The 57,671-nt window shown below is 59.3% G+C and carries 36 protein-coding genes and 8 pseudogenes (1 of these 44 running past the window's edge); 33 read left to right on the top strand and 11 right to left on the bottom strand.

The features are described 5' to 3' along the window. The 24 genes and pseudogenes from QZ964_RS06195 to QZ964_RS06080 form a co-directional block, all read left to right on the top strand. A protein-coding gene (locus tag QZ964_RS06195) for a DUF4113 domain-containing protein (protein ID WP_367119232.1) crosses the window boundary here: on the top strand, positions 1 to 890 show its 3' portion. The gene continues 352 nt to the left of window position 1, outside the view; 890 of the gene's 1,242 nt are visible here — the last part of the coding sequence; its start codon lies beyond the left edge, outside the window; the stop codon is at positions 888 to 890. 275 nt (positions 891 to 1,165) lie between these two features. Then, entirely contained in the window at positions 1,166 to 3,862 is a 2,697-nt protein-coding gene (locus QZ964_RS06190) for a PD-(D/E)XK nuclease family protein (protein WP_292529975.1), read from the top strand. Then, positions 3,862 to 7,317, top strand: a complete 3,456-nt coding sequence (locus QZ964_RS06185) for an exodeoxyribonuclease V subunit beta (RefSeq protein ID WP_292529973.1) — start codon at positions 3,862 to 3,864, stop codon at positions 7,315 to 7,317. Before QZ964_RS06190 ends, QZ964_RS06185 begins: the two co-directional genes overlap by 1 nt. Before the next feature lie 255 nt (positions 7,318 to 7,572). Continuing rightward, on the top strand, positions 7,573 to 7,842 hold the full coding sequence (locus tag QZ964_RS06180) for a DUF2312 domain-containing protein (protein WP_292529971.1): 270 nt from the start codon (positions 7,573 to 7,575) through the stop codon (positions 7,840 to 7,842). Positions 7,843 to 8,158: 316 nt separating this feature from the next. Next, complete coding sequence (locus QZ964_RS06175; protein ID WP_292529969.1) at positions 8,159 to 8,539, top strand: hypothetical protein; 381 nt, start codon at positions 8,159 to 8,161, stop codon at positions 8,537 to 8,539. A gap of 239 nt (positions 8,540 to 8,778) precedes the next feature. After that, on the top strand, positions 8,779 to 9,165 hold the full coding sequence (locus QZ964_RS06170) for a hypothetical protein (RefSeq protein ID WP_292529967.1): 387 nt from the start codon (positions 8,779 to 8,781) through the stop codon (positions 9,163 to 9,165). 83 nt (positions 9,166 to 9,248) lie between these two features. Beyond that, positions 9,249 to 9,488 (top strand): annotated as a pseudogene (locus QZ964_RS06165) (ISKra4 family transposase); the annotation flags it as partial. A 244-nt stretch (positions 9,489 to 9,732) separates the two neighbouring features. Continuing rightward, entirely contained in the window at positions 9,733 to 11,802 is a 2,070-nt protein-coding gene (locus QZ964_RS06160) for an ATP-dependent helicase (protein WP_292529965.1), read from the top strand. After that, a complete protein-coding gene (locus QZ964_RS06155; RefSeq protein WP_292529963.1) occupies positions 11,768 to 12,547 on the top strand; it encodes an SOS response-associated peptidase in 780 nt (259 codons plus the stop codon). Before QZ964_RS06160 ends, QZ964_RS06155 begins: the two co-directional genes overlap by 35 nt. Before the next feature lie 33 nt (positions 12,548 to 12,580). Next, a pseudogene (locus QZ964_RS06150) lies at positions 12,581 to 12,926 on the top strand (DNA polymerase IV); the annotation flags it as partial. 240 nt (positions 12,927 to 13,166) lie between these two features. Beyond that, a complete protein-coding gene (locus QZ964_RS06145) occupies positions 13,167 to 13,436 on the top strand; it encodes an NnrU family protein (RefSeq protein WP_292529960.1) in 270 nt (89 codons plus the stop codon). Between the two features lie 799 nt (positions 13,437 to 14,235). Then, positions 14,236 to 16,455, top strand: coding sequence for a helix-turn-helix domain-containing protein (locus tag QZ964_RS06140; protein ID WP_292529958.1), 2,220 nt, complete (start codon positions 14,236 to 14,238; stop codon positions 16,453 to 16,455). After that, positions 16,452 to 18,803, top strand: coding sequence for a class I SAM-dependent DNA methyltransferase (locus QZ964_RS06135; RefSeq protein ID WP_292529955.1), 2,352 nt, complete (start codon positions 16,452 to 16,454; stop codon positions 18,801 to 18,803). Before QZ964_RS06140 ends, QZ964_RS06135 begins: the two co-directional genes overlap by 4 nt. Further along, a complete protein-coding gene (locus QZ964_RS06130; protein ID WP_292529953.1) occupies positions 18,800 to 20,128 on the top strand; it encodes a restriction endonuclease subunit S in 1,329 nt (442 codons plus the stop codon). The genes QZ964_RS06135 and QZ964_RS06130 overlap by 4 nt, the downstream gene beginning before the upstream one ends. Continuing rightward, positions 20,112 to 23,132, top strand: coding sequence for a type I restriction endonuclease subunit R (locus QZ964_RS06125; RefSeq protein ID WP_292529951.1), 3,021 nt, complete (start codon positions 20,112 to 20,114; stop codon positions 23,130 to 23,132). The genes QZ964_RS06130 and QZ964_RS06125 overlap by 17 nt, the downstream gene beginning before the upstream one ends. Then, positions 23,066 to 24,142: an AIPR family protein gene (locus QZ964_RS06120; RefSeq protein ID WP_292529949.1), complete on the top strand. Its 1,077-nt coding sequence runs from the start codon at positions 23,066 to 23,068 to the stop codon at positions 24,140 to 24,142. Before QZ964_RS06125 ends, QZ964_RS06120 begins: the two co-directional genes overlap by 67 nt. A gap of 333 nt (positions 24,143 to 24,475) precedes the next feature. After that, positions 24,476 to 24,847, top strand: coding sequence for a transposase (locus QZ964_RS06115; protein ID WP_292530158.1), 372 nt, complete (start codon positions 24,476 to 24,478; stop codon positions 24,845 to 24,847). Then, positions 24,844 to 25,191, top strand: a complete 348-nt coding sequence (gene tnpB / locus QZ964_RS06110; RefSeq protein WP_292529947.1) for an IS66 family insertion sequence element accessory protein TnpB — start codon at positions 24,844 to 24,846, stop codon at positions 25,189 to 25,191. The genes QZ964_RS06115 and tnpB overlap by 4 nt, the downstream gene beginning before the upstream one ends. Positions 25,192 to 25,275: 84 nt before the next feature. Further along, positions 25,276 to 26,067 (top strand): annotated as a pseudogene (locus QZ964_RS06105) (transposase); the annotation flags it as partial. Positions 26,068 to 26,626: 559 nt separating this feature from the next. After that, the gene (ltrA, locus tag QZ964_RS06100; RefSeq protein WP_292529945.1) at positions 26,627 to 27,880 is read left to right on the top strand and encodes a group II intron reverse transcriptase/maturase; all 1,254 of its coding nucleotides are present in this window, start codon (positions 26,627 to 26,629) and stop codon (positions 27,878 to 27,880) included. Positions 27,881 to 28,430: 550 nt separating this feature from the next. Beyond that, complete coding sequence (ltrA, locus tag QZ964_RS06095) at positions 28,431 to 29,732, top strand: group II intron reverse transcriptase/maturase (RefSeq protein WP_292529944.1); 1,302 nt, start codon at positions 28,431 to 28,433, stop codon at positions 29,730 to 29,732. Positions 29,733 to 29,912: 180 nt separating this feature from the next. Beyond that, positions 29,913 to 30,773: pseudogene (locus tag QZ964_RS06090) on the top strand (IS66 family transposase); the annotation flags it as partial. A 2-nt stretch (positions 30,774 to 30,775) separates the two neighbouring features. Beyond that, positions 30,776 to 31,009, top strand: coding sequence for a hypothetical protein (locus QZ964_RS06085; protein ID WP_292529942.1), 234 nt, complete (start codon positions 30,776 to 30,778; stop codon positions 31,007 to 31,009). Between the two features lie 339 nt (positions 31,010 to 31,348). Next, a pseudogene (locus QZ964_RS06080) lies at positions 31,349 to 31,588 on the top strand (hypothetical protein); the annotation flags it as partial. An 80-nt stretch (positions 31,589 to 31,668) separates the two neighbouring features. Here QZ964_RS06080 and QZ964_RS06075 read toward each other — a convergent pair. From QZ964_RS06075 to QZ964_RS06045, 8 genes and pseudogenes are all read right to left on the bottom strand, one after another. Then, positions 31,669 to 35,535: an AAA family ATPase gene (locus QZ964_RS06075; RefSeq protein ID WP_292529941.1), complete on the bottom strand. Its 3,867-nt coding sequence runs from the start codon at positions 35,533 to 35,535 to the stop codon at positions 31,669 to 31,671. 145 nt (positions 35,536 to 35,680) lie between these two features. Then, the gene (locus tag QZ964_RS06070) at positions 35,681 to 39,232 is read right to left on the bottom strand and encodes a YhaN family protein (RefSeq protein ID WP_292529939.1); all 3,552 of its coding nucleotides are present in this window, start codon (positions 39,230 to 39,232) and stop codon (positions 35,681 to 35,683) included. Positions 39,233 to 39,235: 3 nt separating this feature from the next. Beyond that, positions 39,236 to 40,510, bottom strand: a complete 1,275-nt coding sequence (locus QZ964_RS06065; protein WP_292529937.1) for a DNA repair exonuclease — start codon at positions 40,508 to 40,510, stop codon at positions 39,236 to 39,238. Between the two features lie 150 nt (positions 40,511 to 40,660). Then, positions 40,661 to 42,049: a hypothetical protein gene (locus QZ964_RS06060; RefSeq protein ID WP_292529934.1), complete on the bottom strand. Its 1,389-nt coding sequence runs from the start codon at positions 42,047 to 42,049 to the stop codon at positions 40,661 to 40,663. Next, entirely contained in the window at positions 42,036 to 43,202 is a 1,167-nt protein-coding gene (locus tag QZ964_RS06055) for an ATP-binding domain-containing protein (protein ID WP_292529932.1), read from the bottom strand. The genes QZ964_RS06060 and QZ964_RS06055 overlap by 14 nt, the downstream gene beginning before the upstream one ends. Positions 43,203 to 43,205: 3 nt before the next feature. Continuing rightward, positions 43,206 to 44,561: a protein kinase gene (locus tag QZ964_RS06050; protein ID WP_292529929.1), complete on the bottom strand. Its 1,356-nt coding sequence runs from the start codon at positions 44,559 to 44,561 to the stop codon at positions 43,206 to 43,208. 458 nt (positions 44,562 to 45,019) lie between these two features. Beyond that, a pseudogene (locus tag QZ964_RS21485) lies at positions 45,020 to 45,178 on the bottom strand (DUF6880 family protein); the annotation flags it as partial. Positions 45,179 to 45,314: 136 nt separating this feature from the next. Continuing rightward, a pseudogene (locus QZ964_RS06045) lies at positions 45,315 to 45,593 on the bottom strand (IS630 transposase-related protein); the annotation flags it as partial. Positions 45,594 to 47,474: 1,881 nt separating this feature from the next. Here QZ964_RS06045 and repA point away from each other — a divergent pair. The 5 genes from repA (at position 47,475) to QZ964_RS06020 (ending at position 51,794) form a co-directional block, all read left to right on the top strand. Next, positions 47,475 to 48,677 (top strand): plasmid partitioning protein RepA, encoded by a 1,203-nt coding sequence (gene repA, locus QZ964_RS06040; protein WP_292529926.1) that lies wholly within the window; start codon positions 47,475 to 47,477, stop codon positions 48,675 to 48,677. Positions 48,678 to 48,691: 14 nt separating this feature from the next. After that, positions 48,692 to 49,675 carry a plasmid partitioning protein RepB gene (gene repB / locus QZ964_RS06035; protein WP_292529924.1) on the top strand — a complete coding sequence of 328 codons (984 nt, stop codon included), beginning with the start codon at positions 48,692 to 48,694 and terminating at the stop codon, positions 49,673 to 49,675. 218 nt (positions 49,676 to 49,893) lie between these two features. Next, positions 49,894 to 51,267: a plasmid replication protein RepC gene (repC, locus tag QZ964_RS06030; protein ID WP_292529923.1), complete on the top strand. Its 1,374-nt coding sequence runs from the start codon at positions 49,894 to 49,896 to the stop codon at positions 51,265 to 51,267. 75 nt (positions 51,268 to 51,342) lie between these two features. After that, complete coding sequence (locus QZ964_RS06025) at positions 51,343 to 51,561, top strand: hypothetical protein (protein WP_154453911.1); 219 nt, start codon at positions 51,343 to 51,345, stop codon at positions 51,559 to 51,561. After that, positions 51,558 to 51,794, top strand: coding sequence for a hypothetical protein (locus QZ964_RS06020; protein ID WP_292529919.1), 237 nt, complete (start codon positions 51,558 to 51,560; stop codon positions 51,792 to 51,794). The genes QZ964_RS06025 and QZ964_RS06020 overlap by 4 nt, the downstream gene beginning before the upstream one ends. A 52-nt stretch (positions 51,795 to 51,846) precedes the next feature. Here QZ964_RS06020 and QZ964_RS06015 read toward each other — a convergent pair whose 3' ends face one another. The 3 genes from QZ964_RS06015 to QZ964_RS06005 form a co-directional block, all read right to left on the bottom strand. After that, on the bottom strand, positions 51,847 to 52,143 hold the full coding sequence (locus tag QZ964_RS06015; protein WP_154453910.1) for a helix-turn-helix domain-containing protein: 297 nt from the start codon (positions 52,141 to 52,143) through the stop codon (positions 51,847 to 51,849). Position 52,144: 1 nt separating this feature from the next. Continuing rightward, complete coding sequence (locus tag QZ964_RS06010) at positions 52,145 to 52,423, bottom strand: type II toxin-antitoxin system RelE/ParE family toxin (protein WP_154454000.1); 279 nt, start codon at positions 52,421 to 52,423, stop codon at positions 52,145 to 52,147. Positions 52,424 to 52,547: 124 nt separating this feature from the next. Beyond that, positions 52,548 to 53,636, bottom strand: a complete 1,089-nt coding sequence (locus QZ964_RS06005; protein WP_292529914.1) for a tyrosine-type recombinase/integrase — start codon at positions 53,634 to 53,636, stop codon at positions 52,548 to 52,550. Between the two features lie 539 nt (positions 53,637 to 54,175). Here QZ964_RS06005 and QZ964_RS06000 point away from each other — a divergent pair. From QZ964_RS06000 to QZ964_RS05985, 4 genes and pseudogenes are all read left to right on the top strand, one after another. Then, complete coding sequence (locus QZ964_RS06000) at positions 54,176 to 55,300, top strand: DUF1403 family protein (protein ID WP_292529912.1); 1,125 nt, start codon at positions 54,176 to 54,178, stop codon at positions 55,298 to 55,300. A gap of 16 nt (positions 55,301 to 55,316) precedes the next feature. Further along, positions 55,317 to 56,069, top strand: coding sequence for an SMC-Scp complex subunit ScpB (locus QZ964_RS05995; protein WP_292529909.1), 753 nt, complete (start codon positions 55,317 to 55,319; stop codon positions 56,067 to 56,069). Positions 56,070 to 56,109: 40 nt separating this feature from the next. Next, a pseudogene (locus QZ964_RS05990) lies at positions 56,110 to 56,499 on the top strand (transposase); the annotation flags it as partial. A 274-nt stretch (positions 56,500 to 56,773) separates the two neighbouring features. Further along, a complete protein-coding gene (locus QZ964_RS05985) occupies positions 56,774 to 57,490 on the top strand; it encodes a glutathione S-transferase (protein WP_292529906.1) in 717 nt (238 codons plus the stop codon). The last annotated feature ends 181 nt before the right edge of the window (positions 57,491 to 57,671 follow it).

The following is a 57,671-nucleotide window of genomic DNA, read 5'->3' as shown; positions in this document are numbered from 1 at the left end:
CGTGCGAATTGGACCGCAGCCAGCGCTCGCCCGAAGCCATCACGCGGCTTGCCACGCAGATCAAACAGGCGATACGCCAGCAGGTAGGGGATTGCCTCACCAGTTCCATCGGCGCTGCTAGCAATCGATTGCTCGCTAAGCTCGCTTCCGACATGCAGAAGCCGGATGGTCTAACGATCCTGGAACCGGAATCGATGCCGACGAAAATCCTGCATCTCGGCATCGGGGACATTAGCGGCGTCGGCGTCAACATGGCGCGGCGGCTTCGGGCGGCCGGTCTCGATACCGTCTGCAAACTCTGGCTGGCGGACGCCGACACTCTTCAACGCATCTGGGGCGGGGTTGTTGGGGGAAGGTTTCATGCGCTGCTTCACGGAGAGGACCTGCCCGCGCCAATCCGGCGGCGCGCTAGTTTTGGCCATCAACATGTTCTGGCCCCCGAGCAGAGGACCATCAGAGCGGCGACGCCCGTAGTGCGCGAGTTGCTGGCGCGCGCCGCCGAACGTTTGCGGCAAGAGAATTTCTACTGCCGTCGCTTGATTGCGGACATCAAATGGGCGAACGATCGCGGCCATTGGATCGACGAGCGATCCTTTCATGAGACGGACGACACGCAAACTCTCAGCCGCATCTTGATGGAGATATGGTCGCGCGTGCCGGCGCAGAAGCCTTTACGCGTCGGAGTGACGCTCGCGGGGCTTGTTCCTGCTAACAAACATCAGACCGATCTTTTCGAACGTCCAACAAATGCCGCGTTGACCGAGGCGATCGATAGGCTCAACCAGAAATTCGGGCGCGGCACGGTGGGGTTCGGCGCGACGACGTCATCGTTGCGCCGCATGACCAGCAAGATCGCGTTCCAGCGCGTTCCCGACTTGAGTGAGTTTTGATGTTCAATCTGAAGCTTCCATTGAGGAGATAACCGCCTCGATTCGGATAGAGCTTCCAATCGTCCTTAGCGTGCTTGATTTAGCGTGCTTGATGATGAGCAAGGCTTCGGATTCGAGCGCCAGCCAACGCCTCGGCTTTTTGGTTTGCTCGCCTGTCTCCACCGTCGTTGAAAATCAGCTGTTAGTTCATGAAGTCGCGACGTCGGTTCGTGGGCTTTCGGCGAACAGGCATGATACAAGAGAATTCGTTCCATCAATTCTTGGCGTCGCGAATCGTGCGCAATACAATCATCATCCATTCGCGTCTTGCCTGGCGCCGGTTCCGTGCGGATGCCGCCGTCGCGCGGCGGCATGGTCTGCAAGCGCTGCCGATCGAACTTCTCGCCGCGCGATTGGCGGGAGGCTTTCTTCAGCCGATCGATTCCGACGCGCTCAAATCTGCGATTGCCAAGGCTATTTTGGCCGATCTCGGTGAACTGAACGACATAAAATTACTACCCGGCTTCGCCCGCGCCGCCGCCGCAACGCTGAGCAAGGCTTGGTCGGCAGGCCTCGACCTCAATGAACGCTCAGCGCCTGAGGGGTCAGCCACGCGATCTCGGCTCGCCGCCATTGCACGGCTCGAGAGTGAGGCCTTGCAACATATACCCCCATCAATGCGACGTCCGGCCGATCTGGTCGCAATGGCCCTCGGCCGTCTCCATCATGCAGAAACATTGTTTGGAAAAATCTCAGTTGAAGGCCGCACCGAAATGTCACCCGTTTGGCGGCCCCTGCTCGCCGCGCTCGCCGGTGTCATGGAGGTGCGCTGGATCTCCGGGCCCCGCTACACGCCTGGTTGGCTTCGCGACCTCGGCATTCCCATCGTCGAAACGACGGCGGCGAACCCCGAAATTCTTTGCGAATCCTGCGCAAGTTCAAGGCACGAAGCGCTCGAAGCCTTACGCTGGGCGCGGTCCCTGATTGCCCGGGGAGACGTGCGTCCGGAACAGATCGCCATCGCAACGGCTTCTCCGGAAGAATGGGACGATCATTTCTTGGCGCTCAGTGAGATGAGCGGGCTCGATCTGCATTTCGTTCACGGCCGCAAGGCGTTGACAACGCCGCAGGGCCAACTCGCCGCAGCGCTTGCCGAAATTCTTCTGCGCGGGTTCAGCAAAGCCCGCATGATCCGCCTCGTCTCGCTGTTGCGCCACCAGAACCCCGCCTTCGAGGTTGTGCCCGCAAACTGGTGGCGCGCGCTGCCCAAAGACGCCCCGCTACTCGGCGTGGCGCAGTGGCGCGAAACGCTCGGCGCTCTTGCAAATGACGCGTTTCCAAAGGGTGACGCTGCGGCGGCGCTTCTCCGCGACTTGGTCGAAACGCTGGCGTTCGGCCTGAAACGAGCGCCTGAAATCGGGGAACGGCTCCTTGGTGTTCGAAGCCTCGCAATCTGGCGTAAGTCACTGACAGAGGGACCGCCAGAAGCACTAGATGTGACGCTCGCCAAGCTTCATTTGCCCGATGACGTGGAGCCGGAGGCGGCCGTTATTTGGACGCCCGCGTCGGCGCTCGCCGCCGAACCTCGCGCTTATGTGAGACTGATCGGCCTCACCTCGAGAGCCTGGCCACGTCGCCAGGCCGAAGATCCGCTATTGCCAAACCACATTATTCGTTCGGATTTGCTCGATCCACTGCCTGTGCACGAAGCTGATCGGCGCGATTTCGACACGATCCTCAAGACAACGACGCGGCAAGTCGTCTGCTCACATGCGCGACGTGACGCGCAAGGGCGGATCAACGGGCTTTCGCCGCTTTATCCGAAATCGCAGCCCCAGGTTTATCGGCAGAGAGCTCGGATACCTGAGCATGCCGCCGGCTGGTCAGACCGGCTGTTCGCGCGACCTGCCGAATTCAGCACATTGCCCGTGGCGCAATCGGCGCTGTCATGCTGGATCGACTGGCATACCGATCGCCTCACCGCTCATGACGGGTTGGTCCGTCATCGTCATCCACTGGTTGTCGCGGCGCTCAATCGCCGACAGTCGGCGACGTCGCTGACCAAATTGTTGCGTGATCCCCTTGGTTATTTATGGACCTATGGTTTCCGCTGGCAGGAGCCGCAGGAGAGCGAGGAACCACTGTTGCTCGATGCTCTCGCCTTCGGCAATCTGCTTCACATCACTCTGCAAAAGGCGGTCGATCGTCTCGAGGCGGCCCATCCGGGAGGTCTTGGCAACGCCGACGCGGGCGCCATTTCGGATGCGCTCGATGAAAGCCTCAACACAGTCGCCGTGGAATGGGAACGAAACGCGCCAGTCCCTCCCCCGGTGATTTGGCGTCGTAAACTCGAAAATGTTCGCGCCCTTGCGCTCGCCGCTCTCACCTTCCCAGAGCAGCAGTTGCCGGCGCAAAAAAGCTTTGCCGAAATTCCATTCGGCGGCGACCCTCGCGCGGAAGCGCTTGCGCCAGAACATCGCGCGCGCCTTCCCTGGGACGCCCTCAGGCCCGTTGTCATTCCGGGCACGGCTGTGGCGATCGGCGGTTCGATCGATCGTCTCGATTTGTCTGGTTCAGGCGCGAGCGCCCGCGTGACAGACTATAAGTCTGGTGCGCCGCCACGCCGAAGCAAAGAGCCCGTATTAAAGGGCGGAGCCGAGTTGCAACGGTGCCTTTACGCCTATGCTGTTCGTGCGCTCGTGGAGGGTCTCGATAAGGTAGAGGCGCGACTACTCTATCCGAAAGGCGTCGATGGCGGGCTCTATCTACTCGCCGATCCCGCCGATGCGCTCGAGCGCCTCGCCGATTTCGTGGGAGCCGCGCAGCGCCATGTCCTTGCGGGCAATCTGCTGCCCGGCGCCGGCGCTGAAGATAGTTTCAACGATCTCGCTTTCGCCCTGCCTGGGGGCGCGAAGGAGAGCTATTTCGAGATGAAACGTCCGCTGATTGCCGAACGCCTGGCGGGTCTGGCTCCATTATGGGAGCTCGAGTGATGACCAAAGCTCCCTACTCGAGCGATCTACCGGACGCGGAAGCTCGGAGACGCGCGCTGCTCGATCACAATTCGACGCTTTTGGTTGAAGCAGGGGCCGGCAGCGGCAAGACCTCGCTCATGGCCGGGCGAGTGGCGCTTCTTCTTGCCAGTGGAGCTAAGCCCCGCGAAATCGTCGCGATCACTTTCACCGAGGCCGCATCCTCGGAACTGCTCGACCGCATCGATCGCTTCGTCGGCGAGCTGGCGCTCGGTCTCATTCCCGACGAACTGCGCATCGCTTTGCCGAACGGGCTCTCGGCCGATCAGGCGAGCTCCATTGCGGCGGCGGCTGAAACCCTCGACGAAATCACTTGCACCACCATTCACGGATTTTGCCAGCAGCTCGTGAAGCCATACCCCGTCGAGGCGGGGATTGATCCCGGCGCCGCGATCATCGATCCGGGGGCCGCTGACCTCGCCTATCAAGACCTGCTTCAGGCCTGGCTCTCAGCCCGTTTCGGGCGGGATCGCGGGAGCGAAGGACTTGGGCGCATGCCGCCGCTGCCGGAATTGGGGGAAGAAGATTTCTTCGCGGAGCTTCTCCTCGACGAGCCTGACGCCGTCGTCAGATTGATCCAAGACGTCGCCGCTTTCCTGCGAACGAAGCGAACGGCCAAAGCGCCGACTGCCGAATTTGATCGAGCAGCGCTCGAGACTCTGTCACACGAAGTCGAAGCGTTCGCGAATTGGTATGATGGATGCGGGATTGTCGAACCCGTCACTAGGGATCTTATCGTCGATCTCCGCCGCCTCTGGAGTATGGTCAACGACGCCCGCGTCGGAGTCACGACCGGGCGACGCATAACCCAATTACTGCTACATGAAGCGCCGAAATGTCGACATGGCTCCGAAACACGATTTGTCGCTTGGAGAAATAAGGGCAAGTGGCAGGACGCATCGAGCGACGCCGGATTCGGCAAACCGCGCGGCAGTCAGCTGTCAGCCGATGCGCAAGCTCATTATGACCGGTGCGATCGAGCCTATCAGACCTTCGTCGCAGCAGTATGCGCCGCCGCCTTCAGTCGCTTCGTCGCCGAATTCGATGCCCTCGCCAAACTCTATGCAGATTACAAACGTCAAGCGGCGCTTCTGGATTTCGATGACCTGCTCTACCACGCCCGCGATCTGCTCGCCCATAATGAAGCGGTGCGCCATGACCTCAGCCGCCGCTATCCGAGAGTTCTGGTCGACGAGTTCCAGGACACCGATCCCCTGCAAGCGGAGATTCTCTGGCGCCTCTGCGGCGAAGGCGCCCAGGAGACGCCGTGGATCGATCGCGCCTTGCGTGCGGGTAGCCTATTTGTGGTCGGCGATCCGAAGCAAGCCATCTATCGGTTTCGAGGCGCCGACGTCGACACCTATCTCGAGGCCAAGCGCGCGCTAGTGACGCGCGATCCGGCCTTAGTCATCGAAATCACGGCGAACTTTCGATCGCTGAAGCCGATCCTGGATTTCGCGAATGATCAGTTCCGCGCGCTTCTCTCGCAAGAGCAGGGACAACCCGGCTTCACGGCGTTGCAATCGACGCGTCGACCGCAGGACGGACGCGCCGCCGTGGCGTGTTTCGAAATCGTGATCGAAGACCGACACAAGGATAGCCGCGGGAAGCTCGCTGTCGACAGCGTACGGCGAGAGGAAGCAAACATCGTCGCCGAGCTCCTCGAACGAATCATCGGCGCCTATGAGATTTGGGACAAGCGATCGAAGACGATGAGACCGTGCCGCGCTGGCGATATCGCGTTACTCGCGCCAACCGGCACAAATCTTTGGATCTATGAACGCGAGATCGAGCGGCGCGGCATTCCGATCGCCTCCCAGGCGGGGAAGAGCTTCTTCCGCCGGCAGGAGGTCCAAGAGCTGATAGCTGTCGCCCGCGCCTGCGTCGATTGGCGCGACACGCTCGGCTTAGGCGCACTTCTGCGCGGGCCGCTCGTCGGCCTCACCGAAGAAGAAATCGCGGACTCTATTATCGCCTTACCGGCAGGACCAAATGGCGCGCCGCCACAACTTCACCTTTGGACGGATCGCAGCGCTGTCAGCCATCCCGTTCTCAACCGCGCCCTCGAAGTGCTGCAAAATCTCGCTCGTCGGGCCCGCCACACCACGCCATACCAATTTATGGCCGAAGCGGTCGAAGAGCTGAATGTGCGCCCGATCCTGCGCGCCCGGTACCGCAGCGGCGCCGAACGTGCGCTCGCCAATGTCGAACTTTTCCTGGAAATGGCGCGCGCGTATGACGCACGCGGGCTCACGGCTTTCGTCGAGGCTCTCCGAGCGAGTTGGGAAGATTCGGAAAAGCAGATGGAGGGCCGCCCTGATGCAGATGCAGAAGCAGTGTCGATCATTACGATGCACTCGGCAAAAGGTCTCGAATGGCCGATCGTGATTCCAATCAATTCGCCGACCATCCTCGATGACGACATGAAATTTCTGCATCGGCGATCGGATGATACCGTGCATTTCAAGCTGTTGGGCGCGGCCGGTCCTGACTACGAGTTGGTCAAAAGCGACGAACGTGATCAACTTCGACGGGAACGCATCCGACTATGGTATGTGGCGCTCACCCGCGCTTGTGATCTCTTGTTGCTGCCCCGGCAGAGCGAACGCGCGGGCTCTGATTGGTTGAGCTTACTTGAATTGCGACTTGATGAGCTTCCAGGTTTCGATGGCGCCGCTATCTCAAGAAGTCTTCGCTCTCCAACGGAAGGGCCAGAAAACCATCAAGACGTGGCAACCTGGACTGCTGAAGCGGCGACGATCGCAACTACGCGACGGACAATCATTTGGAAAAGTCCGAGCCGTCATGAGGCGCCCGCTGAAGAGCCGTTCAGACTGCCAGTGGCGGAAGTCTATACAGACGCAACAACTTTGGAAGAATCTTTGCCAACCGATGCGGGGCCCGCTTCGCCCGCTGGGATCATCCAAGGCGGCCGGGAACGCGGGCTTGTCCTGCACAAGCTGCTCGAGGAACTACTGACGGGCCAGATAATTGAGGACCATCAGATATTGGAGGCGCGTGCGAGAACTTTGCTTGCTGAGCTCGGCGTTACTGAAGCGGATCGCCCCGAAGATGGTCCAAATGCGCTCGAACTAGCAGCGACCGCGGTGCGGGCGCTAGCGATACCGGAAATTGCAGCAATCAGAAATCGCCTACTGCCGGAGGTGACGGTCTTCTCGGCCGATATCGCCGCAGATTGCTCGACATATATTGGCGGCGTTGTCGATGCCTTGGCTCTCGACAACGATGGCGCCGTCGAGGTGGTCGTCGATTGGAAGAGTGATGTCGATCCGGGACCGGCTCAAATCGAACTCTATCGTGAACAACTCAAAGATTATCTTGCTACTACCACAGCAAAAGAGGCCTTGCTGGTGTTTGTGACGAACGGCAGGATCGAGCGAATGCATTGCGGATGAATATTTCCAAAATGATCGCCTGTCGCCGACAGCACGCAAATTAGTGAAGAGGGGTCTCGCTCGTGACCGGGTGGAAACGCTTGAATCGTCACTTTAGCAAAGCGCGGCGGCAGGCCGCGCCAAGGTCAGCCGCCGCCTGACCCAACCGCCCGTCACCAGAATTCGACGATCGCTTGGTATTTGGAGGTCTCCGGTTAATCTCTCGGTTACTTTAACAGCCTTACCGTATCTCCCTCCACATCAATGAGGGGAATTATGACAGACACGGTGGGAATCGCGGGCGATCGTATTCGCTCATTTGTCGAGCGCATCGAGCACATCGACGAAGAGATCAAAGCATTGAACGAGGGGAAGAAGGAAGTCTTACACGAGGCCAAGGGCGAAGGCTTCGATGTGAAGGTGCTGAAGGAAATCCTTCGCTTGCGTAAGCAGGACAAGGACGAGCGCGACGAACACGAGTCCCTGCTCGACCTCTATCTTAGGGCCATGGAGTCTGCGGAGACCCCCGAAGCGAAGGCCGCATAACGCGCCGTACGCAAAAAGGGAGGGCGGCGGATTCGCCCCGCCCTCCTGAATTTATTCGGAGAGCTCGCCGAGTTTGAGCGGGGCCTTTTTCGCGAACGCACGCCGGCGGCATTAGATTCCGCTTGCGCGCACGGCCGTTTCAGTGGCGCGCGACCGAAGCTAACGGAGAAGGTCACAGGCGGAGTTCGATCGAAGGTTTTACGGGATCGAGATATCGTCTGAGACGGTCGGCGCGAGGGAGTCGAACGGGAGTGGGAAAAAGTTGGGGGTCCGTCAGGTCATGTAAGCTCGAATTTTCGAGTGAGGAGGCGGGCCTGTGACGGGAATTATTGAGATGAAGATATTGGCGGAATTTGTCGGCGTGGATGGCGTTTCGGCGCGACGAGAGATTTTCCTTGTCCGGCGCAATGTGGACCAGCCTCATCTCAAAGATTTCGGCCTGACCCTGGAAGAAGGCAAAGCCATCTTGCAGCGAATGCAAGTCGAACACACGCAGTTTCAGGTCGAGCAGTGCGGCATGCGTGATCGGGAATGTGTGGGCTGCGAGCGGCTTCGCGCCATCCACGATTATCGGACACGTTCAATTCACACGCTGTATGGCGTCTGTCAGGTTCGCGCGCCTCGATTTCGATCCTGCAACTGTTCGGCGCCGCGTGATGCGGCGTCGGCAAGTCGATTGCTGGCGCTAATGGCGTGACGAACAACCCCCGAGCTGGAGCGCGTACAGGCGGAATTGGGTGCGCGGCTTTCATTCCGCGAAGCAAGCCGGGTTCTCGATCTTTTCGTGCCCGCCGCCCGCCCTCACAATCACAAAAGCGTTCAAAATCGGCTCGCACGGGTTGCAGCTCAGATCGAGACAAAAGATTTTGCGAGCCCGCATCGCATGAGCCGCTCCGAGCCGTGCCGGGATATCAGACGCGGCATTTCGAAGTTATCATGGGACGCGACGAAGCCGACGGACGCCCGCCACGCCATTTTGCAGCCGCGTCAAATATTTCGACGAGCAACGTTGATGCTGTTCGAGCTGCGTTACGCGCCCAGGGTTGGGTTCCTGGCAGAGACATCACGGTTTTCAGCGACGGCGATCCGGCGCTGAAAGGCGCCGTGATTAGCGCCGCGCGACAGCAAATCACGCATGTCCTCGACTGGTTCCACATCTCGATGCGTGTCCGTCACATCGAGCAGGCTTTCGAAGGCATCCGACAGGCGAGGCCAGAATTGAAGTCTTGGCTCCTGACATCGGCCTATTGCCATGTGCCGCGCCTTCGTCATCTCCTTTGGAGCGGCTACGTTGACGAGACCCGCGAAGCATTGGGGGGATGAGTTATTGGGTTCGCAGTGTTGTCTCCGAACATACTCGCGAGATCAATGCAAAAATGAAACGGTTTCTGTTGCTCATCGACGAGTTGGCGACATACCTCCGACTGAACGAGGCTTCCGTAATCAATTATTGTCAACGCTATTGGAAGGGCTTGCCGATCTCAAGTTCGCGAGCGGAATCCACGGTCAATGCTCTGGTCAATGCGCGCATGAACAAGCTGCAGCAGATGCGCTGGTCGCCACACGGCGCGCAGCGCGTGTTTCAAGCGAGAGCCGCTGTGATTGATGGCCGGTTGAAAGCTGGCGCGTTCAATCTCGCAGCATGACCCCCAGCTTTTTCCCGCTCCCGCAACGACGGGACGGGCGGAGGCTTTACTCATGGAACAATGGGTCTCTGGCGCTCTTCCCAACGGCTTGCGGGGGTGATACGTTCCTTATTTGTTCTTGTTGGCCCCATGAGTCAATCCGTAGCGGCCAACCGCTCTGTCGGAGCGCTACAAAGTCGATCATGGCAATGCGTCGGTCCTTGGGAAATCAGTTAAGAACAACAGCAGGATATCGGGAGATTTCATGAGCGCCGCCCATCTGGACAAATTAAATCCCGAACAGCGCAGGGCCGTGGAGCATGGCGTTGGACCTGCCGAGAACGGGATCGGCGGTCCCCTCTTGGTCATCGCTGGCGCGGGCTCAGGCAAGACCAACACGCTCGCCCATCGTGTGGCGCACCTCATCGTCAACGGCGCCGACCCCCGGCGAATTCTGCTGATGACTTTTTCCCGCCGCGCGGCGGCCGAGATGGTGCGCCGCGTCGAGCGTATCTGCGCTCAGGTGCTGGGGAGCAATGCCGACGTCATGAGCAATGCGCTCGATTGGGCAGGAACGTTTCATGGCGTCGGCGCACGGCTCTTGCGCGATTATGCGGAGCAGATCGGGCTCGATCCAGATTTTACGATTCACGACCGAGAGGATTCCGCCGATCTGATAAATCTGGTCCGCCACGAACTCGGCTTCTCGGAGATGGAAAGCCGGTTCCCGACCAAGCGCACCTGCCTTGCCATCTATTCGCGCGCCGTGAATGCAGAGATGCCGCTCGATGAGGTGCTCCGGGGATCCTATCCTTGGTGCGCCGGTTGGGAAGCACAATTGCGCGAGTTGTTCGCCGCTTACGTCGAAGCCAAGCAGGCGCAGAACGTTCTCGATTATGACGACCTGCTGCTCTATTGGGCGCAAACAGTCAGCGATCCGGTGCTCGCCGACGATATCGGCGAGCGGTTCGACCACGTTCTGGTCGACGAGTATCAGGACACGAACCGTCTCCAGTCCTCGATCTTGCTCGCATTGAAGCCGGGCGGGCGGGGCCTCACCGTCGTTGGCGACGATGCACAGTCGATCTATTCGTTTCGCGCCGCGACCGTCCGCAACATTCTCGATTTTCCAAATGCGTTCAGTCCATCTGCCGACATCATCACGCTCGACCGGAACTATCGATCGACGCAGCCGATCCTCGCGGCAGCCAATGGCGTAATCGATCTCGCCTCCGAGCGCTTCACAAAGAATCTTTGGACGGAACGCCAGTCGGCGGAGCGTCCCCAATTGGTTAACGTACGCGATGAAGCCGATCAGGCCCGCTATATCGTCGAACGCGTGTTGGAGAACCGGGAGGTTGGCGCGGACCTGAAACAGCAGGCTGTGCTTTTCCGGACCTCCCATCACAGCGGTCCGCTCGAAGTGGAGCTGACCCGCCGCAACATTCCCTTCGTCAAATTCGGCGGCCTAAAATTCCTCGACAGCGCCCATGTCAAGGACACGTTGGCGGTGCTGCGCTTTGCGCAGAACCCACGTGATCGCGTCGCAGGATTCCGCCTCATGCAGCTTCTGCCCGGTGTCGGGCCATCAGCGGCGCATCGCGTGATGGACTTGATGGCCGACCATTCTGATCCGCTCTCCGCCCTCTCCGACATTCCGGCGCCGCCGCGCTCAGGCGATGACTGGGCCGCCTTCGTCGACACGCTTCAACAGCTTCGCTCGGGCAACGCTGGCTGGCCTGCTGAGATCGAATGTGCGCGCCGCTGGTACGAACCGCACTTGGAGCTCATTCACGAAGACGCGTCCGCACGCCTGGCCGATCTTTTGCAACTCGAGCAGATCGCGGCGAGCTATCCGTCGCGCGAGCGCTTTCTCACGGAGTTGACGCTCGACCCGCCCGACGCAACGAGCGATCATGCGGGTGCGCCGCTGCTGGACGAGGATTACCTGATCCTCTCTACGATTCATTCCGCCAAAGGACAGGAATGGAAAGCGGTGTTCGTGTTGAATGTCGTCGATGGCTGCATCCCTTCCGATCTCGGCGCGGGAGCTACAGCGGAAATAGAAGAGGAGCGGCGCCTACTCTATGTCGCCATGACACGTGCAAAAGACAGTTTGCATCTCGTTGTGCCGCAGCGCTTCTTCACCCAGGGTCAGAGTGCGCAAGGCGACCGCCACGTCTATGCCTCGCGAACACGCTTCATTCCGGCTGCACTGCTGCAGTTCTTCGAATGCAGAACTTGGCCCGTCAAAGCGGCCGCGGCAGACGGAAAACGGAACGCTGGACAGGTTCGAGTCGATGTCGGCTCGCGAATGCTCGGCATGTGGCGATGAGGAGAACTGGCCTTTGTGTAACTTGTATTCATTGACGAAAGGACAGCAGGCGATCCGCGAATTGGCGGGCGCGATGAGCGACCGGACGGGCAACCTCCCTCCCCTTCCCGCTGTATTTCCCGATTATCCGGCGCCGATAGTGCGCAATCAAGCTAAGGGCCGCGAGTTGACGATGGCCCGCTGGGGCATGCCGTCACCGGCCTTTGCTCTCAAGGGCAAGAAATCTGACCCGGGAGTCACCAACGTCCGCAATGTCAAATCTCCTCATTGGCGACGCTGGCTCGGGATCGAAAATCGCTGCATCGTTCCTTATACAAGCTTCTCCAAAAATGAGGCGCTGCTGGACGGCACGCATCCGCCTGTCTGGTTTGCATTCGACGAGACGCGGCCGCTCGCGTTTTTCGCCGGCATCTGGACACGCTGGACTTCCGTGCGAAAGGTGAAGGAAGGCGAGACGACCAATGACATCTTCGCGTTTCTGACGACCGACGCGAATAAGGAGGTCGGGGCAATCCATCCGAAAGCAATGCCTGTCATTCTGACGGCACGAGAGGAGATCGACCTCTGGATGACAGCTCCGGCGGAGGAAGCGCTCACGCTGCAACGGCCGCTTCCTGACGATGCCCTCGTGATCGTCGCGAGAGGCAACAGGAGGGACGAGGGAGGCCTTGCGCTCACCCCAGACGCCAATGGAGACACGATACTGATCGACGCCGAACAGCTTGATCAGGATGCCTCGGCCTAGCGGGTGCGGCAGCGCAAGATCATCCATATCGACATGGATGCGTTCTTTGCGTCCGTCGAGCAACGAGATAATCCTGAGCTGCGTGGAAAGCCCGTCGCCGTCGGCGGATCGCGCGAGCGCGGCGGCTGCGAGCTATGAGGCGCGGAAATTCGGCGTGCATTCCGCAATGCCGTCGGTGACCGCCAAGCGCAAATGTCCCGATCTGATCTTCGTGAAGCCGCGTTTCGATGTCTACAAGCAGGCGTCGCTCGATATCCGAGAGATCTTCGCCGAGCACACGCCGATCATCGAGCCGCTGTCGCTCGACGAGGCATATCTCGATGTGACCGAAAATCTAATGGGGATCCCCTCCGCAACGCAGATCGCCGAGGAGATCAGGACGCCAGTGACGCCCTACCCCTCCTCCCCCGGCCACGAATCGATCAAGTCTGGACCGTCGTAAAGCTCTACACGGCGCGCGAGTGGCGACGCCTTGGAGCGAGCTACAACCTCGGCGAAGCAGCGACGAGCGCTAAGCCCGTCACTTGCTGAGTGCGATCCGACGTGCCTTCCATCTTCCCAAATCAAAATCGCGAATTGAGGCTCGTTCGTTCGTTCGAGGTCTATTGCTGGCATCGTCTTGCCTCCGAATCATTTCCGGCATGTTCTATCTGATCCACGACGAGGTCGAGGGATAGGGCTGATTGAACAGTTCGGTTTGGGACCATTCAAGGGCGTCTATTCGCTGGTGGCCCTCGTCGGTTTCGCCCTCATTGTCTGGGGCTTCTCCCGCTATCGGGCTTTAAAATCACGCCACGACGACCGCCGCGCGACAGAAGTTGCGATTGCCATCAAATCTCTCAACCGGATGAACGAACTCGGGCGCGCAAAATTCGTTCGACGGGCATGAGCGAAGCCGCCTCAACGTTCAAACACGCCTTGCAAATGCTCCATGCAACAAGGGCCGCGCTGGTGTTGTGTCAAGAAGGCGCGAAAGCGCCATGCTGTACGAGAGATGAAGGAAGACCCTTCGGAGCCGCCTTGCAGGAGGAGGCTCCGAACTACCATGAGCTGCTTCGGTCAAAAGCCGCGGTCGTGAACGTCATGGTCAAAAGGCGCGGCAAAGACCGCGTCATGTGTGGATGGGAGAGACGAACGCAAGTGAACCTCTGATGAAGCATCGAAAGACCTTAGACGACACCAAAACCGGGGCTTCACCAGTGCTCCGGGATCAGCATGGAAGATGCCTGCTTACTGACCATGTGGTGTCCGGTGTTTAGGAGGCGTGACTCTCATACGGGCTGTCGTACGGAACTTGAGAACCTGACCGACGATGCCAAGGGAAAAGGCACAAGCGGAGACCCCGCGAGGCCGAAAGTACCGATGCGTCGGGGAGGGGCGGACTGCTTCGTAGTAGCGATGAAACGGGGTAATGCCCGCGGAGCAAAGGCAGAGGTCACCAACGTTGGGAGTGAGTCAACTGGCGACAGGAGGAGCTCCAATTCTCGACGGAAGGCGGCAGCCTTCGCTTGGTGGCACGAGCCGGATGACGCGAGAGTGTCCAGTCCGGATCTGTGAGCGGCTCGGGGTGAAATTCCCCGGGCCGACTCGGCACCAAATATGAAAATATTTTGTTGCATATATGCTAACCACCGTTTACATAGAATCCGCAGGGCAGCAGCGGCCCGGCTGTCGGCAGGAGCAGGACCATGGAATCAATCGCGGCGGCGCCGATCGGCATCGGCCAGGACATAGCGCAATTTCGCGCTGAAATAAGCGCAACACAGAGTCAGCTCGCATCTAAATCAGGTGTTGATCAAAGCCGGGTATCCCGCATCGAGAAAGGCGAGCCCGGAACGCAAAGCGAGCTCGGCAAGATTTTGGCCGCACTGAAGGATCTGGGGTCAAAGGGCGCTTCGGACTACGGATCGTATTTGGCCAGAGATTGGCAATATGTCGAGCGGCCTGACTTTTCCAATCCGCAGCGCAATGTCCTGGAGCTGGCCGAGGAGGGTCTTCGGCAAATAGCGGCCTTTCTGGAGGAAGAGGAGCGTCCCTGGCCCCTAAAACGCCAGTTGGAACGTCAGCGGGCGGCTATCGAGGCGACTGCGGTGTATCTGGGAAAGAACACTCATCAAATCGCATTCATCGGCGAAGTGGGTGTCGGGAAATCGACGGCGATCAGCTTTCTGTATGGCTTGCTCGATCCGACGTTACCTGCGGGCGATCTTCGGGAGCGGGTCGTTCTGGAGACCGGCGGCGGACACACGACTCTCTGTGAAGTCAATATCCGGCGCGGCCCTGGGTTCGGCATTGTGCTCCAAGCCCAGTCAGACGAAGAGATGCGCAACCTAGTCGGCGATTTCTGCGCCGCCACATGGCTGCGCCGATCACGGGAAGACGGTCAAAAGAACGACAGCGTCAACGTCAGCGAGGAAGTGCAGCGCGCACTTCGAAACATGTCCGGCCTTACGGTGAAGCGTGAACGCGACTCCAACGGAAAGACTAATTCTCACGATCAAAATGCCGAACTGGCGAGCCGGTGCGCTACCGAGGAAGAATTTCGTGCGCGCGTCATCGAGCGAATGAAGCTCGAAGTCCGGACGCGGCGCGAAATCTGGATCGAAGACGGGGGCGCCAAGACGGCCATGCAGCAATTGCGCAAGCTGTTCCGCGACATCAACAACGGTCGCATCGAAGACGTGCCGTTACCGGCTTCGATCGACCTCCTTATCCCTGGCTTCGGCGCTGAAATGCCCGGACTGGCGGTATCCGCGGTTGACACCAAGGGCCTTGATGAAGTTGCTGTGCGCGCCGACCTCGATGCACGGTTAAAAGATAGTAGAACTCACGTTGTCCTGTGTTCGACATTCAACCAGGCGCCAAGCACGTCAGTGCAGCTTCTTCTCGATCACCTTCGCAATGCCCACGGGGTGCGGGTGGACGCTGGCAAGGTGTCGGTGCTGGCATTGCCGCGCGATGACGAAGCAATGGCCGTCAAGGATGACAGCGGGGAGCCGCCGATCGACGACGAGGATGGCTACAATCTGAAGCGCGACCAGATTCTCCGCACGTTGGCTAGCGGCGACGGGGCGCTGAAAGGCGTGCCCATCCTTTTCTTTAACGCGAAAAGGGATGACGCGGCCAAGGTCCGAGGCCAGCTGATTGATCAAATTGTTCGGCTTCGCAAATCCTGTGAGGAGCGGCTTCTCGACGAGTGCGCGGCCGCCGACGAAGTGATCCGTCACCATGAGACTCAGGCTTTCACGTCTGCGGTGCTGGCGGTCGCCGATCAACTCAGTAACTTTCTAGGGGCCCACGCTCCTTTACCCCCCCGTGTCCGGCAGCCGTCGGCGGAATTGATCGAGGCCATGCGCGCGATCCGGTATGCATCGACCATCTGGGCGATGACCCGTCGAAACGGCGAATACTACAACTTCAGTGTCAGCCATCAGGTCGGGGCCGGCGGAGCTAAGGACGCACTTCTTCGTTCCAAAACCTGGTTCGAAAAGCTCCAGGGTGTGCTCGATACGCTTAAGCAGGACAATGACCTCATGCTGGCGCAAAAGACCATCCAGCAGGTCGAGGTGAGCGCTGAAGGCTGGCGGCGGGCCTTCGCCGAGGCGGCACGCACGGCGGCCGTTGAGGTTTATCGTGGCCCATTGGAAGCAGATGTTGGGCTGTGGTCGCAATGTGCGGCGCAGTGGGGCGCCGGGCCGGGCTTCAAGAGCCGCGTAGAGCGAATCATCCGCGACTGGTTCGAGACACAGATCGGGCTGAATCAAAAGCTTGAGGGCGTAATGGCCGCACTATGGGAGGAGACCGTTGTCAGGCCCCTGGAACGCCTGTCGAACGAAAGCGCCGGCGAACTGCCGGAGGATATTCGTCCTGCCAACGTAGTGGCCTTCGCGCGTCGGGTACCAGCATGAACATCAACGGCTTCATCTGGAGCATCGCCGATGACGTGCTCCACCATGTCTACGACCGCACGAAATACCGCGACATCATCCTGCCGATGACGGTCATCCGGCGGCTCGATGCGGTGCTTGAACCCACCCGCGCCGCCGTCCTGGCGCGGAAAGCGGAACTGGACGCGGCGGGCATCCCGGAGGCCGCCCAAGGGCCGGCGCTAGACCGTGCGGCCGGTCAGGCTTTTCACAACCGCTCGCCTTTCACCCTCCGGCAGCTTCTTGCCCGGCCTAACCCCGAGACTCAGAAGGCGGACTTCGAGGCTTACCTTGACGGGTTTTCCGAAAACGTCCGGGAAGTCATTGCGCGCTTCAAGTTTCGCGAGGAACTGGGCAGGCTCACCGAGCACAACCGACTTCATGCGCTGATCGAGAAGTTCTGCGACGAGCGGATTAATCTCGGGCCGACTCCGGTTCGTGATGACCAGGGGCGTTTGCGCCTGCCTGGTCTCGACAACCATACCATGGGCACGATCTTCGAGGAGCTGCTTCGCCGATTCAACGAAGATTACAACCAAGGGGCCGGTGAACAGTTCACGCCGCGCGATATCGTGGAGATGATGGCCGACCTGGTCTTTCGTCCGATAAAAGACCGCATCGGCGACGGCACCTACCTTCTCTATGACGACGCCTGCGGCACCGGCGGCATGTTGACCGTCGGAGAAGCCAAACTGCGCGAGCTTGCTTGCAAGGAGGGAAAAAAGATCGAAATTCACCTCTATGGCCAGGAACTCAACCCCGAGACTTACGCAATCTGTAAAGCCGACCTGCTGCTCAAGGGCGAGGGCGAGGAAGCCCGCAACATCGCCTTCGGCTCGACATTGTCGGCCGACGCCCACGGCCGGAACGGGCTGAAATTCGACTTCATGATGGCCAATCCGCCATTCGGGACAACCTGGAAGATCGACCTAGCGGAAATGGGCGGCAAGTCCGCCGCAAACGATCCGCGCTTCGTCGTCGAGCATGATGGGCTGCCCAGCAACGACGATCGGCTGCGGCTATTGCCGCGCGTCTCGGATGGCCAATTGCTGTTCCTGGTCAACAAGCTGTCCAAGATGAAGGATACCCCGCTCGGCTCGCGCATTGCCGACGTCCATAACGGATCGGCATTGTTCACCGGCGAAGCAGGTTCGGGCGAGAGCAATGTCCGCCGCTGGATTATCGAAAACGATTGGCTGGAGGCGATCGTCGCCTTGCCCCTCAGCATTTTCTACAACACTGGCATTGCGACCTATGTCTGGGTGCTGAGCAACCGTAAGGCCAAGGCCCGCGAGGGCAAGGTCCAGTTGATCGATGCAACCAAACTGTTCCAACCGCTGCGCCGGAACCTGGGCAAGCGCAACTGCGAGATGAACGCCGCACATATAGAGACTGTGCTCGCCGCCTATGCGTCAATGGAGGTGAGCGATATATCGGTCGTGCTGCCTAACGAATCCTTCGGTTACTGGAAGATTGTCGTCGAGCGCCCGTTACGGCTCGCGTCCCAATTTACCAGCGAGGGGGTGGAGGCGCTGCGGTTCCAAAGCGGACATAAGGCGTTGCGTGAGGCGCTGCACGTCGAGTTCGGCGATTCTTTGTTCGACAATTTCGTGTCTGTCGCCGATCGCCTGAAAATGCATCTCGATCCCCCTGAGCCGGAGGCCGAGGAGGCCGACGAAGGCGAGGAGGACGCGGGCGAGACGGCTGAAGAGACCCCACGCCTGCCGAAGAAAACCGTCAAGAAGCTGCTCAATCCGGCGACATGGTCACGGGACAGACGACTGCACCGCGCGGCCAAGGCCTTGATGAAGGCAGTCGGGGAAAAAGAGTATGACGACTATGCGGCATTCGAGGCCAAGGTGCAGGATGCGGTCAAGGCCGCCAAGCTTGACGTAACTCCAGCGGAAACGCGGCTGATCGCCCGCGCCATGAGTTGGCGGTCGCCCGGCGCCAAGCCAATCGTGAAGGCGACGTACAAGCCGTCCGCCAAACCCGCGAATCCTCTGGGCGGCTTTTATTTGGTCACGCCAAAGGGCAAGCCTGCGGTCGTCACCTATGAGGCGGATAAACAGCTGTCGGATACCGAGATCATCGCGTTTACTGAACCCGGCGGCATTGACGCATTCTTTGAGCGCGAGGTTGCGCCACACTTGACTGATGCGTGGATCGATCGCGCTGCCACCAAGATCGGCTACGAAATCTCATTTGCGCGCCATTTTTATAAGCCGAAACCGCCTCGCCCGCTGGCCGAGATCAAAGCCGAGATCGACGCCTTAGAGCGTCAGACGCAGGCCCTGCTTGACGCTGTGCTGGTCGAGGCCGACACGTGAACGCCAAGCTGAAACCCTATCCTGAATACCGCGACAGTGGCGTCGATTGGCTTGGTCGCGTCCCGGCCCATTGGGACGTCGTACGCAATGGCCGGCTCTTCGCGGAAAGAAACGAGACGGGTTTTCCTGAGCTGCCGATCCTTGAGGTGTCGTTGCGGACGGGTGTTCGGGTCCGCGACATGGAGGGCGGACGCAAGCAGCAAATGTCCGACCGCGCCAAGTATAAGCGGGCAGCCCAAAACGATATCGCCTACAACATCATGCGTATGTGGCAGGGCGCGGTCGGCGTCGCGCCATGTGACGGCCTTATCAGCCCGGCCTATGTCGTCGCCCAGCCGCTACCGGGCGTCGTTTCGAGGTTCTACACCTACCTCTTTCGGACTAGCGCCTATATGCGCGAAGTCGATTTTGCGTCGCGTGGGATCGTGCCCGATCGCAATCGTCTCTACTGGCAGTATTTCAAGCCGATTCTGTCGCCTGCGCCCCCGCATGACGAGCAGCGCCGAATTGCCGAGTTCCTCGATACCTATGCAACGCTGGTTCAACGTCTCGTCGCCGCTAAGAGGCGAACGATTACCATTATCGACGAACAGCGCGACCAGATAATCGAGGGCATTCTTGTTCACCATGGAACCGAAGTTGCGGTTGAGATGATGCTCAAGAGGGCGCTCAACGCGATCGTCGGTGGGTCTACTCCGTCGCCAAATCCGGAGTTTTGGAACGGCGAAATCGTATGGATCACGCCGCCGGATATTAGCGCAGCGGATCGCCTGTCCTCATCGCGTAGATCGCTAACGGCAGCCGGATTGCGAAGCTGCGCCGCTACTGTCGTACCTGCGGGTTCCGTCATCCTAACTTCGCGCGCACCGGTAGGAAACATAGCTATTGCCGATGTTCCGCTTGCGACCAATCAGGGGTGCAAGGCGCTAGTGCCCAACTCGGAAAAGATATCAAGTGAGTTTCTGGCTCTTACGGTCAGAAGGCTTGTGCCGCTGATGAGAGTTCTTTCGACCGGCACAACATTTCAGGAAATATCGACGTCCCGTCTTGGTGCCATGCAAATCAATTTACCCAGTGTCGAGCAGCAGAATTCTATAATACGAGAAGTAAATACTGAGACTCGCCATTTGCAGACCGCCAAGGAGCGAACTGCGGCTGAGATCGACCTGATCGTCGAGTATCGTGACGCGATGATTGCCGCTGTCGTTACGGGCCAACTCGACGTGCGAATGGCGGAAGTCGGCGCTGTCCAGGGCTCAGACCTGCTGGCCGATGTGCCGTCCGACGACGACGATATGGAGGACGCGCTTGAGCAGGTCGACTGACATCAGCGAAGGCGGGCTGGAAACATTCATCGTCGCGGCACTAACCGGCACAACGCCTGCGCGCGTGCTCCCAACGCCGGGCCACTCCGAGGAGGCCGCGCCCGTCGCCGGTCCTGATGACTATATCGAGGGCCACCGAGAAGACTATGACCGGGTTCACTCGCTCGACCTCGTCCAGTTTGCATCGTTCCTGCACGCGACTCAACCCGACCTAGTCGGCACGTTGTCGATCGACACCGACACGCCGGTGCGCCGCGCCTTCCTGGCCCGGGTGCGCGACGAGATCACTTCGCGCGGCGTGATCGACGTGTTGCGCTCCGGTGTCCGTCACGGCCCGCATGAGGTGAAGCTGTATTTTCCTCTCCCGTCACCGGGCAACACGGCGGCGGCGACTCGCTTCGCCGCCAATCGCTTCTCCGTCACCCGGCAACTCGGCTATTCGCTCGATACCGCCCGACGCGCGCTCGACCTCGGCCTGTTCATCAATGGCGTGCCTCTCGCCACTTTCGAGCTGAAGAACAGCCTGACCGGTCAGACGGCGGCCCATGCCGAGGAGCAATACAAGACCGACCGCGACCCACGAGAACTAATTTTTCGCTCCGGTCGCTGCGCCGTCCATTTCGCGGTCGATGACCGTGAGGTGCGGATGTGCAGTCAGCTTGCGGGCCAGAAAAGCTGGTTCCTGCCGTTTAATCGCGGCTGGAACGACGGCGCGGGTAACCCTCCCAATCCCGGCGGCATCAAGACCGACTATCTGTGGCGACAGGTGCTTGCGAAACGCAGCTTGGCTGACATCATCGAGAATTTCGCCGGCATAATCGAGGAACGCGACGCACGCGGCCGGATCACTGCGCGCAAGCCGATCTTTCCCCGTTACCATCAACTCGACGTCGTGCGGTCGCTCTGCGCCAACGCCGCCGAGCGGGGTGCGGGCAAGCGATATCTGATCCAGCATTCCGCCGGCTCGGGTAAATCCAATTCTATCGCTTGGACGGTGCACAAGCTCGTCGGACTGGAGCGCGCGGGCGCGTCGGCTTTCGATACCGTCATCGTGGTGACGGACCGCCATGTACTCGACAAAAACCTGAAGGACACGATCGGCGGGTTCGCCCAGACCGCGCGCCTCATGGGCCATGCCGAGCGTTCCGGCGACCTGCGCACCTTCATCGAAAGCGGCAAGAAAATCGTCGTCACGACCGTTCAGAAGTTTCCCTTCATCCTGGACGATATCGGCAGCACGCATCGCGGTCGCCGCTTTGCCATCGTGATCGACGAGGCGCATTCCAGCCAGGGCGGTCGTGCGGCCGGGGCGCTGAACACGGCGCTCGGCGGCAGCGTGGCGGACGACGAGATGACGACCGAGGATCGCATCCTCGCCATCATCGAGGGCCGCCGAATGCTGGACAACGCCAGCTACTTCGCCTTCACCGCGACACCGAAAAACAAGACCCTGGAGTTGTTTGGCGAGCGCTATGAGGAAGACGGCGTGGTGAAGCACCGGCCGTTCCACCTCTATTCCATGAAGCAGGCAATCGAGGAGGGTTTCATCCTCGACGTGCTGGCGCACTACACGCCGGTTTCCAGTTACTATCGGCTCGCGAAGACGGCGGCTGATGACCCAGAAGTCGATGTGTCCCGCACGTTGAAAACCCTGCGCCACTATGTCGAAGGGCATGACCACGCGATCGCCACCAAGGCTGGAATCGTGGTCGATCATTTCCTCGATCAGGTGATTGCCCGGCGCAAGGTCGGCGGCGAAGCACGCGCGATCATGGCTGCCGACGGCATCGAGCGGGCGATCGACTATTGGCGCGCGATCAACGCAGCCCTCGTCAAGCGAGGCTCGCCCTACAAGGCGATCATCGCGTTTTCGGGTACCGTCGACGACGCGGGCGAGCAGCGCACGGAGGCGTCGTTCAACGGATTTCCGAGCAGCGAACTGGAGGATAAGTTCGACGCTGACCCTTACCGTTTCCTCGTCGTCGCGGACAAATATCTGACCGGGTTTGATCAGCCCAAACTGTTCGCAATGTACCTCGACAAGACGCTTGCCGGCGTTAAGGCGGTGCAGGCTTTGTCACGTCTCAACCGCGCCCGGCCGGGGAAAACCGAGCCAATCGTGCTGGATTTCCGCAACGACCCGGCTGTCATCGAAGCTGCGTTTTCCGACTTTTACCGCACGACAATCCTGTCCGGCGAGACCGATCCCAACAAGCTCCACGACCTCAAACGTGCGCTCGACGCGGCGGGTGTTTACGCTGGGAGCGACGTCGAGAGCGTCGTCTCGCTGTTCCTGCAAGTGGCGCCGCGCGACCAGATCGACCCCATCCTGGATGCATGTTCGGCGCAGTACGAACAACTCCCGGAAGACGATCAGATTGCGTTCAAGGGTGCGGCCAAGGCGTTCGTTCGCACCTATGCGTTCCTCGGCGCGATTCTGCGATATGCGGTGCCGGAGTGGGAGAAGTTGTCGACTTTCCTCACCTTGCTGATCCCGAAGTTGCCCAGTCCCACGAGCGACGAAACGCCCGTCGACGTGCTCGAAACCATCGACATGGACAGCTACCGCGTGGAGGTCGAGGCGGCCATGGAGATTGCCTTGGCGGACGCCGATGCGGAGATCGAGCCGGTTCCCACGGGCGCGGCGGGAGGCCGTCCGGAGCCGGATGTCGACCAACTCAGCAGTGTGATCCGTGACTTCAATGAACGCTTCGGCGCCACGGAATTTCGCGACCAGGATCGTGTCACCCGGTTCCTGTTCGAGGAGTTGCCGGAGAAGATTGGCGCAAACGGCCGGGTGCAGAACGCGCTGCGGAACAGCGACAGTCAGAACGCACGGATCGAACACGACCGGGCGGTCGATGACGAATTGCTGGGCAGCCTGGCCGATCACACCGACCTCTATGCGCTCTACAATACGGACAAGGCTTTCAAGACGTGGCTGCAAGAACGGCTATTCGACGCTGCAAAGCGGGCGCAGAATCCAGCGCCGCCAGCGACATAATTTGCGTCGAGATCGATGACCTGCGTGCGCTCCAGCTGGAATCATTTGGGTTCAGCAACCCGGGGACTAAGCCAACCAAGTTCCAACCACCTCCGCTATGGGGCCTTGCCATGTATGACCCTATTCAAAAGCAGATCGCGACCGACTACTTTCAGCAAAGATTCCCCAATGACGGGCAGCGCTTTGTCGCTTGGTACCTTCGGAACATCCTGTTCCGTGACATGAACGAACCCCGCGACGACATTACCGACGGTGCCGACGACAAGCAGATTGATGCGCTTATCGTGGACGACGACAAGTCCTTGGTTAGCATCGTGCAAGGCAAGTTCATTCAGAGCGGCACGCTCGATGCAGAACCCTTGCGCGAAGTCTTCTCGTCATGGGTGCAAATCAAAGATCTCGCCCGGCTCCAGAACGTCGCAAACCAGAAACTTGCCCGCAAGCTTCCAGAATTGGCGGCCGCTCTGGAAGAAGACTACGAAGTGTCGTTCGAACTGATTACGATAGGCACGCTGAGCGAAGCGGCGCAGCATGATCTTCAGACGTTTCAAGAGGAATTAGCGAAGCTGAATGAAAATGAAGCGTTCGACGCCACCATTCATGTCATCGACGCGGACGAACTGAGGCGGCGCTACGACTACGCGATCGAAGCGGACAACCCCAGCATCAACTACAAACTTCCGCTGGCGGGCGTGAAGCACATGTACCACGAAGTCGCGGGAACGCCCGTGCTAATTGCCGCACTACCTTTGAAGGAGTGCGTGAAGCTGCCGGGCATCAAGGATGGCACGCTGTTCCAAAAGAACGTGCGCCAAAGCCTTGGCACAAGCAATGTTGTCAACAAGGGCATTCGTAGCACAATCTTGGGCGACAAGCGGAGCGATTTCTTCTTCTTCCACAACGGCGTGACGGCGCTGTCCAACAAGATGACGTTAGATGGCGACGCGCCAATCATTGGCATAACAATATCGCCTATGTCGACCTTCGACCTCTTGTTGATGTTGGCATAATCTCGCTTGGATATTTGATTTGCACCTTGGAGTACTATCTTTCCAGAAGTGAAGTTTTTCGAGGTCAGAAGTGGATACGCCTCCTCGACGTATTTGGGGGAATCATGGGTCCCGTCCCTTACGTCAGAAACAGAGCCAAGCTCTTCAGTCTTGTAACCATGGGGATTAGATATTGGATCGCCAAACATCTCATAGAAAATCGCCTGCCCCACTTCATTCGTATCCCTTCGCCGGCGGCCGCCTGGTTTTGAACTCGATATTGGAGATAGCTGTCTGAAGAGTGGCTCGATGATCGTGTCCACTTAAGACAAATGGACACTATCGTTGATATCGGTGGGCAAAGACGGCGAGTTGGCGCCGATCAGGCGCAAACGTCGGTCCTGGAACCGGGACGAGAAGCGCCGGATCGTCGATGAGAGCCTCGAAGAAGGCGCGTCGATTGCCGAGGTGGCGCGGCGGCACGAACTCAACGCCAATCAGCTTTTCACCTGGCGCCGAGAGTTCGACGTCGACCCTGCCGCGCCGAAGAATCTCACGCCAATACTGCCGGTGACGATCGCGTCGGACACCACCGCAGAAGGTTCCACTTCGGGATCGCGCGGCCAGATGGAAATCGTTCTTTCGGAGGGCGACCGGATCCTCGTCTGGGCTGATGTCGAGACGGCGGCGTTGTCGCGCGTATTGAAGGCGCTGTCGCGGCGATGATTCCGATTCCGAGCGGCGTCAGGGTGTGGATTGCGACTGGTCATACGGACATGCGGCGCGGCATGCAGGGTCTGGCGCTGCAGGTCCAGGAATGTCTGAAGCGCGATCCGCATGCCGGCGATCTTTATATTTTCCGAGGCCGCCGCGGCGATCTCGCCAAGATCCTCTGGCACGACGGCATCGGGCTATCGCTTTACGCCAAACGACTGGATCGCGGAAAGTTCATATGGCCGTCGGCGTCAGACGGCGCGGTATCGATCTCGGCGGCGCAGATGGCGTACATGCTCGAAGGAATCGATTGGCGAAATCCGCAACTGACATGGCGGCCTAAGAGCGCCGGGTAGCGTGCGCGGATCGGGTCGAAAAAATTGCGGTTGCGTGCATTTTTGGGCGCCTCAAATCACGCAAGTTATGATTCACTTCGTCGCATGGATGCCGCTCGCGCCGCTCTCGCCCAAGAAAACGCCGCCCTGAAAGCGGCGCTGGCCGTTGCGCAGACCAATGGCCTGGAAGTTGCCGCGGAACTGGCGGTCGCCCGCGCGAAAGCGTCGGAAGATATGGCTCTGATCGCACAGCAGAAGCTTCGGATCGCGAAACTCGAGCGTCAGGTCTACGGGCAGCGGTCGGAGCGCTCGGCGCGGCTGATCGATCAACTAGCGCTCACCTTCGAAGAGCTGGAAACCGGCGCGACGGAAGACGAGATCGCGGCCGAAAAGGCTGTCGCCATGACGACGACGGTCGCCGGATTTACGCGCAAACGTCCCGAACGCAATACGTTCCCCGACCACCTTCCTCGTGAGCGCGTGGTGATCGACCCGCCGACGGCATGCGAATGCTGCGGGAGCGCTCGCCTGCGTAAGCTTGGCGAGGATGTGACGCGCACATTGGAAACGACGCTCCGTCAGTGGAAGGTGATCGAAACGGTTCGGGAGAAGTTCACCTGCCGGGATTGCGAGAAGATCAGCCAATCGCCAGCGCCGTTCCATGTTATCGCGCGAGGATGGGCGGGGGCGAGCCTCCTAGCGATGATTGTGTTCGAGAAGTTCGGTCAGCACCAGCCTTTGAACCGTCAGGCCGAGCGCTACGCGCTGGAAGGCGTGCCGATCGCGCTGTCGACCATGGCCGACGCGGTGGGCTCGGTCTGCACGGCGCTCGATCCGCTCCTTCGCCTTCTAGAAACTCACGTCATGGCGGCCGAACGCCTGCATGGCGACGATAGTGTGCTGCAGAGGCGCACAGGAAGGATGATCGCAATGGTCTGAGATTTCTGTGCGCACAAGCTGCGGCGACGATGAGGGTTGGCCCCTCGGGATCGGCTTTCAGGAGCAGGTCTCAAACCACTCCAAGCGGCTGCGTTCAAGAGGCGCGGTCGTGAGCGTTGGAGACAAAGTTCGAGGAACACCTCGAGCAGGTAAGCGTCCGAGAGACGAATGAAAATGAACCCACCGATGAAGCGTCGTTACGTGGAAAGCGTCGTCAAAACCAGGGGTGTGTCGTCCCTCTGGGATCAGCTCGCCAGATGCCTGATGACCGGGCGAGCGACGACCGGCGTTGAGGGGGCGTGAATCGGATGCGGGCGTCGCCGCGGAACTGCAGGAACCAGTCGCTCCGATGTAAAGGGAGAAGCCCAAGCGGAGAAGACCGTGAGGCGAGAGTACCGAAGCGGAGCACTGGGACGGACCAACTCGTAGTAGCGATGAGGGCTCGTAATGGAGCCGGAGCGAAGGGGTTGGATCAGGCCGGCGGACCATTAACGCAACTGGCGACAGGAGGACGTTGATGAACCCGCCAAGCAAGCCGTTCAAGATCGACAAGAGACAAGTGTACGAAGCATATCTGCAAGTGCGATCCAAGGACGGTGCAGCAGGCGTCGACGGAGTGACGATCGAGCAGTTCGAAGCGGACTTGAAGGGCAATCTCTACAAGATCTGGAATCGAATGAGCTCGGGCGCCTATTTCCCGCCGCCGGTGCGCGCCGTCTCCATTCCGAAGAAGAGTGGAGGCCAACGGGTCCTTGGAGTGCCCACCGTGGCTGATCGCGTGGCGCAGACTGTCGTCAAAGAGATGATTGAACCGGCTCTGGATGAAATCTTTCTGGCAGATTCCTACGGCTATCGACCCGGAAAATCCGCGCTCGACGCTATTGGGGTCACGCGAGAGCGATGCTGGAAATATGATTGGGTTCTGGAGTTCGACATCAAAGGTCTCTTCGACAACATCGACCACGCGTTGCTGCTGCGGGCTGTCCGGAAACACGTTACGTGTCCTTGGGCGCTGCTCTACATCGAAAGATGGCTGGCGGCCCCAATGTTGCAAGAGGATGGTGCGACGACCGAGCGAACACGCGGCACACCGCAAGGTGGCGTTGTGAGCCCGATCCTAGCCAACCTCTTCATGCATTACACGTTCGACCTCTGGATGGCGCGTGCCTTTCCGCACTTGCGATGGTGTCGATATGCGGATGACGGGTTGGTGCACTGCCGGACGGAGAACGAGGCGTGGATCGTCAAAGAAGCGCTGGCGTCTCGACTGGCGGAGTGCCATCTGCAACTGCATCCCTCGAAGACCAAGATCGTCTATTGCAAGGACGATCGGCGAAAAGGCGATTACGAGACGGTCGCGTTCGACTTTCTCGGATATTGCTTCAGGCCGCGATCCGTAAAAGGCCCGCGCTCGCAGAACCTGTTCTGCGGGTTTACGCCGGCGGTGAGCAAGCCTGCGCTGAACGCGATGCGATCAACGATCCGCGACTTGAAATTGCGTAAGCGAACCGAGGTGACGTTGGACGACGTCGCTCGCGAACTGAACCCGATGACTCGGGGCTGGATCGCTTACTACGGGCGATATACGCGCTCCGCGCTCTATCCGGTGGTCCGCTATATCGATCAGACGCTGGCCGTCTGGATCAAACGCAAGTTCAAGCGCTTCCACCATCGGTTGGGACGCGCGCGCCTTTTCCTCGCGAAGATAGCGCGCGAAAACCCAAGATTGTTTGTGCACTGGCAACTTGGCGCAAGCGGCGGGCTCGCTTGATGGGAGCCGGGTGAGGCGAGAGCCTCACGCCCGGTTGTGTGTCCAGCGAAAGCTGGCGTGTTCAGCAGGAGATAGACCTGCCGGGGTAAGAGTCAGAAGCCCCGTAGTTTGGATAGCAGGGTGGCGGGAAACCAAGACTCTGAAGCCTATCGACAAGATCTCCCCTGGGGAGATCACGAGTCACCGGGCCGTAATGAAAGTGAACGCAAAAGTGGCCTCGAAAGTGAGTAACCCCGAAGGTCGAGCCTGCAACCGTAGGGCGAAGGCAGCATGGGGAGCCGAAATCTGACCGAAGCGGCTCCTTTACTTCGGCGGGGTGGAAGCGACAGCACGGTGGCAAGGACATGCCGAGCAACTGGAGAAGCCCTCCTCGTCCCGGTGCGAAATCACCGGAGCAGGGTAGATCGTATAACCGGCCCAACCGGGAAATCGATCGAAGACGAGAGGGTGGCGGATGGGTCCGTATGAGCGATGAAGCGGAATAACGTCCGCGGAGCAAAGGGGCCCTGCTGTTTGTGAAGTCTCCGACCATAAGGAAGGCAAGGACGAGATGACAAAGGCGTCCATCGATTTGCAAGACCTGCGGCGGAGAATATACGTCAAGGCGAAGGCTGAGACGTCCTGGAAGTTCTGGGGACTGTATGTCCATATCTGCAAACTGGAAACGCTACGCGAGGCGTATGCGCTGGCCAAAGAGAACGAAGGCGCTCCGGGAAGTGACGGCGTGACCTTCGAGGCCATCGAAGCGCAAGGCGTAGAGGCTTTCCTCGCGCAGATAGCGGACGAACTGGTCGAACGCTCCTACGTGCCGTTACCGGCTCGGAGACAGGAAATTCCGAAAGATGGCGGCAAGGTCCGCGTTCTTTCGATTCCCTCGATCCGCGACCGGGTGGTACAGGGTGCGCTCAAACTCATATTGGAACCTATCTTCGAGGCAGACTTCCAGCCGGGGTCGTTTGGATACCGTCCCCGCCGGACAGCTCACGAAGCGGTGGACCGTGTGGCGCGAGCCATCGTTCAGCAGAAAACACGCGTTATAGATATCGACCTGCGCAGCTATTTCGACAATGTCCGACATGATCGGTTGTTGGCGAAGGTGGCCGAGCGGGTGGATGATGACGACGTGATGCACCTGCTGAAGGTCATGCTCAAATCCAACGGAAAGCAAGGCGTTCCGCAAGGCGGGGTCGCTTCGCCGCTGCTCAGCAACATCTACCTCACGGAGGTTGATAAGATGCTGGAGCGCGCGAAAGAGGTCACGCGTTACGGCAAGTACACCTCTGTCGAATACGCGAGATTCGCGGACGACCTGGTGATCTTGGTCGACGCCCACCCGCGACATGACTGGCTGATGGCGGCGGTGGAGAAGCGGTTGCGGCAAGAGCTCGCCAAACTGCAGGTCGAAATCAACGAAGAGAAAAGTCGAATCGTGGATCTATGCCGAGGCGAAAGTTTCGGCTTCCTGGGGTTCGACTTCCGCCGCATGCGCAGTCTGCGAGGTGTATGGCGTGCTCATTACACGCCCAAACTCAAAAAGCGGACAGCGCTGCTACGGAAGCTCAAGGCTGTGTTCCGCCGCCACCAATCGCAACCGGTTGATCGGATCGTCAAGTTGATCAATCCGGTGCTGCGCGGTTGGGTGAACTACTTTGCGGTGGGGCACGCCAGCAAGTGCTTCGGAATGGTAAAGGACTGGGTTGAAAAGAAGATCAGGCGCCACATGATGAGAGCCAAGAACCGACAGGGCTTCGGCTGGACGCGATGGACTAGGAGTTGGTTGTACCAAACTCTGAAGCTTTTTAACGGCTACCGAGTTGTAAGGCCCGCTTCGAAAGTCGCTCCGGCACGATAGGTCCCATAATCCTTGAGGCGAAACAAACAGGAGAGCGTAGTGCGGGAAAACCGCATGCTGCGTTCGACGTGGCGGGGGCTGGAAACGTGGTTCGGTCGCGAGCTGATCAATGCCGGCGCGCCAGTCCCCGACCCTACCTGAGAGAGGCCGGGGGTGAAAGTCCCTCGGCCTACTCGCCCGACCGTGCCGGTTCTGGCCGAAGGCAAGACCGATACCGGGCGGTGCTGGATTTATGTTCGAGACGACAATCCGTTCGGCGGCGCCGGGCCGCCGGCGGCGATGTTCTATTACTCGCGCGATCGCCGGGGCGAGCATCCGCAGGCGCATCTGGCGGGATATGCCGGCATCCTGCAGGCGGATGCCTATGACGGTTACAACAGGCTCTATCTGGCGGACCGCAAGCCCGGCCCGGTCAAGGAGGCGGCGTGCTGGGTGCACGCGCGGCGCCCCTTCTTCGCCATGGCTGATCTGGAGGAGAACGCGCGCCGCAAGGCAGCGGGCAAAAAGGAAATCCCTTTGTCTCCGATCGCGATCGAGGTCGTGCGCCGCATCGACGCCCTGTTCGAGATCGAGCGGTCCATCAATGGAAAGTGCGCCGAAGAACGCCTGGCGGTCCGCCGCACGCTGAGCCGGCCGCTGGTCGATGGTCTGTGGGGCTATTTGCGCGAGCAGGCGGCCGGGCTCTCGCGCGGGCACGACCTGGTCAAGGCTGTCAATTACATGCTCAAGCGTTGGACCGCGTTCACGCTGTTCCTCGAAGACGGACGCGTGTGCTTGTCCAACAATGCTGCGGAACGAGGGCTAAGAGGCATCGCGCTGGGAAGAAAATCGTGGCTGTTCTGCGGATCCGATCGCGGCGGGCAGCGCGCTGCGGCAATGTATAGTCTCATCGTCACAGCCAAAATGAATGGCGTCGATCCTCAGGCCTGGCTCGCTGACGTCCTCTCTCGCATCGCCGACCATCCCGCGCACCGGCTTGATGAGCTGCTGCCGTGGAACTGGGCGAAACAATATCCGACTGTCTCCGCTCGTGCGGCCTGAGCATGCATGTCAACAAAGTCTCCCACGTCAAGACGATCAGCCACATCGCCAGGGAACTCGGCGAAAACGAGGATTGGCTGTTCGACGTCGCCGCCGAAATGGAGCCCGAAGACGGCCTGATATGGGTCTATGGGATCGGCGACGACGGCGTGATGGCATTCACCGACTTCGGGATCGAAACCTTGGTCGAGCTGATCAAACTCTACAAAGATGATCCGACGCTTCTAAAGCGTTGAACTCAGGAGACTGCGAAGCCCGCGGCCTACGCCGGATGGCTACCTTCATTCAGCCGGTCGATGGCGCGCTGTCGTAGTCGCCGCAATTCACACGAAAGCGTTCGATGCGCCAGCGGGCTAGCCATGCGAGGCACGATGGCTCGCATGGCTACAGACTGTAGTCCAATCTCGGACGGGCTATGGTTGTCGATTTCGGTTTCAAAATGACCGCGGGGCGGGAGACCGTTAAATTAACTGGGGTGGGTCCCTGCGCAGGCCTTCGGGAGCAAAAGGTTGCCGGCTCAATGGGAGACGGCAATGCGGCGAATGATAACGATCGAAGGCGCGGATGAATTCGGCTCAGGGCGGCGGATTGCCGCGGCGCTCGCAGCGTCTGCAGTGAATTCGCTGGTCGCCCGCCGCATGGTCAAGAAGCAGCAGATGCGATGGTCGAAGCGCGGCGCTCATCTGATGCTACAGGTGCGCGCCGCAGTCATGAACGGGGATCTGCGTGAGCAGTTGTGTTACCGGCCACCGATATTCAAATCGCGGTTGGATTGGATGTTCAAACCGACGCCGCCGCTCCTCAGAGCGACGTAGCGCCCCAGCTAATTTAACGGTCCCGGACTAGCGGTGTCGTATTGGTAGCAGCCAACATTTGAGAGGCAGCCACGTTCCGATCATGATTTAGAATTTGGCAGCTCAAAAAGAACTCCGATGACTTCAAGCGCTTCCGTGATTTTCGGGAAGGAATGCGACCCGTCCAAGCTCAGGACCTCCGCCGCTGTTAGCCCGTCTGGGTTCAGGCTCTCCAACACCACGATCTTGTCGTGACACCGAAGCCGCTTGAAATACCGTGCGCCATCTTCGTCGATGCCCACGACCAGTCGTCCATCGAGTGACGCAATTTCGTTCGCTTTTACAGGCTTGTCGCGGGTGATGAGGAACTGCCCTTCAAGAGCAATGGGCTCGGCGCTGCGCCCTTCTACCTTGAATAGTCGTGCGCCTTTCAGTGTTTCGTCTAAGATATCCGGGTCAGGTACTGCGACGAACTCGCGCTCCGGATCAATCGGTGGGACCGGCAAGAGATGCGACGTGAATAGTGTACCGACAATTTTGCGGAAATCGGTATCAGGCTGGACGATCACTGGCGGGGGCAGCGCGGACGGGTCAACGGCTTGCCCGGTAAGCACAACGATTTCTGAATGGTTCTCTGGCTTGTTAAAGCGGCGCGCCAATAGCGCGCTTCCCAAAACGGCCACCACCAGGTTGCGCGGGTTGATTGTTGCGTAGTTGCTGACGATGATAAGATCGCCGATGCCGGCCACGGGGTCGAGCGTGCCCGCCGCGAGCTGAAATACATCATGGTTCGGCAGGACAACCTTGTCGCCCGAATCCCATTCCTTCACGGTTAAGAGGCCGTCGCCGGCACGGCCGTCGGTTTTTGCTGCCGCCGCGATGCCGGTCTGCTGCATTTCAGATTCCTTGACCTTGCTCTTATGGCCATCCGGGAATTCGATGACGTTTTTCGCCCACGGGAACGTGCGCGGTTCGCCTGTGTATAGATCGAAAGTGTCGAAGACGCTGAACGCGGTGTGAATTTTGTCGAGCAGGGTCTTGTCCCAATACTCCTTGACCACATCAGCCTCGGCGACGCCGAAGCTCTCATCATCTTTATGGTGCGGCTCGTTGATATACTGGACGGCTTTCTGGCTCTCGTTAAGGGCCTTGATAAGCGTCTCGAACGCCTTACGGTCGAACGGTGCGACATGCGCCTTGCAAAGCTTCTTCAGCTCCTCCTTAAGCTCATTAAGCGACATGTCTGGGATTCGATTGCTGACACTGCGCAGCATGAACTTGATAAGGTCTTCGCAGTAAATGCGCACCTTACGGATATACTCACGAGCCTTGGCGTCGTTGTTATTTGCCTTGGCTTCACTATAGACCCGCTGAAGCTCGCCACCGTTGGCGACGGTGGCGACTCCGGAAACCTTATTCACGCCGCCGATGAGGCCTTGCTGCGCAAGGAATTTTTCATGATCAATCATCATTTGGTAGAAGTTACGCTCGTGTGTCACCACGATGAGCTGCGCGCCGAGCAAATCGGTGGTCGGCATGTTGGCGCAGCGCACCAGCTCCTGTGCCCATTTGCGCTTATTGCGCGGATCAAAGGTCCCTTGCGGATCATCGAGGACCATCAGCGGCAACGGATTGAATCCTATCGCCTTAAGCGTCTCTTCGCGTAGGGCGAAGACGAACGACCATAGGATCGCGCGCAGCCACGAGGTGTTGGCGACGAGCGCTGCATTGATGCGCATGCCGGAGCTGAAGCTACCGGTAACGCTGACTTCCTTCCTGCCAATAACCGCTTCCTCATAGGCAAGTCGCTCCTTCAAGCAAATGCGCTCGCAGACGGCAATGATGGTGCCAGACAGCCCGGCAATAGAGCTGGCCGTTTCCGCCGCGACCAGCACTCGCATGGCCTTGAGGGGTTCCAGCGCGTCTTTGATCGCTTCGCGCGTTTTTTGAACGGTGTCGATTCGGACCCACGTCGTCGCTGCCGTTGCAGCGTGCGTTAGGTGCTTGGATAGATCATCCAGCGGTCGGGCATGACCCAGCGCCTGTTCAAGCACAGCCAGCTTACCTTCCACGCTATGGGCCGGAAAAATCCCATCCTCTTGCTTCTTGCCGATCAGCGCGCTCCATGCATCGCTGAAAGCGGGGCGCGCGGTCTTCCACCATTCCACCAATGCGATCAGACGTTCCAGCGCGTGAATTTCGCGCCGTAGCTGCATCACCGACTCTGGTTCGCCTTTTGTCGGCGTGAGCTCGGCATAGGTGAAGTGCGGAAGTGCACCCTTTTGATCCTCGACCAGCGTCTTTGCCGAAGCCGCGAGGCCGGTGAGGACGTTCGAGAACGGTTCGTCCGTGACAAACTTCTCCTGCATGGCGACGGCGTAGGCTTCCGCAGGCTCCATCTTGTCGATAGTGGTTCGCGAATTGCGGATAGCCACGGGCACCGTAGCCGTCACCGCCTCTTGGATACTGCGGCACACGTCGGCAATTTTGCGTTCAGCAGCGTCGGCATTGGTCTTCAGTTCCTCCAGCTCGACCGCTAGCGCTCGTTTCTTTTCGTTATCGAGCGGCGACGTACATAGTGGGCAATCGGCGTCGGCATCCTTGACCGGAATGAAGCTCTGCGCAGCCAGCGCCTTCAGGCGCAGTTTGACGTCAGCTGTCTGGCGGTCGTGCCATTCCAAAGCTTTCTTTAGGTTCGCCTTGGCCGTTTCCAAGGCAGCCGGTAGGTTGGCGAAATCCGAGGCAGTAGCGGCGTCGGTCAAAGCCTTCCACGTCTGAAATAGCGGGATAGACTTCGGTCCCTGTGTGACAAGACCGCGCGCACTAGATACTGCCGTTTTAATGGTGTTGCGACCCTCGGCTGTGGTCGTGTCGATGGTAGCGGGGATTTCGTTCTTCAGCGTCTCAAGATGCTTACCCGCGCCGTCGGATGCCCGTTTTGCTGCCGCCTTGAGCGTTTCGTCGATTTCCTTTTCGCCGAGTCTGATGGTCTCGGGCAGCTTAAAGTCGAACTCCTCCGCCAACTGTTTCGCGCTGGCGATATTATCGGCGAACTTACGTTCGTAATTCTCTATGCCTTGGTCCTTGGCGTATTTCATGAACTTGCGGTTACCAGCACCGAAGGCTGTAACGCCTTCGGCAATGTCGGATAGCTGATCGAGGCCGGTCAGCTGCTTCACCGCCTCATAGAGCGTTAGGCTGCTTCTCCCGAAGCCGATCTTCGCAAGCCGCGCCGGCATCAAAACACCGATTTCTGCAAGGCGGAGCGCCGCTTTCAGGCGGTCGTCGATCTGCTCTTCTAGCTGGGCGTTGCCAAGCAACGGGCTAACCATTCGGCGATAGGCTGTTGCCGTGTCGCCGTCAGCTGCTTTGAAGGTAAGCCGCACCCACACTTCAGCTTGTTTTCGTAAGTCTGCAATGGTCGTCGGATAGGCTGCCAGCGGCGGCCAGTTACCAACTTTCGTCCCATCGTCGCTTTCGACATCCTCGCGCTCACCGCGTTCGTCTACCGGCCCTTCATGTTCGCGGATGCGTTTACCTGTTAGCGCCCAGAGGATCGCGCTCACGAGCGAGGTCTTGCCGGAGCCGTTCTGCCCCTCAAGGCACCAGTTGTTGCCACCAACGTAGAGGTCAAACGGTTTGCCGCCAAAGATGGTCAGACCGCCGAAGCCGAAAGCCTCGATGCGAGCTAGTCGCCACGACTGCGTGCTCGCCTTACCGACGGCGTTCGCTTTGGCTTTCGCTGGGTCATGGTCCTTGTTTTCCCAGACCGCGACAAGGCCGGCGAATAGGGTCTCGTCACCGCTGGCGACCTTGCTGGAATCAGCGGCAAGCAGGAATTCAAGCAAGCGACGCTGCTCGGGTTTGTCGAGGGTGATTGAGCCTGCCTTGTGATCCTTATATTTGTTCCAGGCGAGCTTCGTACCGGCCAAAAGCAACCCGGTCGCTTCTGCTAACGATATTCCCATACGAAAGCGAGCCTCTTGATTTGCGCCTTTACCGACACACGCCACCGCTCTTTTAGAGAAAGGAACGCTGCATGTTCGTCTAAAGACGAACTAAATTCTCATTACCAAAACCACTTGGGCATTGGTGGAACGGTAATTCGAGGTTCTAATTTTCCGCAGCAGCAGCAGCTGCTTCCTCTACCAAGGAGACGACCGCTACCGATTGTCCAAGGGTTGCTTGGGCAATTTCGACCAAATGCCGGTGGTGGGTAAAAAACAGAATCTGAGTCTTGCGTGCCAATTGGCCAAGAACTTCAAAGCCTGCCGACGCGCGCGTATCATCAAAATTAATAAAAAGGTCGTCGGCGACAAACGGAAGAGCGTTCGTGAGGCCAAGATAATCTTCTAGCGAGGCAACCCGCAGCGCTAAATAGAGTTGATCGGCTGTACCCGTGCTCATCCCGCCAACGCGGACTTGCTTCCCGTCGGGGCGAAGACCGACCAGTTGAGCATGGTCGTGTTGATCGAACTCGACCCGTAGATCCTTGAAAGAACCGCTGGTAAGCGTGGCGAAAATTTCTCCGGCACGTTTGAGAAGCGGAGCCTGCTTCTCGCGGCGGTAGCGCTCAATGGCCCATTGGAGCATAGTGGCGGCGGATCGAACGCGAACGTATTGTGCAGCGACCTCCCTAAGTTCGGCGAGCGCTGCTTGTCTGACCGCCGCAGCTTCCGCAGCGCGGTCGTCCCCGCCAATAGCCTCGAATGCGATTCGAGTCTGGGTTTGGTGTTCTGAGGCCTCCATTAGCCGACCGCGTAATTCCTTCAGTTCCTGTTCAAGCGACTCCTCACGGGCACCCACTTGATCGACATCAACGGGTTCGCATTCCTTATTCAACTCAGCCAGCGATAGTCCGTCGCCTTCCCGTGCAAGCGCGTCCATAACCGAAGAACGTCCGCTTTCCAGTTCCCTCAACTTATCGGACTTGTGGATAGCAGCTTTGAGCTGATCAATATCAGTCACACCAGCAGATTCTTGGAGGTGGCTAATCGTCTCACGCGCCTGACGCCCCGAAGCCACGCATCCATCGATCTTTTCTTGCAGGGATGAAATGGCCGCATCCTTGCTCTTCTGCTGCTCGCGTATTCGTTTCGCGCTCTCAAGACGGCGCTCTAGCTCAAGAATTGCGTCCTCCGAGCCTGTTTTCGTAAGATCATTTGCAACAATGGCCACGAGGGCTTCGACGTCCTGACCGAAGACGTCGATATCGTTTTCAATTTTCTCGATCCGCTCGTGGCGCAGTTGATTGATTTCGACCGCGATCTCCCGCACCCGATCAATGGCGTCAAGCTGCGTACTGGCTGCCTCGGGCTGTGTGTCAGCAGCCACGCCAACGAGTTTAAGCGCAGCAAGCCACTCAGTCTGCCAATTGCCCCATGCCGCTGCTGCCGTTTCTAACGCTGCGCGCTTGCGGACAGCTTCGGCTTTCATCTTGCGAACCCGTTCTTCCAATTGGCGCCTATTGGCGGCATCATTTTCATGCCGGGTTTGAACAGCGATTGCAGCTTCCATGACGATCCGTAGCGGTTGGTCGTAGAGAGCTTCGGTCTCGGCAGCGACAACAGCCAATTCTGCAAGAATGCGAGCCTTGGCGTCTGTCTCCTCGCCGCGGAGAGTCGCCAGTTTGCGCTCGGCTGTCGCACGGCACGCGATAGCCTCAAGTATCTCACTCCGTGAGGTAAACCATTCCAGCATCAAATCGGGTCCTAGCGGCTTGAAAAGAGCCCCAGCCCACATCTCTTGCCAGGCAGAATCCAACGTGCGGCTTTCCTCTGCAAGCGCACTTTCTTCTTCACGCAAGCCTTCCAACAATTCCTGTTGCTCTACGATCTGCCGGGAGGTAATGACAATCTGAGCTGCCGCCTGAGCATTGTCGAATCGACGATCGACCAAAGTGTCGGCGGCACTGACAGCCGCCTCATATCTGTTGGTCAGATCACCTTCGGTGCTTGCAAACGCGCGGATTTCAGCATCAGGGACAGACTCACCTTCGACATAGTGCCGGCGAATTAACGACCAACCAGTGTCGCGCAATTCGCGTGCGTCGGCAATGTCCCTTGGGGCAACTGCATCCTCGTCGTGGGCAAGCCGCTCATGCGCCTTGCGGTATCTTGCCAAATCCTGATTGGCGGCTCGGATACGCTCGCGACAAGCCTGTATCTTTTGGTCGGCGCTGCGCCGGGCATCACGATGATTTTGTACCGTGTCGCGTGCCGGCACCGGCGTTGACGCCAACGTCTCTTCTTCGTCAACTAGCGGCTTAAGGGCTTTGAGGCGACGTTGGATGGCTGCTTTTGCCTCCCGTGTCTCGCTTTCGGCGGCATTTATTCGTGATGTGATATCATCGCTCTCACGTGTCGCTTTGACGATGGCCGCTAGCTTCGACACGTCTATAGGCGCACCCATGCCATCAAGCTCTTGCTGCACGTCAGCGATCTGACTTTCCAATTCATCAACTGCGACCTTTGCATTCGTAGTGTCTGACATTCGCTCGCCGCGGGAGTTAAGGAGCGTGCGAAGAGCTGTGGCCTTAGCGCGCGACGGAATCCGCTTCACCAGCGTTTCTATGTCGTCAGCTTCCCACTCCAGCTCCTCGGCTAGCCGCCGCAAATTTGCCTCTGCACTCGCGAGATCGGCTCGGCGGTTGGGCAAATCGGCCTTCTCTTTTTGCACTTCGATTCGGCGTTTATGGAACTGCTGGATGTCGTCTTCTCGGATCAGAAGCTCCTCATTGCATTCCAGCGCATCACGTTGGTTCCGCTCACCTTCGAGCTGTTCTTTAAGAGTTTCGACGCGCGCAGTGGCGCCAGCGTGTTCGCGCTCCGCCGCTTCCAGTTTCGAACTCGCATCCTCGGGCAGCGGGATGACTTCGCCTAAGGCAGTGATCTCGTCGACTAGACCGGCAATCTTTCGGATATCCCGGTAGACGCGTCGAATACGGCTCAGCTTTCGCTGCTCCGCCGAAATGTCTTCGATCTGTTTCTCAAGGCCATCATAGGCCTCATGCGCATCGTCATACGCACGTTTTACCTCTTGCCACTTGCTGGCCGTGACCGTGTGTTCACGAAGCGCCTTGTCGGCGCCATCCAGACGTTCCAAAGCTTGGTAATATTTCCTGTGCCCTGCCTTCCGGGAAGCCCATAGGCTATCTCCTTCCTCGGTGAGCGCTTTGAGTCGGTCTCGCAGCCCAGAGAGACCAGCGCCGGCGGAGAATAGCATCTGGCCAACTTCGTCCTGCGCTTCGAGGATCTCGCGACCGCCCGTGCGAAGACGCTCATGATCGAGACTAAACATACGTTCGAAGAAAGGCCGGTCGGCACCCGCAAGAAATGCGGCTAGTGCGCCGTTCCCCCCCGCGATGGGCACCTCGTCTGCTGTCAGTAACGTATCCTTGTGGCCCTTGCGACGCCTAACCTCCAAGGTCATCCCGCTGTTCTCCAGGATGGCGCCGATTCTCATGCTTCCATAATCGTGCAGGAAGTTATAGCGCGAGTTGTTGTCAACACCGAACAGCAAGTCCTCTATGGCGGAAAGTGCGGTCGATTTGCCTGCCTCGTTCGGTCCAAACACTATATGGATATCGGAATTGCTCACGGGCAATTCGAGATGCCTATTGGTGAAGCGGCCATAACGCAGAAGATCAAGTCGCTGAAGCCTCATGGCTCAGCCCTCCTGAACCGTGAGGCGCGCATTGAGGTAGCCGCGTACGTGCGTGATGAGAGTGGGATAATCAGCCTGAACAGCTGCTTTTAGGGCAGCATCCTCTATATCACTACGTAACTCGGATGGGAGCTTGCGGACGAGTTCGCTGAGATCTGCTTCTAGCTGACCGAGCAATTCGGTGTCGGCAGCGGCATCTCCCAACATGCGGTGAAATTCCCCCAGCGCATCCTCACGCACAGCAAGCACCGCGGGGTCGATTACGGGTTCCGTGGAAACGACGACGCGTTCGATCCAAGCCGCAGCGTCGCCGAACCCCAGTGCAGCGGCCTGAGCCTCGGCGAGAAGATGTTCGGTCGATATCAGTAGATGATCATGGATTTCGGTGCGGCCGGTTAGCTCGATACGGCACGCAAGAAGACGATCATCGGCATCGCTTTCTATCGCTTGTTCGATAGCGCGCCGCACGCGCTCTAGTGCATCGGCATTGCGGTCGCAGCCATCGACATTGACCTGGAGATGAGCCCAGCGAACGACATCGGTGTACAGCAGGCCTAATTCGACGATTTTGTGATCCTCGACAGAGACAAGGTATGCGCCCTTGGGGCCCGTTTCCCGAATATGCCGTCCCTGTAGGTTGCCGGGGAAAACCACATGGGGATTCTGGTGCAGAATGACGCCTTGGTGAACGTGACCAAGCGCCCAGTAATCGTAGCCCTTGGCGACGAGTTCATGGAGCGCACAGGGTGCGTAATTCGCGTGCCCGCCCATGCCACCCATGCCGGTGTGCAGAATACCGATGTTGAAAGCCCCTTCAACCGGCTCCGGGTAAGCAGGGACCAGGTTGTCGGTAACGTTGCGCTGCCGGAAGCTTTGACCGTGAAGCGCAACGCCAAGTTCCTCAAGTGTGAATGTCTCGGGCTTCCGAGTGGAAAACACGTTGACGCCTTCGGGAAGCGTGAGTCTCCGAGTAATTTGGCTTTCTGCATCGTGATTGCCGTGGAGTACGAACGCAGGAATGTTCACTTTCGCGAGCCTGCCCATTTGGCGGATGAAGAATAAGCCGGTCTGATAATCGCGCCAGTCGCCGTCATACAGATCGCCGGCTATCAATACAAAACCAACTTCTTGGTCAATCGCCTCGCTGATCAGATTGTCGAAGGCTTGGCGCGTTGCCCTACGAATGCACTCGACAGCAGGTCCCTCATAGCCGGCGAGCCCCGTCAATGGGCTATCAAGGTGAATGTCGGCGGCATGAATGAAGCGAAAGGGTCTCAAGATGCACGTCCTACGCTAAGTTGAATTGCACTCTTCGTTTTGTCCGCCTTTGTGCGTTTGATGAGATCGTCAACGCGTGAAATTATACTTATCAGATTTTTTGGTCGTGCAGTCCGCCTATGCGTCCCCCACCAACTGAGCTTATTACAATCATCGGCGACGTCGAGTTGGTTTGCTGCCAGGCCCTCCATCGTAGCGGCGCAGGCCGCGCACCAAGCGCAGCGACTCTTCTAAGCTGGCCTCAACCAGCTCCAATTTTCCTGAGGCAGCAGCGTCGCGGGACGCGACATACTCAGCGCGGGTGCTTTCTTCATTGCGTCGTTGGTCTGCTGCGGCGTTCGTTCCTCGAATCGCAGTCGTTATCATGGGGTAGATCTCGACATCGAGGCGCGATCTACCCAGTAATCGTTGAAATATCTTTGAATTGCTTCGAGACAAAACGTCAATCTCGGTAAGAGCTGCGTCGGCCCTCGGCGCTGCCCAAGGGTCTTCAGGACGAAATAGTTCGCGTGCAATGCGCCATCCTGCGCCGGAACCGACTGAGAGCACGTCTGATATCGGAGCGAAGGCCTGCAAAGCTCCTAGCCAAAGCCAGGACTCAGGCAGCGGTTGAGCGTGCTCCGTTAGGAGGCTGGCCTGCTGTTCTAATCCTGGTCGGCAGATAAAAGCGGCCAAGGCGAGAGCGAAGGCAGAATCAAGGCGATTCTCATTGGCCACAGATGCGACGAGTGAAGGGGCCACCGCGTCAAAAAATTGCACGCGCTTCTCTGCCGTCATTTCTTCGAGATGCACAACGTCATGGCTACTCAACAGATCGGTAGACTGACGCAAGACCTCACGGCCTAGTTCGTAAATATTTGCGCCTGACCGCAGATCATGCATCCAATGGCGTGCGCGTTGCGGCGGCAGGCCTATGCGGCCGCCATCGCAATCGGCACCTAAGAGAGAAATAGAGATCTCCTCCACCCCGCGGACGATATTTTTGGGCAGCAACCGCTGCACCTCATGGGAAAGACGAGTAAAACCATCAGATATCTCGTTGATCGCGTCGAGGGGAAGCCCGAGCGACCACGCACGCAAGATCGCGAACGAAAGCGTGCTATTTGGCGTGGCCCCTGCCGCGCCTTCGATCTCGATGCCTTCGCTGAGCGTCATCACTTCGCAGATGACAAGGCCAACTGCCCCTCCCGCAATTTTCCAAGGCTCCTGTGGCAGCCTGCGCTCCAGGAGAGCTTCGAACTGATTGGGGGTAAGGGGCCGCGTGATGGCACTGAGCGGACCCAACGCACGCAGATAGGATGCGGTCCAAGCAAAAAGGTCATCGAGCACCGTCCGCTCCGCAATTAGAATTTGCGGCAGCGGGGACAAGGAGCGATCATCCTCGGCAACCCAAACGCCCAACAACTCCTTGCCGCCATGTGTATGGCGAAGCCTCGTCAGGTCGTCACGCGTCGGGCGAGGTCCACGGCCTTCGAGCAATTCAACCAATTGCTCGCGACGTAAAGCTGCTGTCCAGAGATTGCGATTAACGGCGTCCAAACGCTGCTCCTATGCCCGGGCGTTCTGCAGGTGCCTGCCGAAATTTTTGAACCGCTGCATCCAAATATCCCGGAAGGTGCGCATCGTGATATACCGATAAAGCGGTCTTTGCTCGGGTGACAGCAGTGTATGCAAGCCGTTTTTGTCCCGCGCCGGCCGAGACCGTGGTCTCCGCGGCCGCGAAATGAAGCGCTCTGAATTCCAAGCCTTTGGCGCCGTGGATGGTGGAGACCCATATCGGTTTGTCAGGTTGAATAGCTTGATATCGCCCCTCGCGGTCCTGCACGCATAAAAGGTTCCCCAAGCCAACTCCTTCCAAAGCAATGGCGACGCCGCGAACATCGGCGGCGCGTGGACAGACCACGCCTAGGAAGCCCTCCGGATAGGTCCGCCGCTGGAGCGTCAATCGCTGGGCAATCTCAGCGGCCTGCTGCGCCAAAGTTCCACGAAAGACATTCACGCTCGACCTAAGCGCCGGCGAATTGTAGTTGCAAGTTGGAAGAATGGGATCATACCCGGCTGAGAACGTTCGGCCGATCGCGTCGGCGAGCTCGCAAATCGGCGGTCCGTTTCGATAGTGATATCGCAAGGTTAAGACCCTCTCGGAAGCCTGTTCGAGCGCCTCCATCGGCGACTCGCCGGCGTAGATTCGCTGGCGGCTGTCCGCCACCATGAAGAGATCGTGGGTAAGGTGCCGGAACAGGACGATCTCTCGCGGCAGAAAATCCTGAGCTTCGTCGACAAGCAACACATCGTAGAGTGGAGCACGGCCCGGTCGCACAAGAACGCGTTCTGCCAGCTCAATTCGAGTCAGTCGGTCCGTCTCGAATTCACCGGTCAGCTCTATTCGCACCCCAGCTTCACGCAACAACCCGTCCAACAACGACGCGCTAGTTTGCACATTGCGCACGTCAAAATCGTACCGCTGGGCACCTGACCGGATAAATTCACGCAGCGTTGCGTTGAACACGATGACCGCAAGATTGGGGTGTGAGCGAGTCGTCAGGTAGTTTGCCCTCAGCAAAAGCAAATTCGTTTTTCCAGAGCCGGGCGGGCCTTTCACAAGAAAACTACCTTCATCGGGCAATCCGATAACATCGAGCTGGTCCTTATCGAGTTCGCTCTGTTCTCGCCACCACGCCTCCATCACCATCGCTCAAAGCCTTGGCATGTTGGGACGCACAGACAAACCCACTTCTGGCGGTGTCCCTGTACCCAACGCGTTCTCAAGCGTTGCATGCAGATAGGAATCGATAGCGTCTCGCAAAGCAGGAGCGGACGGCTCGCCGACGAATAACAGAGCTGACTTCTCGCCTGGTGGTGCGCCCAATCTTGCCGCAGCCGTGATACGAACATTAGCGGCCTGCGCATCAAGCGGTTCTACAACGAACTGAACCTCGAGGATGCCGGCGAGTTCATGAGGGACCGAGGGGCCGGTCCTAAGGGTAACAACACATTTATTGTCGCCGGCGATATGCAACACTTCAACCGGTGGAAAAAGGCCGCCATGCTGACACACTTCGCGGGCCATTGTAGCCATCGCGCCCGCTAACTGGTCCAAGGTGCGTCGCGTCGGCCGTGCTCCTGAGGTTGTGGTTTCCACTGATGCAGAGGTTTTTGCGACCTCGATCCGCTTCTTCAGGCGCTCTCGGATTTGTTGTGCCGATTCCGGCATCGATCTTGGGCCTTCAAAGTCGTCCCAAGTGACGAGCTCCTTTCGGATCCGCCAGTCCTTGTGCAGGCAGCGCCGCGCCAGATCTACCAGCCATGGGTCGGCATCCTCCGCATCGATCAGTGGGATGTGGTCCTTGACGGCTCGATACAATCGGGCCGGCGGCTCGCGGAAATCGTCGAAGATCGGTCGACGCATAAGAAGGTCATATAGCGTTGCCCCTAATTGATAGAACGTGATAGCCCGCCAACCCTCGAGAGTGTCCACTTCCTCGCGGTACAAAAATTCCGGTGGGCTGTAACGAGCTGTACCGACGAACCGATCACCCGTTCCCGCGCTTGGGTCGTTCGGATCGGCCGGAGGGTGAATCACGCCTAGGTCGAGAAGCTTTACGCGGTTGAAGTCAAGAGAAACCACCGTATTATCAGGCTTGATATCACGGTGGGCAACGCCGCGTTCCTCTAGGAAGCGCGTAGCTCGTGCCAATTGACCGATGAGCGGACCAATCCTGGAGGCCGGCAGCTTCTTCCGAACTTGTCCCAATGTCCGTGGCTCAAGAAGTTCCATCGCCACATAGAGGTGGTTTGTTTCTCCGCATTGCCCACCGTCGAGAATGTCGACGAGGTTCGGGTGCCCATGTCCAGCAAGCTCCTTCTCACGAAGGATGCGCGCCAATTGCTTCTGTGTTCCCGCACGTTCCACCATCTCTGGATCGATGACTTTTAGAGCTGCGGTTTGCCCCTCCTTTTCCGCCGACAGTACTACGGCTGAGAAACCGTTTCCCAAATACGCCCCAATGGTCCAGCCGCCAACGAGTCGTCCCTCCAATTCGGCCGCCATTCTCTTTGCGCGTGCCCTGTCCAACGGTCCCCTCCCAGAAGCAATATTGGACTATATCCTAAGCGTTGGCAGCATGAACCTCGTCCAGCTCGACGGGAAGACGGACGTGACAAGCCGCGAGACTCACGGCGACGGTCGGCGCGGGACGTGACGGTCGCCGTGGACAGGAAACGCGAGGGGCGCTAGCGACTGTTCGCCGGAGTGAACTTTCCACCTCGCTCCGGCTCTCATGCGAGGAGGGCATCACGCCTCCTGAACCCTTTTTGTTACGGGCTGTTCCGTCACCCCGCCGCTCCTCGCGCGGCGACATCGTGCGCCCCGCTAAGATGCGTTTCGGCACGGCGCTTTGTCACCTATTTTCCCGCCTAATCCGCCGCACTTGTCTTTTCATGCACATGTCCGATAATCTGGGCTTATAGTGAGCCTTCTATTTTGCCCTTCGGTTTCTTGATAATGCTTTAGAGAGGCGACCAAAACGAAGTGTTCTTACCGTGTATCCGCGCCCCGTAGGCTTCATGCGTTCCGAAGTCGCCGACATTCGCCGCCAGGCTCGCTCATTCCAGCAAATGGCGCACGGCGTGCTTGTAGCGGCTGGATCGGCTCTGATCGAGCGCGAATTCGAAGCACGACCAGCGCACGTCTTGCACGACTTCGCTTCGGTTCAACGCGTCGAGCGCCTCGATGCGCGCGTCTTCTCATTCGAATTCGGGCCAGCCGGGTCACCGCGATCGGCGGCTTGGAGAGTCTGCCCTAGCCGACGGCGAGGCCGCAGCGTCGCCTGACTTTGTCGCTCAGCTCCATGATCGTCATGTCCGGCTTTTCCTCTATCTGCGCGAGAATGAAGTCGGCATGCGCCTCGATGCGCTGCGAGCGGTGGTCGCCGTCCATTTTCGCCGGGCCGATGTCGCCGGTGATCTCGACGCGCTTGGCCCAGCACACGTCGGTCGCCGGACCGATATCGAACCGCGCGGCGGCCTGACGGCGCGACATCCCGCCCCGGATCGCCTTCATCACCTTCTCGCGAAGATCCATCGACAGCGCCCTGATCCCCTCCCGGGCCACTCGCGCCAGTCAATGCCGATCGGCGGTCCGCTTACGATATGGGAATCCGCCCGGCTTTATTGAATCGCCATGCTCGGACGATGCTTTAGCGCTGGAGTTCTAAAGGCACCCCGTCTGGGCCACCATCGGGAAATGCCTGTCGGCGGTGGAATCGTGCGCGGCGTCGAGCCTCCTCCCCTAGCCTCTGGCGCCGCGGGGTGACCTGAGCGCCGCGGAGCGGGCGCTCGGCGGGCTTGACGCGAGGTCGCTAGGTGTTGCTCGTTTTCCGCAGCGCCCGCGCCAGCTTGTTCCTCCTGCCCGGCCAGCGCTTGGCTCTTGCTTTGCTCGGGCGATAATGAAGTCTTCGGGGAAGTGTTCTTCGGATTGCTTCGACGCTTCGGAGCGCCGCCTTCCGCCGGAAGGAGTCGCCTCCAGTCTTTAGGGATGCTTGCTGCGGATCGCGAGGATTTGCAGCCCTCGCATCTTCTCGGCGAACTAGCCTTCCCTGGCTAGCGTCCCCTGCCCTCTTCGGACCCAGCATCTCGCGCGCACCCGCCGAGCGATCGACGCCGTCCGCTCCGCCGGCGGGAGTGTTGCGATGTCTATGAGGAAAGAGCGCGTGTATCTCGGCAAGTTTTTTTGGCCTAGAGGGAATCCTGGCTGTTGATCGGCGTCCCACGAGGGCGCAGTGATCGACGTGAGACGAGCGCAGACGCCAAGAAGAATCGGTTTCGGTCGCATAGTGCTCCGCGAGATGGGTGGGGAATAATTCAAAGGCGTAACGCCGCTGAATCCCGTCGCCTTCAATCCGGATTAGACGCATCACAGGAACGAGGAGTCCTTTGAGAGCAACGACGCGACACTCGAAAGACACCCCTTCAGTGTCATCGTGCTTCTCGTAGCGGGCATTGTCGCGAACCTCGCCGACAAGGCGAGGGATGGGCCCTCCGGTATGGCGCTTCGATTCTTCGGCGGGCGCGTGAGTGCCCACCACTATTCTAACCTCTGCGTATCGCTTGCGGGACCAATATCGAACCGAGTGTCGGGGCGAGACATCTCGCGCAGTATCGCCTTCATCACCTTCTCGCGAAGATCCTGCGACAGCGGCACGATCCTCGTCCAGCCGCTCCTGCACTCAATGCCGAGCGGCGCTCCGCCTTTGATTTGGGAATCCTCACCGCCCTTTTTGAGTCGCGGCGGGCACTGATGGATCTGCATGGCGCGTTTCGCAAAGGCGGCGGTAGGGGGAACCTGAAATTCATCGCGACGCGCGACACGCTCCTTCAACAAGCTCGATTGTGAGCACCTTATGTGTGGAGATGCTTGCGCCGCAATCGGAGGTGGGACAAAGCGAGGCTCGTAGGGTGGCGGAGCGTAGAGCCTCGATAAGAATTGTGGGAGCCCCGCTGCGGCGACAGTAAAGAACTCTCAGGTCGCGGGGTCTTTTCGGCCGCCGCTCTCTTGCCTCGCCACGCGCGGACGGCCGCCTCGGCCACGGCTGAGTCGCCCGGGCGGCAACGCGATGTTGATCTAAAGTCGATTGCCGCGGTTCCGAGCTCGGAACTCTCGTTTGGAGCAGATGCGCTGCCCAACGGGGGCGAACGTGGAACCCAGACTGCGTAATGCAGATAAGGCAGGGGCGGCGAAAAGAAGTGTTCCGAGCTCGGAACTTTTTTGCCTCATGCGTCGCGATTCGGAATTGTTCGGGCGAACATACGACCGGCTGCCGCGACATGCCTGCAACAAATAGTCGTGATTCCGATCAACGATTCGTTAACGAAAAATGGCCCCGGACTAGGCTTGCTGTTTGATGCGAATCGGCGGATGCTCGTTACGATCAAATCCGATGGACGCGAATAGATCGTAACTAGCATGAGCCTGCCCGCCCCACGCGTTACACTCGCTGACGAAGGCGACACCCTTATGGTGGAGCTCGGGGAGATATTGTCGAATAATCTCCAGGAGCTGAGGAGCAAGCTCTTCCCTCCGAATTCACAAAAGGGGCTTCGATCATTTAGTTGCGCGGAAGCGGCAAAGCTCATCGGCGTGAGCGATGCCTATCTTCGCCAAATATCCTTGGACGGTAAGGGCCCGGAGCTGGAAACGACTCCAACCGGACGCCGCCTCTATACGCTTCAACAGATCAACGAAATTCGGGAGCTTCTGGACGTCGGGGGTGGCGCGCGGCGCTACGTCAAACGCCGGCGCGACGGCGAAAAGCTACAAGTAATCGCGGTGTCAGGGTTTAAGGGCGGGATAGGAAAAACAATCCATAGCGCCCATTTGGCCCAATACCTCGCTCTTCAAGGATATCGCGTTCTAGCAATCGATCTCGATCCGCAAGGCAGTCTCAGCACCATGTTCGGATATCACACTGAAACCGAGGTGCAACCGAATGAATCGCTATACGGGGCGCTTCGTTATGATGATGAGCGCGTCCAAATCGAAGAGGTCATACGCGAATCGTATTTTGATGGAGTGTTCTTCGTCCCGTCATCAATACATTTGATGGAGTTTGAACACGCCACCGCGGTTAATCGAGGGGTCAAGGGCAAGACGCCATTCTACAAAGCTCTCAGAGTGATGCTTGACCGGGTAGAAGAGAATTTCGACTTTGTCATCTTCGATTGTCCGCCGCAACTGGGCTACCTCACGCTCTCTGCCTTATGTGCAGCAACGACTGTCATCATTCCTTGTCATCCGCAGATGTTGGATGTCTCATCGACCTCCCAGTATCTGCTGATGGCAGGGGATCTCTTGGCTGTGTTTCGGGATTTTGGGCTCGTTTTGAAATACGACGCCTTTCGTTTTCTCGTGACGCGTTTTGAGCCTACAGATTTGCCGCAACAGCAAATGGACACTCTAATGCGGCGACTCTGCGGTGAGCATGTCCTAAAGAATGCAATGCTAAAAACAACGGCGATCTCCGACTCATCTTTGTCGAAGCAGACTCTCTATGAAGTGGAGCGCACGAGTTTCAGTCGGAGCACATACGATCGAGCGATTGCGGCAATGAATGCCGTAAACTCTGAAATCGAGGAGCTTCTCCTCGCTGTATGGGGACGTAAGGCATGAGCAGGCGGGACACGTTGAAGAGCTTGCTAGCAGGAGACCCTGACGCTGGTTTTGCTGATGACACTTCGATCCCATCAACGCTGGTGCACTCTGTTCGTCCGCGTGGAGCGAATTTGAGGATCAAGACCGGCCCCATTCTGCATCTCGCGTCGGATCTTCGGGCTGAGAGTGGCGACGCTGTGATTGAGGTCGATCCAACTTTGATCGATTCCTCATTTATCAAAGATCGAATTGACGGCTTCGACAGCGAGCATAGCGAGCTCGTGGAATCGATACGTGATCACGGACAGCAAGTTCCTGTGCTTCTGCGTCCGCACCCCGATAATAGCGCTCGATATCAAGTGGTGTATGGACATCGTCGTGTGCGGGCATGTCAGTCGTTGGGTCGCGCGGTTCGTGCAGTAGTGAAGACACTGACGGACGCGCAGTTGGTGGTTGCTCAAGGACAAGAAAATTCCGCGAGAATGGCTCTGAGTTACATTGAGCGAGCGTTTTTCTCGATACGGCTCAGCGACAGTGGTTTTGAACGCGACGTGATTATGGCCGCGCTGAGCGTGTCGAAATCTCACCTGTCGACGCTTATTTCGGTCGGTCGACGGATTCCCGCCACCATAATTCAGGCCGTTGGCCCAGCTCCAAAGACAGGTGAGCCGAGATGGGTGGCGCTTGCAGATCGACTTGAAGTGTGTGGAACGGAGATCGCCGCTGCGGTTATCGGATCGGAAGCGTTCGGCTCCGGCGATAGCGACGAACGTTTTCTCACCTTGTTCAACGCGTTGCAGCCCCAAATCGAAAGACCCTCACTCGAGTCGAAGTCCTGGTCGGTGGATGGCGGCCGACCTATCGCGACGTTCCGAGAGGGTGGGAAAAAGGCTTCGTTGATCGTTGATCAAAAGGAGGCACCGGAGTTCGGGCGCTTTCTTTTCGCGCAGCTTCCCGAACTCTACAGGGACTTCCTAAGAGCCAAGGAGGCTTCTGCCGAGACGTCGGCGAAATGAAATTATGCCCATACTTGCGTTTTTTGCGAGAGCGTTGCCGACCCGCGTAACTAACTCACCGAGGAGATAGCAGCAAAAGAAAGAGGCCCCCGATCGTTGCCGAACGGAAGCCCCTGTGTGTCTTAAGCAACCACAAGGTCTCACTTCCGCGAATCACTGTCAAGAGTCGGCGCCATTTCGGCGAGCAGATTTCTTTTGCCTGAAAGAGGCGAAGGATCATGCGCACACATTCAACGACGCCCTTTGGGCGGCGACCGCTGTCGCTTGCCATGTTGGCGGCGCAGGCGGCGACGCGAGATTTCGCGGCAAAACCCGACGCGTCCGAGACTGTCGTCCATAAATGGCGGCTGTTTCGCGCGCTCACTGAAGCCAAAGCGCCGCTCGGCGTCACCGATCGGGCGCTATCGGTCTTGCACGCATTGCTCAGCTTCCATCAAGAAACGGCGCTGACGCTGCCCGAAAGCGACCCAAAAGCCGAGAGCGAGGATGATTCGCCTGGCCCCGGCGTCGTGGTGTTTCCGTCGAACAGAGAGCTCTCCATCCGCGCCCACGGCATGGCGCCGGCGACGCTGCGCCGGCATCTGGCGTCGCTCGTCGAGGCCGGGCTGATCATCCGGCGCGACTCGCCGAACGGCAAGCGCTTCGCGAGACGCGGGCAGGGCGGCGAGATCGAAAGCGCCTTTGGTTTCGATCTGACGCCGCTGATTGCGCGGGCCAGCGAGATCGAAAATCTCGCCGAAGAAGTCCGCAGCGAGAACCGCGCGATCGCGCTCTTACGCGAGAAGATCACGATCGTGCGGCGCGACATCGTCAAGATGATCGAGACCGGCATAGAGGAAAGCGTTCGCATCAAGCCGCTCTCGATCGAGGGGCAGGATGTAAGCGACTGGGAAGGCCTTTACGGGCGTTACCAGGCCCTCTCGGCGCGCTATTCGCGCAGCCTCGGGAGAACCGGGCTGGCGGCTTTGGCGGGCGAATTGGCTGCCTTCGCGATCAATATTCAGAACTTGCTCGAAACACACATAAAACAGCAAAAAAGAAGCGCCAATGAGTCCCAGACTGAGCGCCATATACAGAATCAAATCACAAACATTCCTGATCTTGAACCTGACCTTCAAGAAGGCAGGGCCGAACCGCCCGGGTCAATGCGGAAAGACGACGGAGCCGAAACAGTCGGATCGACGGAAACAACGACGCCTAATTTGAGAACGGGCGATCGCCAACCGCCCTCGCAACGAACCTATCCGCTAGGCATGGTGTTGCAAGCCTGTCCCGACATCGTCGATTACGGCAAGGGCGGCGAGATCTCCTGCTGGCGCGATCTGATCGACGCGGCGGCGATCGTGCGCTCTGCTCTTGGCGTCTCGCCGGATGCCTGGTCGCAAGCGCTGGAGGTGTTGGGCGAACATGACGCCTCGATCGTCATTGCTGCGATCCTCCAGCGCGGCGATGAAATTAAATCCGCCGGCGGCTATTTGCGGGTTCTGACTGGAAAGGCGCGGGAAGGGGAGTTCTCGCTGGGGCCGGTGCTGATGGCGTTGTTGCGCGGCAAGGCCGCAAAGGCCGCGCGTGAACGGCGGCAGGCGGGGTGATAGGACTGTTCCGCGACGCGTTTTCATGGTCCGATCTTGGTGACTATCGTCTCTGTTTGACGGAGCGCGGACGCCATGACCGATACGACGACCCAACTCGCCATCCTTTCCGATGCGCTGGTCAAAATCATCGAGCTTGGCCCAATGGCCGCGGAAGGGAAGGCGTCGCCCGCCGATCTTTTGACCCGGTCGGGCGACATCGCCGCGCAGGCGCTGACCGCCGCCGCCACCTATGGTCAGTTGCCGCCATTCGCGGAGCCATTGGCACCTCAATTGACCGACGACAGGCAATGAAGCGTCCGCAGGCGTTGCGCGTCAGAATCGAGACCGTGATTGACAAAGGCGTCCATCGGATTTCCCCAAGCCGCAACGAGGGTTCAGCGGGGGAGGGGATGCGCTTTGGCGAAGAGGAGGGCCGCTACGAAAGCTTCACGCGGTATATCAGGGTTCTCGGCGGCGATCTCGTCGAGGCTGTCGCCGTGCAACAACCGCGCTTCGATGGCCCGGGATTTGAGGCTCTCAACTAAGAACGGAGAGCGTGCCGCTAAGCGCCAAGTGATGTCCTTCGCGGCGTTGTCTCTAGGCAGCGAGAGCTTCGAGCACTGCTTTGGGATTACGTCTCAGAACAAGGAGCAGGGTGCGAGCTGCGCCACTCGGCGCGCGGGACCCATCCTCCCACTTTCGAAGCGTGCCGACGGCTGTTCCGAGAATCGCCGCGAATTGCTTGCGCGTGAGGCCTGCCTGCTGACGAATCGAAATAATATCGGCGGCGGTTGGCGCCGGGTGGACCTGGAGGCCAGGAACTGCCTGGCCCCGCGCATGCGCCGCCGCTTGTTCCAAGCTCTTCACAAGATCGTTGAACAGTGCTTCTTTCATTTTACTGTTTCCTTGCGAGGATGGTTTCAACGAGACGCCGCAGCACGGCCTTCTGCTCGCTGGAAAGATCGTCTCGCTCGTTTTTGGCGTAGGCCAGCAGCAGATAAATCGGCAACGTCTGGTCATAGACGTAGTAGATGACCCGTGCGCCGCCTCTTTTTCCTCGTCCCGCCAGGGGAACCCTGACTTTTCGAAGGCCGCCAGTTCCCGGGATGAGATCGCCGACTTCCGGGCTTGCAGCCAGGAGGTCAACAATTGCGCTCCGCTCGCTTTCGGTCATCAACCCTTCGGCGCGAGACAGGTAGATTTGCGTCTCAGCGACGGTATGAAGCGGCTTCTTCACGAGCCGTATATGCCCCAATGGGGCACTTAAATCAAGGGTGGTTCGCGCCGCGCAAAGGCTTTTACAAACCTGCGGCTTTGGTGAGATTGACCCGGAACCGGTCGCGTTTCCTCTGGTATCGACGCGTCATTTCGGCGGAGGCGTGGCCGAGATGTTTTTGCACATGCCCTTCGTCGATTTGCGCCGAGGAGGCGAGGCCGGCGCGCAAGGAGTGTCCAGAGAAGGCGAGACGGCGCTCACCCTCGCTCAGATCGCCGCGAATGCCGGCGGCGAGGGCGGTTTTCTGCACCAAGCGGGCGACATGTTTGTCGGTCAGCCGCTCGGGCGAGACGCCGCCATTCTTCCGCGCGATCGGGCGGAAGAGGGGGCCTTGGCTGATCCGCCCGAGCCGCATCCAGGTTTCGAGAAGTGCGACGGGACAGGTTTCGGGACGCGAGCCACGACCGATTTCGACCTCGCGCCAGCCGGTTTTGCCGGATATCTGCAGCACCGCGCCGCCGTCGTTGTTGCTGGCGCTGGATATATCCGCGCCAGGAGGAAAAATCTCGATCCAGCCGGCACCGTCTTCGGTCTGATCGGGCCCGCAATCGAGGCCGACGATTTCCGAGCGGCGCAGACCGCCGGCGAAGCCGATCGCCAAAATGGCGCGGTCGCGGATCCCACGCAGATCCATCTCGAGCGTCGCCATCATCGCCAGCAGCTCGTCGGCGAAGATCGCCTGCTTCTGGACCGGCGGGCGGCCATGGGCGCGGCGAATGCCGGCGAGCACGGTGGAAATGTGCCGATCTGACGTATCGAGCGGCGCGCCGCGCTGGCGGTAGCGCCAGCAGATGCCCGAGAGCCGTCGCTCGAGCGACGCGACGCTCAGCGGCTCGCGGCCGGGAGCTCCTTCCATACAGGCGGCGAGATAGAGGCCGACGGTCTGGGGATCCGGGGGCAGGGGATCGAGCCCCTGGCGGCGCAGCCAGGCGGCAAACTGTCGCCAGTCGGCCTCATAGGCGCGCCTTGTATTTTCGGAGCGGGCGTTGCGGGCGTAATCACGCGCCTTTTCGGAGAGCGCCGCGAGATGGGGAGCCGCCGGTCGCTCGATGAGCCGCGCGTCGGTTTGGACGTCTTCGTCGGGCGGTGAAGTGGCGGTTTCTTCCGACATGGGCCCTCGGCAGTTTTCGACATTTCCAACGGCGGTTCGGAATCCCGATTCGACCGGTCTCATAAGCCAATTTCGGCGGCCAAAAAAAAGGCGACATCGGCCGGACTTTCCCACGGGTGAGAGTCCGATTGTCGGACTGCCGCCCCCCGATTGCCGGCGCGGTTCCATAAATTATGCTCGAGTTCCCCAAATTTTCGGGCGGTTTCGTCCCATGAATTGTGAATCGGCTTCCGGCAGCATTGAGCCTCGGATCCCATAAAATTGCGGCTCTCCGACATTTTCCACGGGGGGAGTCCGGTCATTCAAGCGGAGCCTTGCAAGCGGAGCCTTGGCCGGAAGAATCCGACGCGTCAGAAGGCTGTCCACCGATCAAACGCGAAATTTTTCCAGATTTTCCGGGCCGCTCGAATCATGTCCGATAAGCGCACATTATCGGACATAGAGAAGAGACGACAAGCGCGGCGGATTACTGGCGAATCTTAACGATAAAGCGCCGCCGCGACTTGCCGCCGGACTGGTTGCGAGCTTACGATTCCGCCATGCTGCAAATCGATTCGGACGCGGTTCTCGAGGCGCAATCGTCATCGCGCACGACGATCCAACGCCGGGCGCCAAGGCGCCGCGATGAGGCGCAAAACTTCCGAAATATCTCGCAAATCCAGCCGCTGCCGCGTTGGGCGAAAGGCGGCGCCGGCGCGCTCGACGATCCATGCGACGCTCACTTTTTCGCCGGCGCAGGGCTCGCGCGGCTCGACCAGGTTTTGCGTTCCGGCGCCGATGTTTCGAGCGCCGGCGGAAAAGCCGCCGATGTTTCGAGCGCCGGCAAAAACTTCGGCGAAGCGGGCGCGGAACCCGTCTTCGTCGGCGCATTGCGCCAGCGCCTCGCCTTGCGCGCCGCCGCCGTTTGTGCAGCGATGGCGCGCCTACGCGAAGATGAAGTGGCGCTGCGCGACGCCGAGCATCTCGCCGCCTTCGATACGGCACCTACGCCGGGCGGACGGCTGCATCGCCTGTGGCGTCTCTTCGCGACGCGTCCGGCGCGGCTTGACGCGCCGTTGATGCGCGCCGCCGCCGAATGTCTCGACCTGCCGCCGCACATCGATGGTTCGGCGCTTGCCGCGTTCGTAGGAGAGGCTTCGACGGTTGAAAATCCGCTCAATGCTGCGACGCGTGTGAGCACCGCAGCTCTGCACATCCTTGTCGATGCGCCGCAAATCGACGCGGAAATTTTTGCCTTGTGGCTCGCCGATCTTGTGCTGGCGCAGCGGTTGCGTTGGGCGGCGCCATTGCCGCTGTTGGCGACGACGATCACGCATCCATCGATGCGCACGGCGACCGGACGCCGACCACGTCCGAGTGATCCCGATTGGTCTTCGAGCGTCGCGTGCGCTGCGGCGCGCGCGGCGCAAGAGGCTTACGCGTTGGCCAGCGAGTTGTCGCGTCGTTCGCACATGCTGCTGAGCGTTGCGCCAGGACTGCGCGCCAAGGGCGCTTTGCGCGTCGTCGAACTGCTGCTTGCCGATGATGTGGTCTCGCCGGCGCGCGCGGCGAAGGCGGCGGGGCTCTCCGATCGCGCGTCGCGCCGTCTGTTCGATCGACTCGTTGCGCTTGGCGCCGTGCGCGAACTCTCCGGTCGCGCCAATTTTCGGCTCTACGGACTGTGATGGGAGGAACGCCGGCATGCGGTCGATGAAGGCGGCGCGCGCTGACGGCGCAGCGTCCGATGAGACGCGGGCACGGCCCGGCCGTCGCGCGACAGGGCAGGGTGGCGACTTGCTGTTCGACGCCGATCTTTCCGATCTCCCGCAGGCCATGCGCTGGCGCGAATGGATGGGACGTGTCGAGGCGGCGATTTTCGCCGCGCCGTCGCCAGTGACGCGTCAGGCGCTTGCCAGACTTGTCGGGCGCGCCTGCAATCTCGACGATCTTCTCGCCGACATTCGTCACGATTTGCGGGCAAGACCCTATGAACTCGTTCATGTCGCCGGCGGCTATCAACTGCGCACCAAGGCGCGCTACGCCGACGCCATTCGCGTCTTGAACAATGGCGCGCGTGACGCCGGGCCGCCGCCGCTGACGCCGACCGAACTCCTCGCCGTGACGGCGATCGCCTATCTGCAGCCGGCGACGCGCGCCGACCTCTCCCGCCTCGCTGGCCGCGAAATCAGTCGCGACGTCATCGCCCGTTTGAAAAAACTCGATCTCATCGCCGCCGGACCGCGTGCGCCAACGCCCGGCGCGCCGTACGCCTACGTCACGACGAAGAGATTTCTGGAGGTCTTTGGTTTGGCGAGCCTGCGCGATTTGCCCGACATCGAAAAGCTCGAAGACGCCGGGCTGTTGCAATGCTCTCCAACCGAAACCGATCTCAACGGTATTTTGGGTTTTGGCGCCGAAGACGCCGAGCTTGAGGACCTAACCGAAAGCGATTGAATGCGCGTCTGTTCTATGTAGCAACGTCTTAGCACGTGGCGATGGCCACTCCGAACGCATCACGGCGTTGGCCATGATCGAGAGCCGCGCCGACCGTCCCGGTGGGGTTGCGCTCGGCGCCGATAGGGGCTACGCCGCCGCCGATTTCATCAACGAGCTGCGCGCCATGAACGTGCGCCCGCATGTGGCGCAAAACGACAATGGACGCCGTTCCGCCATCGACCGGCGAACCACCCGGCACGCCGGATATGCGATCAGTTTACGTATCCGGAAGCGCATCGAGGAAGCTTTCGGCTGGATGTAGACCGTGGCTGGTCAGCGCAAGACGAGATTTCGCGGCGCCGATCGCGTCGGATGGTCGTTCGCCTTCGCCGCCACCGCCTATAATCTGGTGCGGCTGTCTATGTTGATCGAGGGGCGCTCGGCATGACCGGCGCGGGCGAGGATACACGAGCGTTTCTCGGTCTCCCGCCGCTTTCTCCGCCTCGGCGTACTCAGCGTCAAAGATTCGCTCGGCCGCCCCAGCACGCCAATAGCAAAGCATTTTTCAGCAGCCTGCTACGTCGGCGCGGAATTATACACGCGCAAAGCCTCGCGGCCGACGTTATCCCGGGAATCCTTGCTGCGTTCGCGTCGGGAGCCATATTCAGGACGCACCTTAGTAATGGATCATTTGAAGGGGTGCCAGCGAAGCGGGCCTAACCATGACCTATGAACTCTATTATTGGCCCGGCATTCAGGGGCGCGGCGAATTCGTCAGGCTCGTGTTGGAAGAGGCCGCCGCCGATTACATCGACGTGGCGCGTCAGCCGAGGGGCGAGGCGACCCTCCTGGCTTTTCTCGAAAGACAAGACCTCGCTTATCCGCCGTTTGCGCCGCCGTTCTTGAAAGACGGAAATGTCATAATCGGCCAGACCGCCGCGATACTCCTCTATCTCGGCGATCGCCACGGTCTGGCTCCGAAAGACGAGGCGACGAGGCTTTGGGTTCACCAAATCCAGCTCACCATCGCCGATCTTGTCGGCGAGGCCCACGACACGCATCATCCTTTGGGCGCTGACTTGTATTACGAGGAACAAAAACCCGAAGCGCTACGCCGAACGAAACATTTCCGCAAAAATCGAATCCACAAATACCTTGATTGGTTCGAGCGAATCCTCGCCCGTAATCCTGGAGGCGACGCGAATCTCATCGGCAATACCGTAAGCTACGCCGACTTGTCGTTGTTCCAAGTAGTCGAAGGCTTGCTCTATGCTTTTCCAAAAAGCACAAAAACCGCTCTCGCCGAGTTTCCCCGAGTGGCTGCTCTGCGCCGGACGATCGCCCAGCGCCCGCGCATTCGCGCATATCTCGACAGCGACCGTCGGATCAAATTCAACAAGCAGGGGATATTTCGTCACTATCCGGAACTCGATTGCTGACTAGTGGGTCGCTTCAGCGAATTTGAATAGGACGCTTCCCTCGGCTGAAGATTTCTGATTCGCTCCGCCATTGATTCGACCTCGGGAGGCGAAGATGGCGCGGGAAGCGATCGGCGTGAAGCGGTATGCGGTGCGCTTGAGCGGCGAGGAGCGGGCGCATCTGGAAGCCATGCTGCGCAAG

The organism is Methylocystis sp., assembly GCF_021731785.1.
In the GTDB taxonomy this organism is placed as follows: Bacteria; Pseudomonadota; Alphaproteobacteria; order Rhizobiales; family Beijerinckiaceae; genus Methylocystis.
This window is presented reverse-complemented; position numbering and strand designations above follow the sequence as displayed.

Excerpts from the sequence above, each read along its gene's own strand:
- tnpB (WP_292529947.1), top strand. The coding sequence starts at position 24,844 with ATGATTCCGATTCCGAGCGGCGTCAGGGTGTGGATTGCGACTGGTCAT.
- QZ964_RS06000 (WP_292529912.1), top strand. The coding sequence starts at position 54,176 with ATGCTGCAAATCGATTCGGACGCGGTTCTCGAGGCGCAATCGTCATCG.
- repC (WP_292529923.1), top strand. The coding sequence starts at position 49,894 with ATGCGCACACATTCAACGACGCCCTTTGGGCGGCGACCGCTGTCGCTT.
- QZ964_RS06010 (WP_154454000.1), bottom strand. The coding sequence starts at position 52,423 with ATGACCGAAAGCGAGCGGAGCGCAATTGTTGACCTCCTGGCTGCAAGC.
- QZ964_RS06135 (WP_292529955.1), top strand. The coding sequence starts at position 16,452 with ATGAACATCAACGGCTTCATCTGGAGCATCGCCGATGACGTGCTCCAC.
- QZ964_RS06170 (WP_292529967.1), top strand. The coding sequence starts at position 8,779 with ATGGGACGCGACGAAGCCGACGGACGCCCGCCACGCCATTTTGCAGCC.
- QZ964_RS06075 (WP_292529941.1), bottom strand. The coding sequence starts at position 35,535 with ATGGGAATATCGTTAGCAGAAGCGACCGGGTTGCTTTTGGCCGGTACG.
- QZ964_RS05995 (WP_292529909.1), top strand. The coding sequence starts at position 55,317 with ATGCGGTCGATGAAGGCGGCGCGCGCTGACGGCGCAGCGTCCGATGAG.
- QZ964_RS06050 (WP_292529929.1), bottom strand. The coding sequence starts at position 44,561 with ATGGCGGCCGAATTGGAGGGACGACTCGTTGGCGGCTGGACCATTGGG.
- QZ964_RS06005 (WP_292529914.1), bottom strand. The coding sequence starts at position 53,636 with ATGTCGGAAGAAACCGCCACTTCACCGCCCGACGAAGACGTCCAAACC.
- QZ964_RS06055 (WP_292529932.1), bottom strand. The coding sequence starts at position 43,202 with ATGGTGATGGAGGCGTGGTGGCGAGAACAGAGCGAACTCGATAAGGAC.
- QZ964_RS06015 (WP_154453910.1), bottom strand. The coding sequence starts at position 52,143 with ATGAAAGAAGCACTGTTCAACGATCTTGTGAAGAGCTTGGAACAAGCG.
- QZ964_RS06085 (WP_292529942.1), top strand. The coding sequence starts at position 30,776 with ATGCATGTCAACAAAGTCTCCCACGTCAAGACGATCAGCCACATCGCC.
- QZ964_RS05985 (WP_292529906.1), top strand. The coding sequence starts at position 56,774 with ATGACCTATGAACTCTATTATTGGCCCGGCATTCAGGGGCGCGGCGAA.
- QZ964_RS06155 (WP_292529963.1), top strand. The coding sequence starts at position 11,768 with ATGTCGGCTCGCGAATGCTCGGCATGTGGCGATGAGGAGAACTGGCCT.
- repA (WP_292529926.1), top strand. The coding sequence starts at position 47,475 with ATGAGCCTGCCCGCCCCACGCGTTACACTCGCTGACGAAGGCGACACC.
- QZ964_RS06160 (WP_292529965.1), top strand. The coding sequence starts at position 9,733 with ATGAGCGCCGCCCATCTGGACAAATTAAATCCCGAACAGCGCAGGGCC.
- QZ964_RS06020 (WP_292529919.1), top strand. The coding sequence starts at position 51,558 with ATGAAGCGTCCGCAGGCGTTGCGCGTCAGAATCGAGACCGTGATTGAC.
- QZ964_RS06185 (WP_292529973.1), top strand. The coding sequence starts at position 3,862 with ATGACCAAAGCTCCCTACTCGAGCGATCTACCGGACGCGGAAGCTCGG.
- ltrA (WP_292529945.1), top strand. The coding sequence starts at position 26,627 with ATGAACCCGCCAAGCAAGCCGTTCAAGATCGACAAGAGACAAGTGTAC.
- QZ964_RS06140 (WP_292529958.1), top strand. The coding sequence starts at position 14,236 with ATGGAATCAATCGCGGCGGCGCCGATCGGCATCGGCCAGGACATAGCG.
- QZ964_RS06180 (WP_292529971.1), top strand. The coding sequence starts at position 7,573 with ATGACAGACACGGTGGGAATCGCGGGCGATCGTATTCGCTCATTTGTC.
- QZ964_RS06070 (WP_292529939.1), bottom strand. The coding sequence starts at position 39,232 with ATGAGGCTTCAGCGACTTGATCTTCTGCGTTATGGCCGCTTCACCAAT.
- QZ964_RS06025 (WP_154453911.1), top strand. The coding sequence starts at position 51,343 with ATGACCGATACGACGACCCAACTCGCCATCCTTTCCGATGCGCTGGTC.
- ltrA (WP_292529944.1), top strand. The coding sequence starts at position 28,431 with ATGACAAAGGCGTCCATCGATTTGCAAGACCTGCGGCGGAGAATATAC.